This window comes from Cryobacterium sp. N19 (genome assembly GCF_002929595.1).
Taxonomy (GTDB): domain Bacteria; phylum Actinomycetota; class Actinomycetes; order Actinomycetales; family Microbacteriaceae; genus Cryobacterium; species Cryobacterium flavum.
In genome coordinates this window covers 287,250-344,920 of sequence record NZ_PJJR01000054.1, presented here as the reverse complement: position 1 = coordinate 344,920, position 57,671 = coordinate 287,250, and the positions used below count along the sequence as shown (strand labels likewise).

52 protein-coding genes, 2 tRNA genes and 1 pseudogene (1 of these 55 only partly in view) are annotated in these 57,671 nt (G+C 64.6%); 18 read left to right on the top strand and 37 right to left on the bottom strand.

Annotation, left to right across the window (positions count from 1 at the left end; genetic code table 11):
- Together CXY78_RS19740 and CXY78_RS19735 are read left to right on the top strand one after the other, a co-directional pair.
- On the top strand, positions 1-722 hold the 3' portion of the coding sequence (locus CXY78_RS19740) for a conjugal transfer protein TrbL (protein WP_104090817.1). The gene continues 640 nt to the left of window position 1, outside the view; only the last 722 of its 1,362 coding nucleotides appear in the window; the start codon falls outside the window, past its left edge; its stop codon occupies positions 720-722.
- Between the two features lie 2 nt (positions 723-724).
- Positions 725-2,188, top strand: a complete 1,464-nt coding sequence (locus tag CXY78_RS19735) for an SCO6880 family protein (protein ID WP_104090816.1) — start codon at positions 725-727, stop codon at positions 2,186-2,188.
- Between the two features lie 39 nt (positions 2,189-2,227).
- Here CXY78_RS19735 and CXY78_RS19730 read toward each other — a convergent pair whose 3' ends face one another.
- Positions 2,228-2,713, bottom strand: coding sequence for an N-acetyltransferase (locus CXY78_RS19730; RefSeq protein WP_104090814.1), 486 nt, complete (start codon positions 2,711-2,713; stop codon positions 2,228-2,230).
- Positions 2,714-2,857: 144 nt separating this feature from the next.
- Between CXY78_RS19730 and CXY78_RS19725 the strand changes: the two genes are divergently transcribed.
- The 3 genes from CXY78_RS19725 to CXY78_RS19715 all read left to right on the top strand — a co-directional run bounded on the left by CXY78_RS19725 (position 2,858) and on the right by CXY78_RS19715 (position 6,693).
- Positions 2,858-3,244, top strand: coding sequence for a hypothetical protein (locus CXY78_RS19725; RefSeq protein WP_104090813.1), 387 nt, complete (start codon positions 2,858-2,860; stop codon positions 3,242-3,244).
- Positions 3,245-3,267: 23 nt separating this feature from the next.
- Positions 3,268-4,731 carry an ATP-binding protein gene (locus tag CXY78_RS19720; RefSeq protein WP_104090811.1) on the top strand — a complete coding sequence of 488 codons (1,464 nt, stop codon included), beginning with the start codon at positions 3,268-3,270 and terminating at the stop codon, positions 4,729-4,731.
- A 156-nt stretch (positions 4,732-4,887) separates the two neighbouring features.
- Positions 4,888-6,693, top strand: coding sequence for a TraM recognition domain-containing protein (locus CXY78_RS19715; protein ID WP_104090809.1), 1,806 nt, complete (start codon positions 4,888-4,890; stop codon positions 6,691-6,693).
- 108 nt (positions 6,694-6,801) lie between these two features.
- Here the strand turns inward: CXY78_RS19715 and CXY78_RS19710 are convergent, their stop codons facing one another.
- Positions 6,802-7,536: a VOC family protein gene (locus tag CXY78_RS19710; protein ID WP_104090808.1), complete on the bottom strand. Its 735-nt coding sequence runs from the start codon at positions 7,534-7,536 to the stop codon at positions 6,802-6,804.
- Positions 7,537-7,723: 187 nt separating this feature from the next.
- Between CXY78_RS19710 and CXY78_RS19705 the strand changes: the two genes are divergently transcribed.
- Together CXY78_RS19705 and CXY78_RS19700 are read left to right on the top strand one after the other, a co-directional pair.
- The gene (locus CXY78_RS19705; protein ID WP_104090806.1) at positions 7,724-8,146 is read left to right on the top strand and encodes a single-stranded DNA-binding protein; all 423 of its coding nucleotides are present in this window, start codon (positions 7,724-7,726) and stop codon (positions 8,144-8,146) included.
- Positions 8,147-8,153: 7 nt separating this feature from the next.
- Entirely contained in the window at positions 8,154-8,711 is a 558-nt protein-coding gene (locus CXY78_RS19700; RefSeq protein WP_233206250.1) for a hypothetical protein, read from the top strand.
- 131 nt (positions 8,712-8,842) lie between these two features.
- Here the strand turns inward: CXY78_RS19700 and CXY78_RS19695 are convergent, their stop codons facing one another.
- Together CXY78_RS19695 and CXY78_RS22225 are read right to left on the bottom strand one after the other, a co-directional pair.
- Complete coding sequence (locus tag CXY78_RS19695; RefSeq protein ID WP_233206249.1) at positions 8,843-9,772, bottom strand: ROK family protein; 930 nt, start codon at positions 9,770-9,772, stop codon at positions 8,843-8,845.
- Between the two features lie 36 nt (positions 9,773-9,808).
- Positions 9,809-9,988, bottom strand: a pseudogene (locus CXY78_RS22225) (MarR family transcriptional regulator); the annotation flags it as partial.
- Positions 9,989-10,226: 238 nt separating this feature from the next.
- Here CXY78_RS22225 and CXY78_RS19690 point away from each other — a divergent pair.
- From CXY78_RS19690 to CXY78_RS19660, 7 genes are all read left to right on the top strand, one after another.
- Entirely contained in the window at positions 10,227-11,363 is a 1,137-nt protein-coding gene (locus CXY78_RS19690) for a substrate-binding domain-containing protein (protein WP_104090803.1), read from the top strand.
- A gap of 100 nt (positions 11,364-11,463) precedes the next feature.
- Positions 11,464-12,480 carry a phosphotriesterase gene (locus CXY78_RS19685; protein ID WP_104090802.1) on the top strand — a complete coding sequence of 339 codons (1,017 nt, stop codon included), beginning with the start codon at positions 11,464-11,466 and terminating at the stop codon, positions 12,478-12,480.
- Positions 12,477-13,412 (top strand): ROK family protein, encoded by a 936-nt coding sequence (locus CXY78_RS19680; RefSeq protein ID WP_158253358.1) that lies wholly within the window; start codon positions 12,477-12,479, stop codon positions 13,410-13,412. Before CXY78_RS19685 ends, CXY78_RS19680 begins: the two co-directional genes overlap by 4 nt.
- Positions 13,409-14,422, top strand: coding sequence for an ABC transporter permease (locus CXY78_RS19675; RefSeq protein WP_104090799.1), 1,014 nt, complete (start codon positions 13,409-13,411; stop codon positions 14,420-14,422). The genes CXY78_RS19680 and CXY78_RS19675 overlap by 4 nt, the downstream gene beginning before the upstream one ends.
- A 10-nt stretch (positions 14,423-14,432) precedes the next feature.
- Positions 14,433-15,671, top strand: a complete 1,239-nt coding sequence (locus tag CXY78_RS19670; protein WP_104090798.1) for an alanine racemase — start codon at positions 14,433-14,435, stop codon at positions 15,669-15,671.
- Positions 15,668-16,444 (top strand): ATP-binding cassette domain-containing protein, encoded by a 777-nt coding sequence (locus CXY78_RS19665; protein ID WP_104090796.1) that lies wholly within the window; start codon positions 15,668-15,670, stop codon positions 16,442-16,444. The genes CXY78_RS19670 and CXY78_RS19665 overlap by 4 nt, the downstream gene beginning before the upstream one ends.
- Positions 16,441-17,490, top strand: coding sequence for an SIS domain-containing protein (locus tag CXY78_RS19660; RefSeq protein WP_104090794.1), 1,050 nt, complete (start codon positions 16,441-16,443; stop codon positions 17,488-17,490). Before CXY78_RS19665 ends, CXY78_RS19660 begins: the two co-directional genes overlap by 4 nt.
- Positions 17,491-17,878: 388 nt before the next feature.
- Here the strand turns inward: CXY78_RS19660 and CXY78_RS19655 are convergent, their stop codons facing one another.
- From CXY78_RS19655 to CXY78_RS19635, 5 genes are read right to left on the bottom strand one after another with little or no spacing between them, the layout of a single operon-like run.
- Positions 17,879-18,610, bottom strand: a complete 732-nt coding sequence (locus CXY78_RS19655; RefSeq protein ID WP_104090793.1) for an SDR family NAD(P)-dependent oxidoreductase — start codon at positions 18,608-18,610, stop codon at positions 17,879-17,881.
- 28 nt (positions 18,611-18,638) lie between these two features.
- Positions 18,639-19,817 (bottom strand): MFS transporter, encoded by a 1,179-nt coding sequence (locus CXY78_RS19650; RefSeq protein ID WP_104090791.1) that lies wholly within the window; start codon positions 19,815-19,817, stop codon positions 18,639-18,641.
- Positions 19,818-19,820: 3 nt separating this feature from the next.
- A complete protein-coding gene (locus CXY78_RS19645; protein WP_104090790.1) occupies positions 19,821-21,353 on the bottom strand; it encodes a tripartite tricarboxylate transporter permease in 1,533 nt (510 codons plus the stop codon).
- A complete protein-coding gene (locus CXY78_RS19640; protein WP_233206248.1) occupies positions 21,353-21,931 on the bottom strand; it encodes a tripartite tricarboxylate transporter TctB family protein in 579 nt (192 codons plus the stop codon). The genes CXY78_RS19645 and CXY78_RS19640 overlap by 1 nt, the downstream gene beginning before the upstream one ends.
- Positions 21,931-22,947, bottom strand: coding sequence for a tripartite tricarboxylate transporter substrate binding protein (locus tag CXY78_RS19635; RefSeq protein WP_199182645.1), 1,017 nt, complete (start codon positions 22,945-22,947; stop codon positions 21,931-21,933). Before CXY78_RS19635 ends, CXY78_RS19640 begins: the two co-directional genes overlap by 1 nt.
- Before the next feature lie 128 nt (positions 22,948-23,075).
- On the opposite strand from CXY78_RS19635, the gene CXY78_RS19630 reads away from it, so the two are divergent.
- Positions 23,076-23,768 carry a GntR family transcriptional regulator gene (locus CXY78_RS19630; RefSeq protein ID WP_140425742.1) on the top strand — a complete coding sequence of 231 codons (693 nt, stop codon included), beginning with the start codon at positions 23,076-23,078 and terminating at the stop codon, positions 23,766-23,768.
- Positions 23,769-23,816: 48 nt separating this feature from the next.
- On the opposite strand, the gene CXY78_RS19625 is transcribed toward CXY78_RS19630, so the two are convergent.
- From CXY78_RS19625 to CXY78_RS19605, 5 genes are all read right to left on the bottom strand, one after another.
- Positions 23,817-24,923: a tyrosine-type recombinase/integrase gene (locus tag CXY78_RS19625; protein ID WP_158253356.1), complete on the bottom strand. Its 1,107-nt coding sequence runs from the start codon at positions 24,921-24,923 to the stop codon at positions 23,817-23,819.
- A gap of 80 nt (positions 24,924-25,003) precedes the next feature.
- Positions 25,004-25,285, bottom strand: coding sequence for a helix-turn-helix domain-containing protein (locus CXY78_RS19620; protein WP_233206247.1), 282 nt, complete (start codon positions 25,283-25,285; stop codon positions 25,004-25,006).
- A 126-nt stretch (positions 25,286-25,411) separates the two neighbouring features.
- Positions 25,412-25,485 (bottom strand) — tRNA-Ile (locus tag CXY78_RS19615).
- Positions 25,486-25,518: 33 nt separating this feature from the next.
- A complete protein-coding gene (locus CXY78_RS19610; protein WP_092339835.1) occupies positions 25,519-26,799 on the bottom strand; it encodes a glycosyltransferase in 1,281 nt (426 codons plus the stop codon).
- A 155-nt stretch (positions 26,800-26,954) separates the two neighbouring features.
- Entirely contained in the window at positions 26,955-27,869 is a 915-nt protein-coding gene (locus CXY78_RS19605; protein WP_092339834.1) for a DMT family transporter, read from the bottom strand.
- 40 nt (positions 27,870-27,909) lie between these two features.
- Here CXY78_RS19605 and def point away from each other — a divergent pair, with 40 nt between their 5' ends.
- Complete coding sequence (gene def, locus CXY78_RS19600; protein ID WP_104090781.1) at positions 27,910-28,482, top strand: peptide deformylase; 573 nt, start codon at positions 27,910-27,912, stop codon at positions 28,480-28,482.
- On the opposite strand, the gene CXY78_RS19595 is transcribed toward def, so the two are convergent.
- From CXY78_RS19595 to recO, 16 genes are all read right to left on the bottom strand, one after another.
- Complete coding sequence (locus tag CXY78_RS19595; protein ID WP_092339832.1) at positions 28,483-28,788, bottom strand: AzlD domain-containing protein; 306 nt, start codon at positions 28,786-28,788, stop codon at positions 28,483-28,485.
- Entirely contained in the window at positions 28,785-29,528 is a 744-nt protein-coding gene (locus tag CXY78_RS19590; protein WP_092339831.1) for an AzlC family ABC transporter permease, read from the bottom strand. The genes CXY78_RS19595 and CXY78_RS19590 overlap by 4 nt, the downstream gene beginning before the upstream one ends.
- A gap of 21 nt (positions 29,529-29,549) precedes the next feature.
- On the bottom strand, positions 29,550-30,425 hold the full coding sequence (locus CXY78_RS19585; protein WP_092339830.1) for a sensor histidine kinase: 876 nt from the start codon (positions 30,423-30,425) through the stop codon (positions 29,550-29,552).
- 122 nt (positions 30,426-30,547) lie between these two features.
- A tRNA-Asn gene (locus tag CXY78_RS19580) sits at positions 30,548-30,620 on the bottom strand.
- A 230-nt stretch (positions 30,621-30,850) separates the two neighbouring features.
- Complete coding sequence (locus CXY78_RS19575; RefSeq protein ID WP_092339829.1) at positions 30,851-31,741, bottom strand: ATP-binding cassette domain-containing protein; 891 nt, start codon at positions 31,739-31,741, stop codon at positions 30,851-30,853.
- A 5-nt stretch (positions 31,742-31,746) separates the two neighbouring features.
- On the bottom strand, positions 31,747-33,450 hold the full coding sequence (locus tag CXY78_RS19570; protein WP_092339828.1) for an ABC transporter ATP-binding protein: 1,704 nt from the start codon (positions 33,448-33,450) through the stop codon (positions 31,747-31,749).
- Entirely contained in the window at positions 33,450-34,538 is a 1,089-nt protein-coding gene (locus tag CXY78_RS19565) for an ABC transporter permease (protein ID WP_092339827.1), read from the bottom strand. Before CXY78_RS19565 ends, CXY78_RS19570 begins: the two co-directional genes overlap by 1 nt.
- 2 nt (positions 34,539-34,540) lie before the next feature.
- Complete coding sequence (locus CXY78_RS19560) at positions 34,541-35,632, bottom strand: ABC transporter permease (protein WP_092339826.1); 1,092 nt, start codon at positions 35,630-35,632, stop codon at positions 34,541-34,543.
- Between the two features lie 100 nt (positions 35,633-35,732).
- A complete protein-coding gene (locus CXY78_RS19555; protein WP_092339825.1) occupies positions 35,733-37,367 on the bottom strand; it encodes an ABC transporter substrate-binding protein in 1,635 nt (544 codons plus the stop codon).
- 217 nt (positions 37,368-37,584) lie between these two features.
- On the bottom strand, positions 37,585-39,456 hold the full coding sequence (dnaG, locus tag CXY78_RS19550) for a DNA primase (protein WP_092339824.1): 1,872 nt from the start codon (positions 39,454-39,456) through the stop codon (positions 37,585-37,587).
- A 317-nt stretch (positions 39,457-39,773) separates the two neighbouring features.
- Positions 39,774-41,024, bottom strand: a complete 1,251-nt coding sequence (locus CXY78_RS19545) for a deoxyguanosinetriphosphate triphosphohydrolase (protein ID WP_104090779.1) — start codon at positions 41,022-41,024, stop codon at positions 39,774-39,776.
- Positions 41,017-42,201, bottom strand: a complete 1,185-nt coding sequence (dusB, locus tag CXY78_RS19540) for a tRNA dihydrouridine synthase DusB (protein WP_104090777.1) — start codon at positions 42,199-42,201, stop codon at positions 41,017-41,019. The genes CXY78_RS19545 and dusB overlap by 8 nt, the downstream gene beginning before the upstream one ends.
- Positions 42,202-42,339: 138 nt before the next feature.
- Positions 42,340-42,474 (bottom strand): hypothetical protein, encoded by a 135-nt coding sequence (locus CXY78_RS21875; RefSeq protein WP_255410059.1) that lies wholly within the window; start codon positions 42,472-42,474, stop codon positions 42,340-42,342.
- Between the two features lie 78 nt (positions 42,475-42,552).
- Positions 42,553-43,278: a DsbA family protein gene (locus tag CXY78_RS19535; RefSeq protein ID WP_233206246.1), complete on the bottom strand. Its 726-nt coding sequence runs from the start codon at positions 43,276-43,278 to the stop codon at positions 42,553-42,555.
- Positions 43,279-43,339: 61 nt separating this feature from the next.
- On the bottom strand, positions 43,340-44,158 hold the full coding sequence (locus CXY78_RS19530) for an isoprenyl transferase (protein ID WP_233206245.1): 819 nt from the start codon (positions 44,156-44,158) through the stop codon (positions 43,340-43,342).
- Positions 44,155-44,895, bottom strand: coding sequence for a DNA repair protein RecO (gene recO, locus CXY78_RS19525; RefSeq protein WP_104090775.1), 741 nt, complete (start codon positions 44,893-44,895; stop codon positions 44,155-44,157). The genes CXY78_RS19530 and recO overlap by 4 nt, the downstream gene beginning before the upstream one ends.
- A 170-nt stretch (positions 44,896-45,065) precedes the next feature.
- Between recO and CXY78_RS19520 the strand changes: the two genes are divergently transcribed.
- On the top strand, positions 45,066-45,743 hold the full coding sequence (locus CXY78_RS19520; protein WP_199182644.1) for a hypothetical protein: 678 nt from the start codon (positions 45,066-45,068) through the stop codon (positions 45,741-45,743).
- Positions 45,744-45,869: 126 nt separating this feature from the next.
- Here the strand turns inward: CXY78_RS19520 and leuA are convergent, their stop codons facing one another.
- From leuA to CXY78_RS19490, 6 genes are all read right to left on the bottom strand, one after another.
- On the bottom strand, positions 45,870-47,636 hold the full coding sequence (leuA, locus tag CXY78_RS19515) for a 2-isopropylmalate synthase (RefSeq protein WP_104090774.1): 1,767 nt from the start codon (positions 47,634-47,636) through the stop codon (positions 45,870-45,872).
- Between the two features lie 178 nt (positions 47,637-47,814).
- Positions 47,815-50,373 carry a DUF2156 domain-containing protein gene (locus CXY78_RS19510; protein WP_104090773.1) on the bottom strand — a complete coding sequence of 853 codons (2,559 nt, stop codon included), beginning with the start codon at positions 50,371-50,373 and terminating at the stop codon, positions 47,815-47,817.
- Positions 50,370-51,689: an esterase family protein gene (locus tag CXY78_RS19505; RefSeq protein WP_158252885.1), complete on the bottom strand. Its 1,320-nt coding sequence runs from the start codon at positions 51,687-51,689 to the stop codon at positions 50,370-50,372. Before CXY78_RS19505 ends, CXY78_RS19510 begins: the two co-directional genes overlap by 4 nt.
- Positions 51,690-51,898: 209 nt before the next feature.
- The gene (locus tag CXY78_RS19500) at positions 51,899-55,648 is read right to left on the bottom strand and encodes an SCO7613 C-terminal domain-containing membrane protein (protein WP_104090769.1); all 3,750 of its coding nucleotides are present in this window, start codon (positions 55,646-55,648) and stop codon (positions 51,899-51,901) included.
- Positions 55,645-55,893, bottom strand: coding sequence for a helix-turn-helix transcriptional regulator (locus tag CXY78_RS19495; RefSeq protein ID WP_104090767.1), 249 nt, complete (start codon positions 55,891-55,893; stop codon positions 55,645-55,647). The genes CXY78_RS19500 and CXY78_RS19495 overlap by 4 nt, the downstream gene beginning before the upstream one ends.
- Complete coding sequence (locus CXY78_RS19490) at positions 55,893-56,369, bottom strand: DUF2975 domain-containing protein (RefSeq protein WP_092339815.1); 477 nt, start codon at positions 56,367-56,369, stop codon at positions 55,893-55,895. Before CXY78_RS19490 ends, CXY78_RS19495 begins: the two co-directional genes overlap by 1 nt.
- A gap of 142 nt (positions 56,370-56,511) precedes the next feature.
- On the opposite strand from CXY78_RS19490, the gene CXY78_RS19485 reads away from it, so the two are divergent.
- Positions 56,512-57,312 (top strand): GNAT family N-acetyltransferase, encoded by an 801-nt coding sequence (locus CXY78_RS19485; RefSeq protein WP_104090765.1) that lies wholly within the window; start codon positions 56,512-56,514, stop codon positions 57,310-57,312.
- A 69-nt stretch (positions 57,313-57,381) separates the two neighbouring features.
- On the opposite strand, the gene CXY78_RS19480 is transcribed toward CXY78_RS19485, so the two are convergent.
- The gene (locus CXY78_RS19480) at positions 57,382-57,651 is read right to left on the bottom strand and encodes a hypothetical protein (protein WP_104090764.1); all 270 of its coding nucleotides are present in this window, start codon (positions 57,649-57,651) and stop codon (positions 57,382-57,384) included.
- Positions 57,652-57,671 lie beyond the last annotated feature (20 nt).

Below are 57,671 nucleotides of genomic sequence, written 5' to 3'. Positions count from 1 at the left end.
CCAAGGGCTGGTTCTCCAAATGGGTCGCATTCGTCATCGCGCTCATCCTCTCCAAGCTCGTACTCGTCGTAATCTTTCTGGTCGCCGTCGCGCAGGTCGCGGCCCCGATCGATGCGGATCTGGCCTCCGTCAGCGACCCCATCGCCGGCATCGTGCTGATGTTCATCGCCGCCTTCGCGCCCTACATCACCTACAAGTTCCTCAACTTCGTCGGCCTGGACATGTACCACGCCATGTCCAGCGAGCAGGAGGCCAAGTCGGCACTGAACCGGCCGGTGCCAGTGCCGAGCGCACCGATGATGAGCAGCGCGCAGAAGGTTTTGGGTGCGGGCGGCAGCGGTCGAGCGACACAGTCTGGCCCTGCATCAGCGGCACCGTCTAGCAGTGGCGGACCGGGTCCCACGTCGTCGGCGGCCGGATACTCGAGTGCTGGCGCATCTGCCAACGCCGGTGCCGGCTCGAGCGCCGGAGCAGGCGGCGCAGCAATCGGAGCTGGCGCCGGCGTAGCCACCGCCGGAGTCGCGGCCGGAGCCGCCGTCATCAGCGCCACGGCCCGGGCCGGCCCAAAGATCGGCAACGCGGTTGCCCAGAAAGCGGATGCCCACACCCAATCCGCAGGCAACGCCAGCGCCCCGAGCGCGCCGGCATCCAAGCAGACGCGACCACCGGCATCCGCTTCACCGCAAGAACTGCCAGCCGGACGAAAGGTCAAGGACGCGTAGCCATGGACACCGACACGAACCGACCCGACTACCGCCTCCCCCCTGTGCAGTTCTCGCGACTAACCAAGCGCGGCGTCCTGCTGGGTCTGTCGGTGCCGCAACTGATCGCCCTGTCGATCGGCACGCTCACCATCGTCACCGCGCTCTACACCGCTGGTGCCACCGGCGTCGCGTGGACGAGCCCGCTTTGGGGTACCGCGGCGGTGATCGCCAGCATCCCAGTCGGCGGGCGCAAAATCGTCGAGTGGATGCCGGTCGTCACCCGGTGGGCGTGGCGTTCGGGCTATGAGCAGCTGACCTACCGGCGCCGCATCATCCGCCCGCGCCCGGTGGGAACCCTGTCGCTACCGGGCGATGCGGCCGCCCTGCGCGAGTGGAACGACCCCGAATCCGGGGCGGTCATGATCCACGACCCGCATGCGCAAACCCTCACCGCCGTCGTCGCGGTGTCGCACCCGGCGTTCGCGCTGCTCGACCCGGACGAGCAACATCGGCGCGTGGTCGGGTGGGGCCGCGTGCTCGCTGGGGCCTGCCGATCGGGGCGGATCGCGCGGCTGCAGGTGTCCGAGCGCACGCTGCCCGATTCCGGCACCGGACTGGCCGAGTGGTGGGAGCGGCACGGCATCAACGACGATAGCTGGGCCGCGACCACCTACCGCGACCTGATCGAGCGGGCCGGACCCGCCGGGGAACGCCATGCCACGACGATCGCCCTCTCCCTCGATCTCAGCGCGGCGAGTCGCCAGGTGCGCACGCAGGGTGGCGGCATGCGCGGTGCGGCAACGGTACTGCGCCAGGAAATGACCGCCCTGACCGGGGCCCTGCGAGCAGCGGACCTGACCGTCGGCGGCTGGCTTACCGCCGACGAACTCGCAGTCATCCTGCGCACGGCATACGACCCGGCCGTCGGTGTCGACCTGGAGCGGCATCCGTTGGTTGGGCGGTCGCTGGCCGCTGCTGGGCCGGTCGCGGTCGCGGAGAGCTGGGATCGCCTGCGCACCGACAGTGCGTTTCACGCGGTGTTGTGGATCAGCGAATGGCCCAGGTCGCAGGTGTTCCCCGGGTTTCTGTCGCCGCTCGTGTTCACGAACGGCATCCTGCGCACGGTGTCGCTGCATTATCTGCCCGTGCGCGCCGACCAGGCCGCGCGCGACCTGCGCAAGAAGAAGACCGAGTTGATGAGCGACGCCCACCAACGCACCCGCATAGGTCAAATAGAGGATGCAAGTGCCACCGCCGAATACGACGACCTACTGCACCAAGAGGCCGACCTCACCGCCGGGCACGGCGTGCTGCGCACAACGGGGCTCATCTGCGTGACCGCGCCGACCGTGGACGAGCTCGATGCCGCTGTGGCGTCGATCGAGCAGGCCGCCATCCAGGCATCGTGCGAGACGCGCCGGCTTGTGGGCCAGCAGGCGCAGGCGTTTACGGCGGCGGCGCTTCCGTTGTGCCGGAGCGTCTGAAGGGCGGCCTTCATTTGCGTTTGTCCGCTCCCGACCGCCCTAGCTGTGATGTCCCGGGCTTGTCCGCTTGGAGAAATACACACGACGAAAACCCTCTTCGACCTTTCGATGCGTCTCCTCGAAGCCGTGGCGCGCATAGAAGGCCAAGTTTTCGACAATGGCCTCGTTTGTATAGAGGCGCACCTCCTCCCGACCGGTGGTGCGCGCTATACGCTCGGCTTCACCGAGCAATGTCGTCCCCAGACCCGATCCTTGTACGTCAGGTGACACGGCGATGTTCTCGATTAGGAGCGCATGCGCCTCGAGATGCGTGACGAGCATCCCCACCAACTCATGCTCTTGCCACACGAGTAAGGCCTCGCCTGATGCCGCAATCGCCCCATAGTCGGCTCCCATCGGGGCCGGTTCTTTACCAATTCGATCGACATAGAGGGCGTATGACCTAAGGGCGAGTTGACGCATCGCGTCACCGTCGCCGAGACGTGCGTCAGCGAACAGAAGCGTTTGATCGTTGCGTCGCACCATGCCACTAGTGGAACACACGATCGGGTCTTCAACCACCCCGGTCAAATTCAGTTCATCTTAAGTTTTACCGTTCGTGCTGTCGCGGTCGTTGTTGCGGGTGAGCCGCGCACACCTGCTCTGCAGAGCACACCGATTGGAGCCACCATGTTCGACGAACCATCTCGATGGATCAGTGTCGTCTTCCTGCAAGGAGCTGAGGCTGATGCGGTGCTCGGCCTGATCGACCGAAACGGAGCATCCGCTGCCTTCGATTACCTGCAGCCACGGGACCGCGGCGATGCCACGACCGATGCCGCCCTCGAGAATGGGTACGTCTACGACCGCATCCCGGCCGGCCGCACCGACCACATCATCGAGCATGACGGCTCTCCGTACGCTCTGACCTACAGCAGGACGTACCGGTACGTTTCGCTATTGCGGTGGCATCCACTTGAATCTGAAATGCAGTCGGCACGCCCGGCTCCCCATCGAGACGACATCTGGGCCGCCCCACGGTCAACCCGCCAGGCTGAGCGCACGGTCACCCTGTGAAAGACACCGCAGTCACCGAGCGGATGCACACGGCCGCGCTGGTCGAACCGCGCGGCGAGCTGCGCCGCGACCGTCGCGCCCGCCGACGCGAGGCAGCCAGAATCGAAGCGGATGCGCAGAAGGCCACGACTCTCGCCGCTCGAACGCGCTGGCAGGCTGAGCGGGAGGAAGCGCGGTCGGGCTCGTACCTGCCCAAATCCGGCGAGGCCGGTCCCGCGCAGCTGCAGACGCCTGGACGACTAAAACTTCCCAAGCACCAGGACACCACCGCGACGCTGTCAGGTCACTACCCGTTTCTGGCTGAGGCCGGACTGGGCTCGGCCGGCGTGTTCGTCGGGCAGGACCTCTACTCGGGCGGCTCTTTCGTCTACGACCCCTGGGTGCTCTACCAACAGGGAATGATCACCGCGCCGAACATCGTGCTGGCTGGCATCGTCGGCTCGGGCAAGTCGTCGCTGGCGAAGTCGCTCTACACCCGCTCGCTCCCCTTCGGTCGACGCGTCTACGTGCCGGGCGACCCGAAGGGCGAGCACACCGCCGTAGCCGAGGCCGTCGGCGGCAAGGCGATCATCCTCGGCCACGGCCTCCGCAACCGACTCAACCCACTTGACGAAGGCCATCGGGCAGCATCCGTCTCGGATGCCGAGTGGTCGGCGCAGCTGGCCGCCCGGCGGCGCGACCTGATCGGTGCCCTCGCCGAAACCGTGCTCGATCGACCGCTCAGCCCGCTCGAGCACACGGCCATCGACCTGGCCCTAGCCGATGCCGTGCGCAGCGCCGAGGTGCCCATTTTGCCGATGGTGGTGGATCGCATCCTCTCCCCCAACCCCGAGGACGACGAGGGTCGCCTCGCCGCCGACGGCCGCCTCGTCGGCCACGCGCTGCGCCGCCTGGTCGCCGGTGACCTCGCCGGACTCTTCGACGGACCCTCCACCGTGCGCTTCGACCCGACGCTGCCGATGGTCTCGCTCGACCTGTCGCGGGTGGCCGAGAACTCGACGCTCATCTCGGTGCTGATGACATGCTCGTCGGCGTGGATGGAATCCGCCCTCGCCGACCCCGCCGGCGGCCAGCGCTGGGTCATCTACGACGAGGCCTGGCGGCTCATGGCGTATCCGGCGCTGCTTCGCCGAATGGATGCCCAGTGGCGGCTCGCCCGCCACTTCGGCATCGCCAACATGCTCATCTTCCACAAGCTCAGCGACCTCGACAACGTCGGCGACTCCGGATCCGCCATGCGCGCGCTCGCGTCATCGCTACTGGCCAACGCGGAAACCCGCATCGTCTACCGGCAGGAGCCGGACCAGCTCGGATCCACGGCAAGCGCACTCGGCCTGAGCCGCACCGAGCAAAAACTGCTGCCCGCGCTCGGCACCGGTCAGGGCTTGTGGCGGGTCAAGGATCGCAGCTTCGTCGTGCAGCACCAGCTGCACCCGGACGAGCTCGCGGCCTTTGATACGACGGCGCGAATGACCTCTGGGCAATAGCCGCGCACCTTATATTGTTGGGAGGCCTAGTCATGCAACCAGAAGCGCGCTTAATGCTCACCAGACTACCCGTCTCCGCGCTGTGTGTGCCTCCTTCTCCTCCGGGCTTCGCTCCCTCCCCTACGCGACGCTTCAGCCGTCTGAATTGATAAGCGGATGACCACCCAACGACCGCAGACCGACCTCGGTGACGAGCTGACCAACCTCGGTATTGGACTCCTGGTCGCTGCGGCAGTGCTTGCTCTGCTACTTCGCGGCTCGGCTGCTGTCGCGGCCTGGGCAATAGGGATCGCTCAGCCAACTGGCGGGCCAGAGACTGGGCTCGCCGTACTATTAAACTCGGGCAACCCCGCGACAGCGCTGAGGGCACCGGGTTTGAACCCGATCGCGTATTGGGTGACGACGATCTTGCTGGTGATATTGGCATCCGCTCTGGCGATTGGGTTGTGGCGCATGTTCAGAAGCGTCACGACGAAGGTCGACCCTTACCGCATTGCCGGGATCGCGACCCGTGCCGAGGTCGCACGCGCCGCATCGCATTCGGCCATCATGAAGCGCGCTGAGCACCTTCGCCCATCACTCTCGAAGCCGAGCCCGAGGGATGTTGGGTATCGAATCGGGCGATCGCACGGTACTGCGGTGTGGGCGAGTGTCGAGGACTCGATTCTGGTCATCGGACCGCCGCGCTCCGGCAAGGGCGCGCACATCGTGATCAATGCCGTCCTCAATGCGCCCGGCCCGGTCGTGACCACCTCGACGCGCCCCGACAACCTGACTACGACGTTGCGCGCGCGCCAACGGTTGGGGCCAGTGGCTGTATTCGACCCGCAGCAGTTGGCGGCAGGCGTGCCGGTCGGACTGCGGTGGTCGCCCATTCGGGGGTGTGAAGATCCGCTCACGGCGATGATCCGAGCGGCCGGTCTCGCTGCCGGCACCGGACTGGCGGCCGGCGGCGTCGATGGCGGCGGATTCTGGGAAGCCAAGACCCGCACGGCCCTGCAGTCGATGTTGCACGCGGCCGCGCTCGACCACTGCTCGCCCGCTGACCTCTTTCGGTGGACGCTCGACCCGGCCGCTGCCCACGACGCCGTCTCCATACTGCTGAGCACGCCCGGTGCGGCAACCGGATGGGGCGACTCCCTCCGGGCCACGCTCGAGGCCGACCCGCGCACGCGCGACTCGATCTGGCAGGGAGTTTCCCTGTCATTGGGCGCCCTGGCCGACCCCCGCGTGATGGATTCCGTCTCCCCGCCCGAGGGCGAGGAGTTCGACCCGGAGGGATTCCTGCGCAACAACGGCACGCTCTATCTGTTAGCGACCGGCGCGGGATCGAACAATTCGGCCGCTCTCGTGTCGGCGTTTGTCGAAGACCTCGTCGAGACGGCTCGCCGCATCGCCGCCCGAAGCGCTGGTGCCCGGCTGGACCCTCCCCTGCTGCTTGCGCTAGACGAAATCGGCAACCTCGCGCCACTCCCCTCGCTCCCCACACTGATGGCGGAAGGCGGCGGCACCGGCATCACCACCATGCCCGTCCTGCAATCGCTCTCGCAGGCACGTACGAAGTGGAGCGATAACGCAGCCGGCACCATCTGGGACTCCTCGATCGTCAAGATCGTGCTCGGAGGTGGATCCAATTCTCGGGACCTGCATGATCTCTCGACTTTAATCGGTGACCGCGACGAGCAGACCGACTCGACGACGATCGGCGATCGCGGTTCACGCTCATCGCAGCGCTCCATCCGTCGGGTCCCGATCATGCCGCCCGACACGATTCGCACCCTGCCCTTCGGCACCGGGCTGATTATGCTTCGCGCGGCGCCGCCCATCATCGCGAGCCTACAGATGTGGACCGCCCGCGCTGACGCCAAGGCGCTGCGCGCGAACCGCGAGGAAATCGAAGCGCTGATGCGGGTACCGACTCAGCGTGTGCCCGCACCCGAACAGGTCAACGAGCCGGACTGACAGCGAACTCGACGCTCGAAATTGCGTGCGCCGACGTTTACGTGCCAAAAATCTCATTTCCGAACCTGGAGCATCCGCTATACCTGCGTGACCCCGCCCACTGAGTGCTCACCCCGGAGTGAGAACGCAGAACTCGTTGCCCTCGGGGTCACTGAGAACTACCCACGACACGTCGCCCTGCCCAATGTCTGCATCCATCGCTCCCAGGGTTCGCAGCCGAGCGACTTCAGCCGCGTGGTCGTCGTGTGGGTACGGTCGCAGGTCGAGGTGGACGCGGGTCCACACGGTGATGTCGGCCACGCGAACGAACTCCAGATATGGACCGACTCCCGCCGCCGACCGCAGCCGTGCAAAATCGTCGGTCACCTCATGGAGGGTCCAGTCCATAGCCGTGTTCCAGAACCGTGCCATCGCCCGCGGATCCGCACAGCTGACCACCACCGCGGCGATCGGCCCGGTGTCCGCATAGATCGCCCGAGGCTCGAGCACGCAGAAGACGTTGCCCTCTGGGTCGGCCAGAACCGTCCACGGCACGTCGCCCTGACCAATATTCGCGGATGTCGCGCCCAGCGCCTTCAATCGCGCCACCAAGTGCGCTTTATGAGCCAAGGACGAGGTGGCCAGATCGAGGTGCGCGCGGTACTTCACCGTCTCGGGATCTGGAACTGTAACGACATCGACGCAGACGGCGGCCGGATCCGGCAGAACCAAGCCGGGCGGCTCAACGTTGGTCACGCCGGGACCTTCGCTGGACACACGCCAGCCGAGCGCATCCGCCCAAAATCGGCCGAGCGCTAAATCATCCCGGGCCCTAAAATTCACCTGAACCAGTCGAAGGGCCATGGCGCCCAAGCCTATTCGCCTGCCACATTTGAGACCAGACACAGCCCACGTCAATCCACCGGTGCCGGTCCTGCCCCCACTGACCGGATCCCCTCGAGTACCGCAGCGAACGCCATGGTGCGTCTGGAGCACCTCCTAGTGAGCGCGGACCAAGATGGTCCGTCCCGATCACAGGAGGTCAAGTCCCATGGCACTTCACACCCAGCAATCACTGTCCGGTTTCATCGCTTCAGACCCGCAGCAGTCGGTCACCGAGAACGGCGACACTCGCTTCTACGTGCGCGTCGGCCAGCCGCACTTCAGGCACGAATGCAGCGGCAGCTTCACCGCACTCGAGCCAACGTTCCACGACCTTGTCGCCTACCGCGCCACCGCCGACCGGGCGCTCACCCGTTTCGCCAAAGGCGACAGCTTCGTCGCCGAAGGATACGTGCGCACCTTTCAGGTCGAGCGCGACGGCGAGGCCGTCCAACGCGAAGAGTTTGTCGCCAAGAAGATCGGCCACGACCTCGCACGCACCAACTATTCCGTCGACCGCACCCATCGCACAGGGGTGGACATGGAGGTCGAGCGCGAGGCGCAAGCGGCACACACCGGATCCAGGCGGTGAACCACCGATGTCAGAGTCACTCGTCGAGTGGGCTTCCGGCGATCACGATGACGCGTTCGGGGCCGGCTCGTTGGACGACCTCGAGGGGCCGCTCATGGCTGAGCCTCCGCATCCGATCAACTGGAATCTTCTCAGCGCCGACGACGCCGAAGTCGAATGGATCGAACTCAACCGGTGGGTGAACTGGCTGCGACGCACCTACGGTTTGCCAGCATCCGTTGTGCCGCCGTTCTGGCATCGGCACCCCGAGCTCGTCTGGGAGCTCTCCGCGCTGAACCTGCACTGGCTCGGCGCGTACGACCCCGACCAGCACGGGTCAGCCCCGCTCGGCTGGCATCGCGATTTTGCGGATGCCCGCCAGCGGCTCCGCGACTGGGTCGCGATCTCGGGCACGCGGCTGCAACGCGACCGCGCCACGCGGCAGACGGCCTGGCCAGGCGAACCGCCTGCTGAGGGAGTCGAGGATGTCGTCATCGGCGATCGCGACGAAGACTTTGTGCAATTCGTCGTTGACGACGTGGCAGGGCGACGCGAGGCCGAGGCTGCACATTTTCCGTGCGCTTGAACCCAATCTTCATCCGTCCGCGGGCGAGCGAGCCTCCTTGCTGTCTGAACAGCAACACAGCACTTCAGCGCGCTGAGGACCCCAACTGGCTCGTTTAGCTGGACGCGCAATTGTAGCGACGTAACGACTCGTCAGGCAGCGCGGCGAGGTAGCGTTGCGAGGGCATCGGACGCGACGCCGAGTTCTTGGTAGGCCCGATGCAAGCCCGAGACGGCGGCGCCCACGGCTCCTGACATGTCCCCCAGGCCGGAAAGGACCAGCCGCGGTGCGTATTGCAGGTTTTGTCTGAGCGCGTCTTCGTATCGCGAAAAACTGGAGGAAAGTGATTTTGCGATACCGCCGCTGAGAACGATGATCTCGGGCTCGCAGCTGACGGCTAGTGCGGTCAGCACGATGAGTAGGGCTTGATCGAACTGGTCGCGGAGGCTGGCTATGTGGGCGGGGGGATTCGCAACGAATAGTTCAGCGGGGCTGGCGAGAGATATTCCTGCTTCGGATGCCCGTCGGATGATGCCGGGTCCGGTGACCATGTGTTCTAGGCGGGTGCCCAGGGGGCCAACGGGGAGATGACCGAATTCGCCAACAAGGCCGTGCCGCCCGCGGAGTATGGTGCCGTCGACGGCGAGGCTGCCGCCGAGGCCAGCGCCGAGGGTAAGCATTGCCGCGGTAGGGAAGTCCCGCGCGACGCCGAATCGTTGTTCACCGAGTAGGGCATAATTAGCGTCGTTGTCGATCTCGATAGGGATGCCGAAGCTTGCTTCGAGGGCGTCGAGAAAGCGGCGGTCCTCGACCTGGATCAGGTTGGGGGCGTTTGAGACACTGTTATTTTCTTGGTTGACGGCGCCGGGCAGCCCGACGCACGCGTAGCGAATGAAATGCCATCCGTTCGCAGCCGTGGTCTTCACCTGGGCAACCACCCATTCGGCAAGCTCTGGGGGCGACACGTCGATAGGTGTGGCGATCTCCCGAGAAAGCACCGTGACGCCGAGGAGGTCGACGATCACAAATCGGGTGTTGTTTGCGCCGACGTCGACGCCAACAACATGGGTAGTGTCGGCCACGAGGTCTAGGAGCACAGGCCGGCGGCCACGGCTTCCCGAAATAACTGCCGATACCTCGCGGACGAGTCCTTCTGAGATGAGCTGGTCAACGGCACGGGACACGGTCGCTGCGGAGATACCGGTAGTTTGCGCGATTCGACTCCGGCTGATCGGACGCGAACGTAGAAGCTCAGTGATCACTGCCGCACGGTTAATCTGGCGGGTGTCCTGAACCATACCGACTCCTGATCCCGGTACCGAATTGCTAGCACCGTGAGTTGAAATCTACTTGATCTAGCCATTAGATAGCCATGGCCCAGGCCGTAGATTCGAGATAAATGTTACGAACAGAACAAACTTGTTGAACTGCCTCTTGCTTTTGCTTGCACGCTGAAACTAAAGTATGAGCTAATTCAGCAGCCGGGTCCAGTCAGTTATTACATTCCGTGCTTCCCTCTTTCCGCGAAAGGCTCCCATGCCACTCAACATCCAGCTTCCAACGGCTCGTGCATCGAGGCGTATCCTCGTTGCCGGGGCAGTTGCCGCCGCTCTGGTGCTCTCCGGTTGTAGTACCGGAACAGCCACAGAAAGCAGTGCTCCCAGCGCTCCAGCGGTCGAGCCGAGCCTTGACTTCACCGGCCCGGGCGGTGAAGCCCCCGGAACCCTCGATGACCTCGCCCTGACCGATGAGGAAATTGCCAAGGTCAAAGCCGGCGACTTCACTGCAGCCTTTGTCTGGCACACATCCTCGGAGTTCGTGACCGCGGTCGAGAAGGGCGCCACGGCCGAGTTCGACAAGTTGGGAATCGAGGTCGTCGCCAGCACGCAGGCCGACTTCGACGCAGCTACCCAGGCCAACAACCTGCAGACGGTTCTGGCGCTCAAGCCCGACATTATCGTGGCCACAGCCGCCGACCCGACCTCCGCTGCGGCCACCTTCCAGCCCGCGGTTGATGCGGGAGTGAAGCTGGCCATTATGACCACACCACCGGCCGGCTACACGGCGGGCGATCAATTCGTCTCAATCGTTACCGAGTCGCTCACACAGGCGGGCAAGCTCGACGCTGATCTCCTCGGCGAAGCGCTCGGAGGTGAAGGCGACATCGGCTACATGTATCACGATGCGGACTTCTGGTTCACAAACCAGCGCGACGAGGCGTTCAAGGCTTGGACGGCCTACTCCTACCCCGACCAGAAGATCGTCGCCGAGGAAGGATTTACTGACGAGGCAGCGACGCAAGAAATCGCAGCGGCCATGATCGCCCGCAACCCGACCATCAAAGGCATCTACGTGGCCTGGGCCACCGCGGCCCAGGGCGTGCTTGCTGCTCTGCGCGATGCCGGCCGCAGCGACGTCAAGGTGGTGACGAATGATTTGGATGCCACATTGGCGGCAGACATGGTCGCCGGCGGCAACGTCGTGGGCCTGGTCGGCAACGGCTCAACCAACCTCGGCAAGGGACTCGGCATGGTCGGTGCCTATGGCGTCCTCGACAAGGAAGCACCCGCGCTGGTCGCCGTGACGCCGATGGGCGTGACCGCCGACAACATCAGCGAAGGCTGGCTCGACGACTACGGAACAGAACCGCCCGCTAGCGTCACCGGCAAGTAGACAGCATCATCGGGGCGGGCTGGTCCCACTTACCCAGCCCGCCCAACCATCATGTCGCTGCCACGTTCACTGCCGAATCAGACTCATTGAAGGAGTCAGCATGCCCTACGTTCAGACGGTCCTCGGACCTGTCCCAGCAGACACTCTGGGTCGGGTGATGCCGCACGAGCACATCTTTTCGCTGGTCCCCGGACCCTGGCTCACCGGCGGCCGGCGTGACACTCAAGTCGACCTGGCCGTAGACGCCCTCAGCGCCCTTCAAGAGGCAGGATTCTCAACCGTTGTTGACCTTAGCCCGTACGGAGTCGTCGGTCGCGATGCCGATGGGGCCAACGTAGAGGCGCTGCAGGAAGTCGCCACTCGCACCGGTTTGAACATCGTGGCCGGCACCGCCGTCTACCTTGAATCGTACTCGCCGCAATGGACACTGGATGCTTCGCTGGCCGAGCTCACCGCTCGCTTCGTCCGTGACGCCACCGTCGGAATCGGCAACACCGGGATCCGCGCCGGTGTTCTAGGGGAGCAGGCCACCGGCCTTGGCGTGATCACTGCTCACGAAGAAAAGGGCCTCCGGGCCGCGGGCCGGGCCTCGTCCGAGACGGGTCTTTCCATCTTTACTCACACCACACACGGCACTATGGCGCTGGAGCAAATCGGCATCCTTCGCAACGAGACTGTAGATCTCTCCAGGGTAGTTATCGGCCACATGGATACCCATGCGGATCCGAGCTACGTTCGCATGGTCCTGGACCACGAAGTGACCGTCGCGATCGACACCATCGGCAAAGAGGTCTGGGATTTCTTCCTCGGCCCTGCAGCCAGCGACAGGCAAGAGGGCGAATTCACCAAGCGGGCCTACCACCGGTCCGACGAGAAACGTGCCGACCTTGTCGCCGAACTCGTCGCCGAGGGACACGTGGAGCGGATCACGTTGGCGCTGGACCTCACCGGCGCCGAAGTATGGCTAAACCCGAGCACCCACGGCCAGCAGGGGTACACCTATTTAAGTGCTGTGTTCCTCCCTATGCTCCGAGAACGCGGCGTCACTGAGACACAGTGCGAACAACTCGTAGCCGGAAACCCATCCCGGCTACTGGCAATCGGAGCCAGCAAGTGAGCGACACTAGCTACTACGTCATCGGTATCGACCTCGGAGGAACAAAAATCCGGGCCGGCCTCGCCGACTCGACCGGCATCATCCTGGCCGAACGGACCGAACCCACCAACTCCGCGGGCGGCCCGGAACTCGTTCACCAGCTCGTCGTCGTGATCCGCACACTCTGCGTCGATGCGTCTGTCGCATTCGCCGACCTGAGAGCTACCGGAATTGGGGGCGCTGGAGTCCCCAACGATTCCGCCGGCTTCGATCTGGCTCCCAACCTCGGCGCCAGCGGCTCCGGTCTCACTCAGAGCCTCGAAGCCGCTCTCGGCCATCGAGTGGTTCTCGAAAACGACGTAAATGTCGCCGCCATCGGCGAGCTCGTCGCGGGCGTGGGGCGGGAGACCGACAACTTCGTCTTCGTTGCCGTGGGTACCGGCCTCGGTATGGGTATCGTCGTCAACGGTCAGTTGGTTCGTGGAGCTACCGGCGCGGCAGGAGAGATCGGATTCCTCCCCTTCGGCGCCGACCCGTTCGACCCCGCGAACCATCTTCACGGACCACTCGAAGAGGTCACGGCCGGCCATACCCTGGCCGACCGGTACCGCCGCAGCACCGGCCAGACTGTCTCCACCAGAGATGTCTTTGCCCTTGCTGGACGTGCCGACAGCGACGCGATCGCGGCCCTCGATGACGAGGCCCAGTACCTCGCCCTCGCCTTGGTGGCTGTCAATGCCATCCTCAACCCGGAAATTTTCGTGCTGGGTGGTGGTGTCGGCTCCCGAACAGGGTTGCTGCCCCACCTCACGCCGTGGCTCGTTCGTCTCGGAGCCCCGACCCTCGACATCCGTTTCAGCGAGCTTGGCCACCAGGCCCCGATCGTCGGAGCCGTGCAGCTCGCACTCGAGGCCCTCGCCACAAACCCTCTCGTGAAAGGTTCAGCTCGATGAGCACCGCCGCCCCTCAGAAAACCGCAACACCCCCGCCCGAAACCACCTCCTCCCGACCCGGCCTGCTGGCCCGGCTGAAGAAGGTGAATTGGAGCAACTACGTCGTCTACATCGGCTTCGCTGTCGTTTTCCTGTTCTTCGCTGTCACCCAAACCCAGTACTTCCTGAACAGCACCAACCTGTTCAACATCATCATCCAGGCCGCCCCGATCTCGATCATGGCCATCGGCATGGTTTTCGTGCTCAGCACCGGTGAGATCGACCTCTCCATCGGCAGCATCGTCGCCCTCTCCGCACTGTCATGTGCCGTGACAATCCAATCCTCCGGGATGTGGTGGCTGGGAGCGATTGTGGGCCTCGCCGTCGGCGCGCTGGTCGGGCTGGTGAACGGCATCTTCGTGACCTGGATCCGGCTCCCCTCCTTCTTGGTGACCCTCGCCACGATGGGACTGGTCGCCGGTGTCGCCCGACAGCTCACCGAACTGCAATCCATCCCAGTCACAGACAAGGCCTTCGCCTGGCTGTTCGGTGGCGGCACCCTCCTCGGTTTGCCGATCCTGATCTGGTGGACCGCGATCGCTGTTCTCGTCGGCTGGCATTTCCTGCGCCAGCGCCGCTATGGTGCCCACGTGCTAGCTGTCGGCGACAACTCGTCTGCCGCACGAGTCAGTGGCATCAAGGTCAACCGGGTGCGCCTAATGGTCTTCGTCGGAAGTGCTTCCGCGGCCGCCCTCGCCGGCCTCCTCTACGCAGGCCGGCTACAGGGCGCACGCTACACGTTGGGCGAGAGCGACCTGATGACCGTCATCGCCGCCGTCATCGTCGGCGGAACGAGCCTGTTTGGCGGTAGGGGCGCCGTGATCGGCGCCCTTATCGGCAGCCTGCTAATGAGCATGATCAACAACGGCCTCATCCTCGCCGGCCTCAACGTGTCCCAGCAGATGATCGTCCGTGGCATCATCATCCTGATCGCGGTCTCCTTCAGCCTCCGCGGCAAGAAGAGTAGCTGAGGCCACCAGTATGTTCCTCGACCTCCTGAAACGCCGAAACCCGGCCCTCCTCGACGCGGCCGCCCAGCTCCATCGCGCCGGCGCCATTCCACCCAACACGTACGTCATCGACCTAGATGCCGTCGGCCGCAACGCCGCCGCATTCGCTGCCGAAGCCTCCAGGTTGGGCCTGCGACCCTTTGCGATGACCAAACAGATTGGCCGCAATCCGGACGTCTCGCGCGAGCTAGTCTCGAACGGCATCAGCCACGCAGTCGGAGTCGACCTCGAATGCGCGATTGCGGCACGCAACGGCGGCCTCGCTGTGGGGCACCTCGGTCATCTCGTGCAGATACCCCGGCATCAAGCCGTCATCGCCGCCAGCCTGCAGCCCCTGTATTGGACGGTGTTCAGCGAGACGAAGGCCCACGAGGCCGGCGCCGCGTCCGTCGCACTAGGCAGGGTACAAGACCTCTTGCTTCGAGTGGTGGCGCCGGAGGACCGGTTTTATGCCGGCCACGAGGGGGGATTCCCGCTCGATGGCCTCGTCGCCGCCGCGGATCGCATCGACACCATCCCCGGTGTCCGCGTCGCCGGGGTGACAACTTTCCCGGCGACCCTGTTCGACGCCGAATCGGGAACGGCGGTGGCCACTCCGAACCGGGCCACGCTCACCCGCGCCAAACTGCTGCTCGAGGCATCCGGCCGCAGAAATGTGCAGGTCAACGCCCCGGGAACGACCTCGATCTCAGTGCTCGCGGACCTCGCCGCGGCGGGTGCCACTCAGGTGGAACCCGGGCACGGGCTCACTGGCACGACACCGCTGCACGCTGTCGAAGATCTTGTCGAGGAACCCGCAATTGCCTACGTCAGCGAGGTGTCCCACTTCTACGACGACTCTGCCTACGTATTCGGTGGCGGCCTCTACGTTGACCCTGTGCTCGGCGATAGTCACACCAACGCCCTCGTCTACCGCGGCGGCAGCCCCAGGCTAACCGATGCCGTGGAGCTCGCTGTGGCGATGCCGGCCGCGGAATCGATCGACTACTACTGCAGCATTCCATTGGGGCCCGAGGCATCGATCGAGATTGGTGACACCGTGATCTTCGGTTTCCGCCCACAAGTGTTCGTCACCCGTGCGCTCACCGCCGCGATCTCCGGCATCTCGTCCGGCACGCCCCGCGTCGAGGGAATCTGGGCTGCAACCGGCGCAGCGCCCCTCACCCCTTTACCCGCCCCGCCTGACCCTCAAGACAGGACACAATCATGAGCACCTCAACATCAGAACACGCTTCCCCTACCGCGACCACGACTCCCGCACTGCGACTCGTCGGCATCCATAAGAACTTTGGCGGAGTGATCGCCATCAAACGCTTCGACCTCGAAGTCATGCCGGGCGAGATCGTCGCCCTCGTTGGCGACAACGGTGCCGGAAAATCGACCCTGATCAAGATCATCTCGGGGCTCTACCAGCCCACTGAGGGCGAGATCTGGCTCAATGGTGCTCAGGCGAACTTCCGAGACGCATCGGATGCCCGCGCCAAAGGCGTCGAAGTCGTCTACCAGGACCTCGCCCTGGTCCCGCAGCAGCCCGTCTACATGAACATGTTCCTCGGCCGGGAACTCGTCAAAGGCCCCCTCAAGACCCTCGACCGCAAAAAGATGGCTCAACAGACCCAAGACCTAGTCGACTCGCTTGACGTCAGGATCCCTTCGGCCAACGCCACCCTCAGCGACCTCTCGGGAGGGCAACGCCAGGGCGTCGCCATTTGCCGGGCCACCCACTGGGCCTCCGGCCTCGTGTTGCTCGACGAACCAACCGCCGCCCTCGGCGTCGCCGAGACCGCGAAGGTTGAGGAGACGATTGCCAAGCTGCGGGAGCGCGGCGCTGCAGTGCTCATAGTGAGCCACAACATGGAACAGGTCTTCCGCCTCGCAGACCGCGTCGCCATCCTGCGCCGCGGCACCCAAGTCGCAGTCAAGAACGTTGCCGAAACCACCCACAACGAACTCGTTGCCATGATCACCGGACTTGCCTCATGACCGCGGCCCGCGTGCTCACCCCCGGTGCCCACATGCGCGCCGAGATCGCCGAACAGCCCGACCGGTGGCGCGACCTTATCACCAGCCAGCATGAGGCTATCGAAGCAGCGGCCGAACTCATCCGCGGCACCGATCCTGAGCTGCTCGTTTTCGCAGCGCGCGGCTCAAGCGACCACGCCGCACAATACGGCCAATATCTGGCCCACAACCTGCTCGGCATCCCGGCCATGCTCGCCACACCCAGCACCGTCACAGCCTTCGGCACAACGCTACGATTCCCTCGCTCTGTCATCCTCGCGGTGTCCCAATCGGGTGAGTCGCCCGACCTGCTGGCCACGGTTCGCGCCACAGGGGAAAGCGGCGTGCCTATTGTCGCTTTCACGAATAGCGCCGCCAGTTCCCTGGCCCAACTTGGTGACGTGCACGTAGGGCTCGCCGCGGGGTCAGAGCTCTCGGTCGCCGCGACGAAAACTTACACCGCCGAACTCCTCGCCCTCTACACCACAATTTCACGGGCCTCAGGCGTTGCTTGGTCAGACATCATTGACGCCGTTGATGTGGCCGCTTCCGCTGCGGCTGACTTGATTGGAGGATCCGCGCCGATCGTCGCAGCCTGGACCGACGCGCTTCTTGACGCAGACCGGGTGCTCATCGTGGGTCGCGGCTACTCGATGTCCACGGCCAAAGAAGGCGCACTCAAACTCATGGAGACGAACAGCATCGCTGCCTCCGGATGGAGCGCTGCCGACGCTAAACACGGCCCCCTTGGCCAAGTCATCGACGGGACCCCCGTCATCTTCCTCACAGCCAGCCCCGGCGGACGAGAATCCGTCGAAGCATTCAAGACTGACGTCGGCGGCCTCGGCGGGCGCGCACTCGCCATCGACGAGACATTCCCTGGCCTCGCATGGCCAAACCTCGACCCAGCCCTCATCCCGCTGCTCGAAATCATCCCGCTCCAGCAACTCGCCCTCGAGCTCGCCCTCGCCCGAGGAATGGATCCGGACCGGCCGCCCGGACTGCTGAAGATCACCCAAACCCACTAACCGGCTAGTCGGGAGCTCTGACTCAACCGGTCAACTATCGCCAGACGTATTTCAATTGTGTCTACGACGGATCAAGTTTTATCCCAAAGCCCGGAGAAAGTCTTGAACAATAAAGCTATCTCTTGGCGATACCGGTGGGACATAAAACCTCATGCGCCCCAATTCGGCTGCCGGACCGGGCTCCGATCCGAACTATTACGCGGCTTTTCGACCAGATGGACGACTTTGAAACCGATGTAATTTCGTCCAAATGTGGCCAAAATGGTGCCACGGTGCCCGTCGGGCCATTAGCGGTAGCAGACAGTCGTTGTTGCCATAGTCGACCTGACCGAGATTAGTGAAGTTGGGGACTCCCGCAGGGCAAAAATTGAGAAACCCAGCGACAGGGTTAGGCCATCAACTCGCCGCCGTTGACGCCCCAGGTCTGACCGGTTACGTATCCGCCGGCATCGGAGACCAGGAAGCCCACGACGGCCGCGATGTCCTCGGGTTGGCCAAGGCGTCCGAGCGCGCCAACTCCGGATCGTTCGACCATTCGCGCCGAGTTGGGCTCGTCGCTGGACGTGACGATTGTTCCGGGGCAAATGGCATTTGCAGTGATCCCATCCCTACCGAATTCTCGCGCGAGCGAACGCGTGAGACCGATCAGAGCGTGTTTCGCGGCCGACGAGCTCGCCCGGTCAACCGCTCCGAGCTGGGATCGTACGCCGGTCATGGTCACAATGCGTCCCCAGCCGACCGCCTGCATTCCGGGAATGAATGCCTGGCACAGGGCGACGGGTGCCTCGACGTTTACTGCGAAAACTTCCCGCCACTCGGCCGAACGTACCTCGAGGAATGGCCGTCGCGGGCGGATCGCAGCGTTGTTGACCAGCACGTCGACCGTTCCGATCTCGCTGATCATCTGCTGTACTTCATCCGCGACGGCCAAGTCGGCAAGAACGACGACGGCGCGGCCCCCAAACCGCTTAACCTGCTCCACGACCTGCTGCGCTGCGGCCTCGTCCCTCCGCGTGTGCACCACGATGTCTAGGCCTTGTCGGGCCAGAGCCAGCGCAGTCGCGCGACCGATGTTGCGCGCGGCCCCCGTTATCAGGGCGCGCTTTCGTACTTCTGTCATTCTGGTCCCCTAGACGGATGAGACGGACTCATTGCTCGGAACGACGATTCATTCGACTGCTGGTTACCGCGACGACGGCGAGCCCGGCGGCCGTCGCGCCAAAGACGCCGGGCACACCCCACGACGCTGCAACCAACCCGACGACGGCAGGCACGGCCGATTGTCCGAACCTGTTGGCGCTCAGGCGCAGCGCCAACCACGTCCCGCGTGTGCCCGGCGGTGCGGTCAGAGCGATTACCGACATAGTCAATGGCTGCCCGATGCCTAAGGAGAGCCCGGCGAGCACGAGCGCTGCGCCGAGGAACCAAACGTTGAGGGGCAGGGTGAGCATCATGACGGCCACGGCAGAGACCGCCGTTGATCCGACGATCAGCCGGTCACGGCCGAATCGTGTGACGAGCGGTCCGAGAAAGAATCGGGACACGATGGATGCTATGGCCCGCACCATGAGCAGAATCCCGATGACGCTCGCCGGAATCTGCCGCTCAACGCCAAGTGCCGGCAGGTACACGGAGAGCAGGTCCACTGCTGCGAGAACCATCATGCTCACCGACATCGCCCCGATCATGCGTCGTCTCGTCGCCTTCGGTGCTCGCAACGCTGCTCGCAATGATCCCGAGGGTGCTGACGTCGCAGTAGTTCCAGTGGGTTCCCGCCGGGCCAGAAAACCAGTCGGCACGAGCAGAAGTAGTGCCGCCATAAAGGCGATCAGGAAAAGCGTTGAGGTCGGGGGCAGAATGCTGCTGCCGCCGACGATGGCGATGACACCGGGGCCCGCAGCCTGCCCCATCGTTCCCGCCACCGTGTAATAGCCAAAGGCGGCGTCCAAGCGTTTGTCCCCGGATTTAGCAACGCGGCTCTGCTGACCGACCACCGAAAGCAAGTGACCCAGCCCCAGCAAGACATTCCACGCGAGCAACAAGGTCAGAGTGGGTGTCCAGAACACGAGACCGGCGGCAGCGATGGCGAAGAGTACGGCGCCCAGGATCAAGACCAACCGCTCGCCCCGAACGTCGGCGATCCTGCCGACGAACACTGCGATGAACAGTGGCAGGATAGCGAAACTTGCGGCGACGAGCCCGAGCCAGGTCAGCGGTACGCCCAGCTCCAGTGCTCGATATGCGGCCGTCGGTCGCACAATGTACGCGATGAGTTGCACCAGCATGGCGTGCTGGAACAGCGCCCACGGCCACTGACGCAGGGACATCCGCTACTTGGTGAGAGTCGTTGACCGCACGACGGGTTCGATTACGTCAGCCCGACGCCGCCGGATGCGGCGCACGACAACCGGCAGGATCAGCACGAGTGCCAAGAGCGTGTAGACCACGGCTGAGAACGGTGAATCGATGAGGGCACCCAGATTACCGGCAGAAATGTCCAAGGTTCGCCTCAGCTGCAACTCGGCGAGGGGGCCCAGGATCGCCCCGACAATGAGTGGTGCAACAGGGTACCCGAAGCGTCGCATGAGGTAGCCGACGAGCCCGAGCACGAGCATCAGCAGCACGTCGAAGGTCGAACCGTTGACCGAGTATGCCCCCAGCAGGGCGAACATGGCGATACCGGCGTATAGGTATGGCTTGGGAATGTTGAGGATCTTCACCCAGAGCCCCACTAGCGGCAGGTTCAGGATGAGAAGCATCAGGTTACCGATGAAGAGGCTCGCAATAAGTCCCCAGACCAAGGCTGGCTGGGTGTCGAGCAGCTGCGGGCCAGGCTGGATGCCGTATTGCTGGAAGGCGACGAGAATGACCGCTGCGGTGGCGGAGGTCGGAATACCGAGCGTGAGCAGCGGCACGAGCGCGCCAGCGGCGTTGGAGTTGTTGGCGGCTTCCGGGCCGGCGACGCCCTCGATAGCCCCTTTTCCGAATTCCTCGGGGCGCTTCGACAATTTGCGCTCGAGGGAGTACGACAGAAATGTGGGGATTTCCGAACCACCCGCCGGGATGACGCCCATCGGAAAGCCAATGGCCGTTCCGCGAAGCCATGGCTTCCATGACCGTTTCCAGTCGCTGCGCGTCATCCAGCGCTGTCCTTTGATCGACATGTGCTCGAACCGGCTGGACTTCTGGTGCGCGGCAACGTAGATCACCTCGCCGATGGCGAACAGCGCAACGATGAGGATGACGGTGTCGACGCCGTCGAGCAGTCGAACCATACCGAATGTGAGGCGATCTTCGCCGCTCTGAAAGTCGATGCCGATGAGCCCGATGACCATGCCGACGGCGAGACTGGCAAGTCCGCGGAGGGGCGACGAGCCGACGAGGGCGCTCACGGTGAGGAAGGCCATGACCATCAAGGCGAGATAGTCCTGCGGTCCCAGTTTGATGGCCACGTCCACGATCATCGGGGCGAACAGCGCCACGAACATTGTGGCGATTGTTCCTGCGATGAATGATCCAATGGCCGCCGTAGCTAGGGCGGCGGCACCACGCCCGGCCTTGGCCATCTTGTTGCCGTCGATGGCCGTGATGATCGAGCCGGATTCCCCGGGTGTTTTCAGCAGAATGGAGGTCGTCGACCCGCCATACATAGCTCCGTAGTAGATTCCCGCGAACATGATGAACGCACTGGCCGGTTCCATTCCATAGGTCAGCGGCAGGAGGAGTGCGATGGTCAGGGCCGGACCGATGCCCGGCAGCACACCGATGAGGGTACCGACGATGGTACCGATCAGGGCGAACAGAAGGTTTTGCGGCGTGAATGCGACCTCAAGACCGTGTAGCAGGCCTTCCAGACCTTCCATCAGAACAGCCCCTCAAAAATGCCGGCGGGAAGGCTGATCGATAGCCCCCGCGTAAACACGATATAGATCACGATGGACAACACGAGGGAGACGATTCCGTCACGCACGTAGCGCCGTGCGCCGATGGCGTAAGCCACTGCGAGAAAAGTTATCGCGTTGGTCAGGATGTACCCGAGCGACTCGAGCACAGTGGCGAAGAACAGCACCGCGCCGACGACCATGAGTGCCTGGAGCCAGCGGGTGTTCGTCGTATCGACGTCTCCTTCCGCCTCGTCGGCTTCGCCGCGCACTCCGCGGAGGGCCTGCAACACCAGTGCAGCCGCGATGGCGAGCAGGAACACGGCCATGATGATGGGAAAGAATCCGGCACCGATGCCGGACGCCGATTTCGATTCCGGCTGCCCGAGGCCGTCGAAGAGTACGAGGATTCCAAGAACGACCAGCACGACGCTGAACGTGAGCTCTCCCCACGGAACGCCGGCAGGATGGCCGCCCGGCTGCGGCCGGGATTTCGAGCCGCCGGCGACAGCTTGCGCTGCCGCCGAGGACCTGGAATCCGAATGGCTGTTTTCAGACACTATTGCGCGAGGCCCAGATCGGTCAGGATGCCCGTGACTCGCTCGTTCTCGGTCGTGAGCCAGTCGCCGAACTCACTGCCGGTGATGAGCAGATCCTGCCACGAGTTCGTGGAGAGGATCTCCTTCCAACCAGCGGATGCATGCATGGTCACGATGGCCGCGATGTATGCCTCTTCTTCAGCGGCAGTGATGCCGGGCGGTGCCATGATCGAACGCCAGTTGGCAAACTCGAGGTTGGGGAAACCGGCATCCGTCATGGTCGGTACGTCGGGGAGACTGTCGACCGGCTCGAGCGAAGAGACGACGAGGCCATTGAGCTTGCCGGCCAGAATCATCTCCTGAAACTCGCCTGTCCCGGCAATTCCTGCGACGACCTGGTTGCCAAGCAACGCGGTGGTGGCTTCTCCGCCGCCGGAGAAGGGGACGTAGTTGATCTCAGTCGGGTCGATGCCATATTCCTGCGCTAGCAGGCCGATGAAGACGTGGTCGGCCGAGCCCGCCGAACCACCGGCGATCGAAATGGATGCGGGGTCCTTCTTGATTGCCGCAAACAGAGAGTCAATGTCCTCGTACGGCGAACCCTCCGGAACGACGATCACTTCGCTCTCGCCGATGAGACGCGCGATGGGGGTGAGGTCGTCGAGGGAAACGCTCGTGCCGTTGGTGATGATGCCGCTCATCATCGCGAGTCCGCTCATTACCAGCAGACCGGACTCACCCGACTGCGGCGCAACCTGAGCCAAGGCGACGGTTCCGGATGCTCCGGGAACGTTGGTCACCTCGGCGCTGTCGACAAGGCCGCTCGTCTGGAGTGCGTCCTGAACGGCTCGCGCCGACTGGTCCCAGCCACTGCCGGGAGCAGCGGGGGCAATAATATTGACACGACCAATGCTCACGGCCTCAGCTTCGACCCCAGCCGAGGCTGAAGGATCTGCCTCGGTGGCGGAGTTGGCACAGCCGGTCAAAGCCAGAGCAGCAATCGCTCCCATGGCCAGGATGATTTTAGAACTTCTCACGAGAAGGAACCCCTTTGACTTCTCGGCCTCGGCACCATTGCCGCGACTCGTTCGATCAGCGTAGTGTTCCTGAACACCTGTATACACATATGCTGCATACCGTTATGCAGCTGTGACAGACTGAGCGCGTGAATTCGAATCGTGACGTGCGTGCACTTGCACCCTCCGTGGGTGTCTATCCAGCAATGCGTGAGCTAATCATTTCCGCGCGCCTGGCCCCGAGTACGGTCGTCAGCGAGCCAGACCTCGCCCAACAATTGGGCGTCAGCCGCACACCCGTGCGTGAAGCGATCAAAGCGCTGATGGCCGAAGGCCTGGTCGTGCGGCTCTCCTCAGGGCGCTCGATGGTTGCCCCCATTTCAATCGAGGACGCCCAGCGCACTTACGACATCCGCGCCCGGCTCGAGGGCCTTCTCGCACGCGATGCAACCGAACGCATCCAGAAAGCCGAATTACCCGAGCTTGAGCGCCTGCTGCACCTGATGGATCTCCTCAAAGACGACTACGTCGAGGTCGTCCGCCTCGGCGCCGAGTTCCACCGAGGCATAGAGGCCATCTCGGACAACCGGCAGTGCGCCGACATGCTCCGACAAATTCGCGGACACGTAGACCGCTATCGAACGCTGACGACACAACAACCCGGGCGCGTGCAGAAAGCAGTGACCGAACATCACTCGGTCTTCGAAGCCATTGCATCGGGTGACTCTGCGCGCGCGGAGCGCGCAATGGTCGAGCACGTTGAAACCGCAGGCCATGTGGCCGTGGAAGGCGTGAGACGCACTCTCGAGCAACTCACAGTGTCAAAGAATGCCACCCTTTAGCGGTTTGAACCCAGAAGCGGATCACACGCATTGATGAACAGTGACCGATCATTCCGGCGGCGCCAGCCGCTGCATCACCTCCGCCGGCCGCGACTTCACGGTACGGTCGGGCTCGGCGTAGTGCGCCTTCGTCGTCGACGTTGACGTGTGCCCGAGCATGTCGGCCGCCGCCTGCATGCCGAGCTCGTTGGCAAGCAAAGTCGCGCCGGTGCGGCGAAAGGAGTGCGGAGTGATGTCCATGCCCTCGAGACCAGCATTTCGGAGTATCCCTCGGAACGTGCGCCGAACGTTGTACGGCGTGAGCGGAGTGCCCACCCGGGAGTAGAACAGCAGATGCTCCGCATCCTCCGGATCGAGCAACGCCAGGCGCTGGCGAATCACGTCGGCCGCGAACTCCGGCACGGGGATGATCCGGCTCGACTCGTGGGTCTTCGGGTGCTCCTGGCGGTGCACGGCGGCCCCTTTGTGCACGACGATCGTTCCGCTCACGCTCACCTGGGGCGGATCAGCATCCAGGTCGACGTCACACTGACGAAGCGCGAGCGCCTCTCCGATGCGCGTCGCCGTGCCGAGCATCACCTCGATAATGTCGCGCACCTGGCCGTCGGACCGCGGTCCCATCCTGCCCTCTTGCGAACGCCACTCGCGCGCCGCAAGTCGGATAGCGGCGATCTGCTCTGTCGTCAGCGCCTTCGGGGTATGCGGAGGCTTCTTCATGCGCGAAGCCTCCTTGACGGGATTGCGCGCAATGATCTCTCGTCGAACGGCGAAGGCCATGATCATGCCCAGGATCGTGCGTGAGTGCTTCGCCTGGGTGTACGACTTCTCGCGCTGCTGCTTGAGATAGCGCTCAACCCGGCCGACACTCACCTCTCGAATGGCGAAGTGCTCGAAAAAGGGCAGCACCAGTGTTCCCAGCTGACGCTGATACGTCTCTTTGGTGCCTTGAGAACGGTCAACGTCGTGCTCGACGTCGTCGAGCCAGGCGGCGGCGAGCAACGGGAACGGCGACCCTGCGTTCAGAGCGTCGTCGAGTCCACCGGCACGCATCCGTGCGGCCAGGTCGACCTTGAGCGCGGCTTCCGCAGCGTTTCGACTCGAGCTGGTCGCAGTGACCTTGCGAGTCTGGCCATCCCAATCACGAAAGACGGTCACGGCTCGAAACATTCCCGACTTGACCTTACGCGTTCTGATCGTGCCACCGGTGCTGATGGGTGTGCGGGGACGCCCCGCCATCAGAGATCGGATCCGACAGCGCGGCGAGACCGATCCGGCTCACGAAGACTCTCGAGCCAGCTGAGAACATCCGATACGTGGTATCGAATCTCCCGCCCGACGCGAAAGCCCGTCGGTCCGCGGCCATCGTTACGGAGATCGTAGATTGCTTGCACGTGCACACCGAGATACTCGGCGAGCTCGCTCGTCGTGAGTACAGGCTCAAGACCGAGCCTATAGAGGGTTTGAGTGTCCATAACCCACAGGTGGGCGAGGCCGATCCAGAGCACTCGAACTCGCACGTGCACCTCCCGCAGAGGTGGCTGTGAGGGGTCAGAATTTTTGAATAAACGGATAATAAACGGATACTTTATCAAGTCTTGCTCCTATGGTGAGAACAAGAAAACCTGATCAAGCGATGTTTCGAGTAGGGCGGCCGGGACTTGAACCCGGGACCGACGGATTATGAGTCCGCTGCTCTAACCAGCTGAGCTACCGCCCCAAAAGGCACAACCAACGGTTGTACCAACACATATTACTCGGGCGACTGCGACGAGGCCCCATTGGGGACCAGATCGCTCACCGGCTCCCCACGATACAGGCATTCGAATGTGTTCAACGTTCGCTTGATGTCGTGCGCGGCAATGAGCTTGAGTGACTCTCGCTTGAGCTCCGCCAGGCGATCCGGCGGCGCGGTGAGAACCACGGTCAGCTTGTCGGCCAGATCCTGCGCGTCGCTCGGCTTGAATAGGTACCCGTTCGCCTCATCGTGCACGAGGTGCGGCAGCGCCATGGCATCCGCCGCGACAATGGGCAGTCCGGAGGCCATCGCCTCCATCGTGGCGATACTCTGCAGCTCGGCGACAGAGGGCATGGCAAACACCGTGGCGCGCGAATAGGCGGCGCGCAGCTCGTCATCCGTCACGTAACCGGTGAACGTGACACGCGAGCGGATGCCGAGGGTGTCGGCCAGGTGCTCCAGGTTGCGTTTCTGATCGCCCCCGCCGACGATTTCAATTTGAGCATCGAGATCGGCGGACAGCAGCGCTGCAGCCTGAAGTAGGACGTCGATCTGCTTCTCACCGGTGACGCGACCGACGAAGAGGATGCGGTTCTCGGTGCGCGGCTCAAAATTCGGTGCGTAGTTGTCGGCATCGATCCCGCAGGAGATGGCGTATACCCCGGTGAGGCCGGTGTATTTCTCAAGAAACTGGGCGGCGCGGCGGGTCGGAGTCGTGACCGCTGCGGCGCGCCCGAAGGTGCGGCGGGCTGCCCGCCACGCGGCCTTGATGACTCGATCCTGCAAACCGACCGGAACGAGGGAGAACTTCACCATGTTCTCCGGCATGAAGTGGTTGGTGCCGACCAAGCGGATGTTGCGCTTCGCCGCCTCGATGGACACACCACGCCCCACGTTGATATGCGACTGAAAGTGCACGACATCGGGGTGGAACGAATCGAGAATGCGCCGGCTTTCGCCGCGAATCAGCCAAGGCAGGGCGAATCGCAGCCAGTCGTGCGGGTACCAGCGCCAGCTGTGCAGGCGGTGCACCACCATGGCCTGGCCCTCGTGCATCTCAGTCCAGCTGCCGTGCTTGCGCGACGCGGCCGGCGCCATAATCTGCACTTCGTGGCCGCGGGCGACGAGGCCAGCAGCGAGCCGCTCGGCAAATCGTGCCGCACCGTTCACATCGGGTGCAAATGTGTCGGCCGCAATGAGCACGCGAATCCGAGGTTTCTCGGTCGGCGCATCCGTCGCGCTCTCGGGCGCATCGCCCGGAGTCGGGCTGCTCAGCAAGTCGGTCGAATCTGACAAGTGGAGTGGTCCCTACGTTGTTGGGCCGGGGATCATCGTCCGGCAGGATATCTCGGGTGCGCGCGGCAAGAAATGACGCTGCGCACTCGAACCCTATTCTAAACCGTGCCACCCGCGCGGCGCCCCGCACCGTGGCGGCCGAAATTCGCAGGAGGTCAGCGATCGAGTTGTGGGTGGTAGCGCGCGAGCAGGAAGACGCCCCAAATGGCGATCGCGCCGGCAACGACGAAGGCGATTGCGGCTGCGGGTGGGGCTTGGCTGGCTTCACCCAGCACAACGATTCCGATTCCCACCGCGACGAGCGGGTCGACGACGGTGAGCCCGGCAATGACCAGATCGGGCGGTCCGGACGCGTAGGCGTTTTGCACGAAGTAGGCCCCGAGCGCTGCGGCCAACAGCAGGCCGAGCACACAGGTGAGGGTCAGCCACTCGAAGTTGCCGTGCTGGGTGCGGTTGATCACGACCTTTGCGAGGGTGGCGACGAATCCGTACAGCACACCGGCGCCGAGAATGTAAAAGATCGCCTGGGACCGTCGGCGCAGAAACCCAAAGGCGAGCCCAAAGGCCAGCAGTACGGCCGCAAGCACGAAGAGGATGGTCACCAGGTTTTGGTCGGTGACCGGCTTGTCGACTGCGGTGAACGCGGCAACGGTGACGAACAGGCCGACCCCGCCCACGCACATCGAGATGGCGATAATGCTGGCCCGATTGAGTTTGACTTTGCTGACTCTCGCGTTCAGCACGGCGGTGATCACGAGGGCGACTGCCCCGAGCGGCTGCACGACGATGATGGGGGCGAAGGCGAGGCTGGTCAGTTGGAACACGATGGCCAGGCCGAGCATGAGCGAACCGAATACCCACGACGGCCGAGCCAGCAGCAGGGTCAGCTGGCGTACGTTGAGTCCGCCGGTGACCTCTTCGGTGCGCGCCTCGACTTTGGTGACGCCACGGTGCTGGAATTGAGCGCCGAGGGAGAGAAAAACCGCACCGACCAAGGCCAGCGGAATTCCGATGGCCTGACGTGGATCGATAGCGATTTCTGTCGCCAGATCGGTTAGGTCGGAGGTCACTTGATGACCCTATCGACAAGCTTGCCGATATTCTGGAGAAATGGCCGTGCGCGCGATAGTAATTTCAGGTGACCCCGTTCTCCACTCCCCCGCAGCTCCCGTCGTCGATTTCGACGATAGTTTGCGCGAATTGGTTCGAGACATGTTCGAGACGATGGATGCCGCGCCGGGGGTCGGTCTCGCCGCCACTCAGGTGGGGGTTGGGCTACGCATTTTCACCTACAGCTACCAGGACGACGACGAGGTATCGTGGCGCGGCGTTGCGATCAACCCCGAACTGTGGATCACGCCGGTGTCGGCCGAGCCCGTCGATGACGAAGATGTCGACGAAGACGAAGGCTGCCTGTCATTTCCGGGCGAGCGTTTTCCCCTGAAGCGATCCCAGTCCGCCATTCTGCGGGCCGTTGATGCCGAGCAGCAACCCTTCGAGATTCGAGCTGATGGCTGGCTCGCCCGCATCTTCCAGCACGAATACGACCACCTCGACGGCACGCTCTATGTGGATCGCCTGGAGCACGTCTACGCGAAAATGGCGGCCAAGGTCGAACGCAAGAAGAGTTGGGGCGTGCCCGGCCTGAGCTGGACCCCCGGCATCGACGACCTCGAGGGCTAGCTAGATCAGCGCGCGCAGCCCCGCGGCGACCAGCGCCGCCACGATCACGACCACGATGAACGGCGTTTTGATCGCGAACAGCCCGGCCGCCACGATCACGGCGGGAATGCGAGCGTCCACGGTGAGTGCCTGCCCGCTGCCGAGCGTCTGCACGGCAATCAGCGCCGCCAGCAGCGCCACCGTCAGCAGGTCGGCGATGCGCGACGGCGTGGGCTTCTGCAACAGGGCCGGCGGCACGAGATAGCCGGCCAGCTTGAGCGCGAGCACGGCGATGGAAGCCGCAATAATGATCTGCCACAGGGTCATGAGCGCAACTTCGTTCGAGCGGATGCCCAGCCGGGCACGGTCGGCCCGCCCAGCCAGTTGAACAGTCCGACCACGACCGCCACGAGGGCGGCGACCAGCACGGGCAGACCCGGCATGAGCACGGGGGTGAGCGTGGCGGCGACGACCGCAGCCGCGACGGCCACCGCGACCGCCTGCATCCGCTTGAGGCGGGGCCAGAGCAGGCCGACGAACGCGGCCGCTGCTGCAGCGTCGAGCCCGTATGCCCGGGTATCGCCGAGGGCATCGCCGATCAGTGCGCCGATCAGGGTGGTCGCGTTCCAGCCTATGAAGACCGCCACGCCGGTGACCCAGAAGCCGACCCGGCGGCTGTGCGGTGTCGGCTGGGCGAGAGCGACCGCGGTTGATTCGTCAATCGTGATCCACCCGGCGGCCAGGCGTTTCCAGAGGCCGGCGCCGACGATCGGTGCGGTACGCATGCCGTAGATGCCATTGCGCACACCGAGCAGCGCTGCGCTCGCGATGGCTGCCGGGCCTGCGGCGACCCCACCGGCAGCGAGCACGCCGATGAGGGCGAATTGCGAGCCCCCGGAGAACATGACGATGCTAATGAAACTGGTCTGCCAGATGTCGAGCCCCGCGGCGACCGAAAGTGCACCGAACGACACCCCATAGGCAGCGGTCGCGAGCCCCACGGCCAGACCTTCACGAACGGCCAGGCGTTGCTGGCGTGTCTCGTCGTCGGGGTGGGTCGCAGGCACGGTGAGGAGGGGTGCCCGGGGTCACCGGGTGAGGTCGACGCCGTGCACGCCGTTGTGAAAGCGCAGTGACGGGAACACAGCCGAAACCGAGAAACCCAGACCGGGCACCGTTCCGGCGTTGAACACGCCGCCGAACAGCTGGGCGCGCTCCCGCATCTGCGTGATGCCGGGGCCGGCAATGCTCTCGCTGAGGGCTTTGAGGTCGTCCTCGATCGTGTACGGGGTGCGTGCGGCTTGCTCGCCGGAATCCTTGCCGTCCCGACGGGCTGCAGCACGGATGCCGTCGTCGTCGACGAGCAGCTGCAGCCCGTCGCGGGTCCAGGTGAACGACACGCGAGCTTCGGTACCGACGCCGCCGTGCTTGAGCGCGTTGGAGAGGGCACTCTGCAGAATGCGGAAGATGGCGAGCTCGGCGCCCGCCTTGAGTGCGAAGCGTTCGCCCGATTCGATGAAACTCACCACGAGCCCGGCGTCGCGCATCACCCGAAACAGGTCACGGGTCGACTGCGGGCCGGGCTGGAGCGCGCCGACGGTCTCGCCCTCGCGCACGATGGTCAGCACGCGGCGCATGTCGGCGAGAGCCACCCGGCCGTCATCGACGAGCGCCGTGGCAGCGCGCACAGCCGTCGACGGGTCGCTCTCGGCGGTGTAGCGGGCACCCTCGGCGCGGGTGATAAGGCGGGCGATGGTGAGCACGGCGCCATCCTGCAGCTCGCGGATGATGGCCAAGCGTCCCTGCTGCTCGGCGAGCGAGAGCTCCAGTTCGATGCGCACGCGTTCGGCGGCATTGCGGTCGAACAGTACCCGGCGTGAGCGAATTAGCGAGATGGCCCACAGCACGAGCAGCGCCCCGGAGAGTACGCCGAGTGCTGGTACCAGAAGTTGCGAGAAATCCACTGCTGACCGCCGTCTCGTGTGCCAAGCCCGGCGCACTGTCGAAATTGGAAGAACCTTTTTTGTCGGCACAAAACGAACCGACAAAAAAGGCCACCCGGGGTGGAGCCCTGAGTGGCCTTTCGCTCCCCGACTTGGACTCGAACCAAGAACCTGCGCATTAACAGTGCGCTGCTCTGCCAATTGAGCTATCGAGGAATGCTTGAACAGCGTTGCTACTTTACCAAGGTTTCTTGCCTGTCCCAAACCACGTCGACTGCCGATCGGCTCTGACGTGCCCGATTTGCCAGTTCAAAGGCCCTGCATCCCCCGAAAGGTGGGCCGCTTGCAACTAATGAGCAGTCTGATGCGCCAAAAGCCGGTCGGGCGTGTCGGGCCGGCCGCGACCGATCGCGCATCAAGCGGATGCGATCGGTCGCAACCGGCGATCAGCTCGCGGCTGCGGCATCCGTTTCATCGTCGCTGGCGGTGGCTGCGGCAGTGTCGGTTGCAGCGCTTGCGGGATGCTGCAGGGCGGCGGCTAGTCCGCGCACGTAGGGATGCCACGGGTCTCGAAAGACGTCGTCGATGGTGCCGAGGCCGACGAGCACGCCCTGATGCATGACACCGATGCGGTTGGCCACCCGCTGCAGCACAGCCAGGTCGTGACTGATGACGAGAGCCGAGAACGACCGTTCCTGCTGTAATTCGCTGATCAGGTCGATAACCGCGTCGCGCACCAGTACGTCAACGCCTGCTGTGGGCTCATCAGCGATCAACAGCGCCGGACCGAACACGAGCGCACGGGCCAGCGCCACACGCTGTCGCTGGCCGCTGGAGAGCTCGTAAGGGTATTGTCCTAGAACCGTCAGGGGCAGGCGCACCGCGTCGATCATGGTGGCCACCTGGGCGCCGAGGGCGCGACGGTTGTAGCGTCGATCGCGTTCCAGCACGGGCTCAGCGACGATCTCGGCCACCGTCATGGTCGACGGCAGGGTATCGGCAGCGTCCTGGGCCAGCAGCCCGACCCCGAACGTGAGCCGGGCCAGCTTGCGCTTGCTGATGCGGCGCAGGCCGAACCCCAGCACGGTCGCGTCTCCCCCGGTGATCTGCGGACGGATGCCGGTCACGTCGCTCACAAAAGCGTCACCGGAGAGCACCCGGGCCACGGTGCTCTTGCCGGAACCGCTCTCGCCGAGCAGCCCCACCACCTCACCGGGCTCGATGCGCAGGGTGAACCCGTGCACCGCGACAAACGCCGGGCTGGCACCGTGGGGTGGGTATTCGATGGTCAGATCGCTGGTCTGGATTGGGGGTACGGATACCGCGCCATGCCTCATACGGACTATCCCGCCGCCCGCAGAATGCGGAGTTCGTTCCGGCGCAGCGCCTGGGCAGCCGGATCCGGAACCGGCAGCGAGGCGAGGAGACGCTGGGTGTAGGCATCCTTCGGGGCACCGAGCACCTCAGCACCGGTACCTTCCTCGACCAGTTTCCCCTTATACAGCACGGCAATGCGGTCGGCGAGAATGTCGACGACCGCGAGGTCGTGGCTAATGAACAGGGCTGCGAAGCCGAACTCCCTCTGGAGTTCGGCGAAGAGCTCGAGCACCTTGGCCTGCACCGACACGTCGAGCGCGCTGGTGGGCTCGTCGGCGATCAGCAGACTCGGTTCCAGCGCGAGGCCGCGGGCGAGGCTGGCACGCTGGCGCTGACCACCGCTGAGCTCGTGCGGGTATCGGTCGCCGTAGGCGCGCGGCAGCTGCACCGCCTCGAGCAGTTCGTTGACCCGCTTACGGGCGGCCCCGGCGTTGGCGGCGCGCCCGTGCACGACGAGCGGTTCGGCGACGCACTCGGCGATCGTGAGAAGCGGGTTGAAGCTTGACGCCGGGTCTTGAAAGACGAAGCCGATGTCGCTGCGCACCTTCTTGAAGGCGCGTTCCTTGAATCCGTTCATCTCGTGCCCGAGCACACTCAGGGAACCATCAGTCACCCGGGTGAGTCCGGCCATGGCACGGCCAATCGTGGTCTTGCCCGATCCGCTCTCGCCGACCAGACCGAGCACTTCGCCAGAGCGGATGACGAAACTCACGCCGTCGACGGCGGTGAAACCGGGTTTCCCCAACCGGCCCGGGTACTGGATCTTCAGGTTGTCGGCCACGACGACCGGGGGTTCGGCTGCCCAGCCGGGTTCGCGGGACAGAGCGCGCTGGGTCGCGCGAATGGTGCCCTGGCCGACGTGGGGCACCGAGCCGAGCAGTCGCTTGGTGTAGTCGTGTCGCGGTGTTGAGAAGAGTTCGTGCACAGGCGCTTCCTCCACGATCTTGCCCTCGTACATGACGACGACGCGGTCGGCGAGGTCAGCGACGACGCCCATGTTGTGCGTGATGAGCACGATGGCGGTGCCGAATTCATCGCGGCAACGGCGCAGCAGGTCGAGGATCTCGGCCTGCACCGTCACATCCAACGCGGTGGTCGGTTCGTCGGCCACGATCAGCCCAGGGTCGAGCACGAGTGCCATGGCGATAACCACGCGCTGCTTCTGGCCGCCGGAGAACTGGTGCGGGTAGTAGTCGACACGGCTCTGCGGGTCGGGGATGCCGACGCGGCCGAGAATCTCAATGGCCTTCGCGCGGGCTTCCTTGCGGCTGAACTCACCGTGGGCGCGAATACCCTCGGCGATCTGCCAACCGACGGTGAACACGGGGTTCAGGGCCGTAGACGGCTCCTGGAACACCATGGAAACATCCGTTCCCCGCAGTTGGCGCAACTTTTGCTTGCTCACCGCGAGAACGTCGTTGGAATCAGAACCGTCCTTGCTGCTGAGGATGACGGTACCGTGCGCGGTTGCCGTTTCTGGCAGCAACCCGAGGATGGTCTTGGCCGTGACGCTCTTGCCGCTGCCGCTCTCCCCCACGATGGCGAGAATCTCGCCCGGAGCAACCCGCAGGGTCACCCCGTCGACTGCTTTGACGGCACCACCGTCGGTGGCAAACGTGACATTGAGGTTGTCGATGCGAACGACGTCGGGAAGGGACTGAGCGCTCATTATTTGGCCTCAAATGGGTCGTCGTTCGGGTGCGGGTTGTCGGCTGGAGCGTCGGGTTCGAGCCCCTCGATTCCTCCGGGGCCGGCGGACAGGGTTCCACCGGCAACAACGCTCGTTGCGGCGACGACTCCGGCGGTTTTGCCAGGAGCACGTCGACTGCGCAGGCGCGGGTCGGCGAGGTCGTTGAGGCTTTCACCAACGAGGGTGATGCCGAGAACCACGAGAACAATTGCCAGACCTGGGAACAGGCTCGTCCACCAGATGCCGCTGGTCACGTCGGACAGTGACTTGTTCAGGTCATAGCCCCACTCGGCGGCCGACGACGGTTCGATGCCGAAGCCGATGAAGCCGAGTCCCGCGAGGGTCAGGAGTGCCTCAGAGGCATTGAGCGTGAAGATCAGCGGCAGGGTGCGGGTGGCATTACGCAGTACGTGACGGAACATGATACGCCCGTTGCTGGCACCGAGAACGCGGGCCGACTCCACGTAGGCTTCCGCCTTGATGCGCACGGTCTCAGCACGAATCACCCGGAAGTACTGCGGGATGAAGACCACGGTGATCGAGATCGCGGCGGCGAAAATTCCGCCCCACAGACCGGATCGGCCACCGGAGATGACAATGCCCATGACGATCGCGAGCAGCAGGGCCGGAAAGGCATAGACGGCGTCGCAGATGACCACGAGTACCCGGTCGAGCCAGCCGCCGAAGTAACCGGAGACGAGACCCAGGGCCACGCCGGCGAAAATCGACAGCACGACAGCGATGACCATCACGGTGATCGCGGTCTGCGACCCCCAGATGACACGGGAGAGCACGTCGTAACCACCGACGGTGGTGCCCAGAAAGTGAGCGCCGCCCGGTGACTGCTGGGCGCCGAACGTTCCGTTCGCATCGCGGAGCTGGCTAAAGCCGTAAGGCGCCAGGAGCGGGGCGAAGATCGCGGTCAGGATGAAGATTCCAGTGATCACGAGGCCGACGACGAGCATGCCTCGTTGCAGCCCAACGCTCTGCCGGAGCTGGTGTATGACGGGCAGTCGTGTCCACAGTGGCGCTTTGGGGGCGTGGGTGGTTTCAGTGAGCGTTGTCATGGTCAGTACCTCACTCGCGGGTCGATGAGCGCGGCGATGATGTCCACGATGAAGTTGGACAGGGCCACGATCACGGCGAGAAGGGCAACAATTCCCTGCACCGCTACGAAGTCACGGGCCTTGATGAATTCGATGAGCATGAAACCCAGGCCCTTCCATTCGAAGGTGGTTTCGGTCAGCACGGCTCCGCCCAACAACAGCGCCACCTGCAATCCGATGACGGTGATGATCGGAATCAGCGCGGGCCGATAGGCGTGCTTGCTGACCAGACGGAATTCATTCACTCCCCGGGAGCGAGCGGCATTGACGTAGTCCGTGCCGAGGGTTCCGATGACGTTGGTGCGCACGAGTCGCAGGAACACTCCGGCCGTCAGGAGTCCGAGCGCTAACGCGGGAAGCACGGCGTGCAGCAGAACGTCACCCAGTACGGCGGGATCGCCCGTCTTGATTGCGTCGATCAGATAGATACCGGTCTTGTCCGGAAGAAACTGCATCTGCAATTCGGAACCGACGGTGGCTCGGCCGGCAACGGGTAAGGCCTTGAGCCAAACCGCGAAGACGAGCTTGAGAAGTAACCCGGCGAAAAATACCGGGGTGGCGTAGCAGAGGATGGCGAACACGCGGAGAAAGGCATCCGGTGCTTTGTCGCGCCAGTACGCAGCGACCATACCGAGTGGGATTCCGACGATGAAGGCTACGATGAGTGCGTAGAACACGAGCTCGGCCGTCGCGGATCCGTAGGTGAGCAGGACTTCAGACACGGGACGATTCGTGCTGATGGTCGTGCCGAAGTTGCCGGTGAAGACCTGGCCGAGGTATTCGAAGTATTGAATAATAATCGGTCGGTCGTAGCCGGCTTCGTGAATGAGTACGGCAAGCTGATCCGGGCCGAGCTTGCCGCCGAGAGCGGCGGTGATCGGGTCTCCGGTCGTACGCATGAGCCAGAACACCATCGACACCAGGATGAAAATGGTGGGGAAGATGAGCAGGAAGCGTATGAGAAGGTAACGGCCTATTCCACCGCCCGGGCTGGATTTCTTCTTGGGAACACGCCCGGCCGCCGGTACGGGCGGCTTCATCGCCACAGTGGTCATTACTACCTCACAATTGCAAAAAGAATCGGGGGCATCCAGCGATCGTGTCGCTGAACACCCCCGGTGATCAAACTAGAGAAAACTCTAGTCGCTGTACGGTCTAGCCCTTAGCCAGCGCGCCGTAACGGAACTTGAAGGAGGCATCAAGTGTGTCCCCGGTCCCGGTGATGTCTGTTCCGGTGACGGCAACCTGGGCGCCCTGGAGAAGCGGCACGGTCGAGAGCTGCGCCGCAACCTTGTCCTGGATCTCCTCGATGAGCGCGGTACGCTCTGCGGCGTCGGTGGTGACGGCCTGCTTCTGGATCAGGGCAGTAACGTCGGCGTCGTCGTAGTGGTTCTTGAGGAAGTTGCCCTCGGCGAAGAACGGGGCCAGGTAGTTGTCAGCGTCGGAGTAGTCCGGGAACCAGCCGAGCTGGTAAGCGGGGTACACGTCTGCTACGCGGTCCTTGGAGTACTGCACCCACTCGGTCGACTGCAGGCTAACCGTGAACAGGCCGGAGGCATCCAGCTGGTCTTTGATCAGCGCATATTCGTCGCTCGAACCGGGGCCGTAGTGGTCGGCGTTGTACTGAAGGTTGAGTGCGATCGGCGTGGTCACGCCGGCTGCGGCGAGGTCAGCCTTGGCCTTTTCGACGTCCGGCCCGCCCTTGCCGTCTCCGTAGAGACCCTTGAGCGATTCGGTGGCACCGGTCATTCCGGCGGGAACGTAGGAGTACAGCGGGGTGTAGGTGCCCTTGTAGACCTGATCGGCGAGCTCGGCGCGATCAACAACGTCGGCGACTGCGGCACGAACGGCGAGGGCCTTGGCCGGGTCGGCGTCAGCGGTCGTCGTGCCGAAAGGCTGCGTATTGAAGTTGAAGGTGATGTAGCGGATTTCTCCACCGGGGCCGTCAACGACCTTGACAGCGTCGTTGCCGCGCAGGTCGTCAATGTCGGTCGCGGAGAGGCTGCGCCATGCGACGTCGATGTTGCCTTCCTGCACGTCGAGCTTCAGATTCGAAGCGTCGGTGTAGTACTTGACGTTGATGACATCCGTCTTGGCAGCGCCAAGCAGACCTTCGTAGCCCTCGTACGCCTTGTAGGAGAGGAGGTTGTTGAAGTCGTAGCTCGTCAGCACGTACTGGCCGGCAAAGGCCTCAGCGGCAACGATGTCATCGTCGGAGGTGACCTCCGTTGCGGAGAAGGAGTCTTCATCCACGATCACGCCAGCGGGGCTGGACAGAATTTGCGGGAAGATCTGGTCGTTCCCGGCTTTGAGCGTGAAGACGACGGTCGTGTCATCCACAGCAGCAGTGCTGTCGAGGTTGTAGAGCAGCGACGACGGGCCGGTATCGGCCGCGATCGCCAGCTGGCGGTCGAAGCTGAACTTGACGTCAGAGGCGGTGAGTGCGTTGCCGTTGGCCCATTTGAGGTCGGGCTTGAGGGTGACGGTGTATTCCGTGGGCGCTGTGAACTCGGCGCTGACGGCGATGTCGGGTTCGACATCCGCTGTTCCGAATTTGCTGCTCATGAGGAATGGGAAGACCTGGGTCTGCACCGAAAAAGAGCCGTTGTCATAGGAGCCGGCCGGGTCGAGCGTGGTTACCTTGTCGGTCGTGCCGATCGTGATCGGGCCGCCGGTGGCCGCCGGTGTGGTGTTACCGCCGGAAGCGCACCCGGAAAGAACCAGTGCGGCGACCGCGAGTCCGGTTGTGGCAACGAGAGCACGCTTGCCGTTAGTGAATGCGGATGTCATATCCGTCGTCCTCTTCCTGTAGAAGTCTCATGAACCGGAACACCCAAAAAATGGGCATAACTTTTCATTGCTGTTAGGTAAGAATTAGCACAGAATTCGCAGGTAGCCACGCTCAGCCGCAGCTTCTTTACATATCTGCAACAAAGTCGGGCTCATATGTTGCAGTCTGAAATTCAGTGCTCAGATGTTGCTTCGAGTGTGCGCGCCAGCGCGTGTGCTATTCGTCGCGAAGGGCTCGGCGCTCGGCTTCGACCCGCACGAGTTCACGCTGGAGGGTGCGGTACATCTCGGTGTCGTCGGCATCCGCTCGCTGCAGGCGACCGAGTAATTCGGCTTTGAGCCTCAGTAGGTCCTTGTCGATGAGCACGATCGTGATGTCGCGCACGTAGCGGGCGACGTCTTTCTCAGTGCGCTCGGGCAGGTTCGCCATGGCGAGTTCCTGCACGAGGTTCTTGAAACCGTCCGGCACCTCGGCGACGACCCGCTCGAGCCAGTCCGCCGCCTCGAAGTGCGACAGACTCGCGGCAATCGCATCGCGAACGACCGCGAGGGAGGTATTAGCGAAGGAGGTCTGCACCGCACTGTCGAGAATGTCCCGGCCGATCAGCGTGGGTCGCTGCAGCATGGCCATGAGGCCGTCGCGTTCGAGCCTCGTGACCGGATCGGTGGGCAGTTCGACCAGCGAGAACGGACGTTCCGGCACGACTTCGATCACGCCGCCGTGCCGGGGCGCGTTCGGCCCGCCGCTCGCCGATGCGCGTGCGCCGGACTGGGCATTCGTCACCGCTTTGGCGACGTCGCCCATGTCGACGCCGAGCATGCGGGAGAGTTCCCGGGTGTAGCCGGGTCGCAGTACCGGGTCGCGAATCTCGCCGACGACGGGGGCGGCGGCGCGCAGGGCGGCCGTTCGGCCCTCGACGGTGTCGAGGTTGTACTGGGAGAGAATCTGTCGAATCATGAACTCGAACATGGGCTTCTTCGAGTCGACCAGGCGACGCACGGCGTCATCACCGCGCTGCAGGCGCAGGTCGCAGGGGTCGAGGCCTTCCGGCCCCACGGCCACGTAGGTCTGGGCGGAGAAGCGCTGTTCCTCGCTGAAGGCGCGCATGGCGGCTTTTTGACCGGCGGCATCCGGGTCGAAGGTGAAGACGACCTCGCCGACGCCCGAGTCGTCACCGAGCACGCGGCGCAGCACCTTGATGTGGTCAACGCCGAACGACGTACCGCAGGTTGCGACGGCCGTGGTGATGCCGGCCAGGTGGCAGGCCATGACGTCGGTGTAGCCCTCGACCACGACGACCTGGTGGCTGCGGGAAATGTCACGCTTGGCGAGGTCGAGTCCGTAGAGCACCTGGGCCTTGTGGTACACCGGCGACTCCGGGGTGTTGAGGTATTTCGGGCCTTTATCGTCGTCGAGCAGTTTGCGGGCGCCGAAGCCGATGGTCTGCCCGGTGATGTCGCGAATGGGCCAGACCAGGCGGCCCCGAAAGCGGTCGTAGATGCCGCTGGATCCCTCGCGGCTCGAGACCAGGCCGGCGAGGGTGAGCTCGTCGGTGGTGAAACCTCGACCGCGCAGGTGGTTGGTCAGTTCGTCCCAGCTCTTCGGAGCGAAGCCGACTCCGAACCGGGTCGCCGCTGCGGCGTCGAAGCCGCGCTGGCCGAGGAAGGCCCGGCCGACCTCGGCACCGGCGCGGCCGAGCTGTTCGATGAAGAAATCGGATGCCGCCTGGTTGGCAGCGAGCAGGCGGGCACGGTTGCCGTGGTCGGGGGCGGCGCCGGAGCCGTCTTCGTAGTGCAGGTCGAGGCCGACCCGGCCGGCCAGGCGTTCGACGGCTTCGCTGAAGCTGACATGGTCCATCTTCTGCAGAAAGGAATAGACGTCGCCGCTCTCGCCGCAGCCGAAGCAGTGGTAGAAACCGACCTGCGGGCGCACGTGAAAGCTGGGGCTGCGTTCGTCGTGGAAGGGGCAGAGACCCTTCATCGAGCCGACACCGGCAGACTTCAGGGTGACGTAGTCACCGATGATGTCGGCGATATTGGTGCGGGCCTTGACCTCTTCGATGTCACTTTGTCGAATCAGTCCAGCCATATCTGAATTCTATCTTCTCGGTCTGACAGGCTTCGTTCACCAGTGGGTCTTGTATGTGGCTGTTCCTGAGATGGGCGGCAGGGACGGGACATCCGCTCCGCGCTCAGACATTGAGTATTTGCGGGGACCACCGCGAGGAGCGTGCGGCGACCCCAGCAAACGCTCAAAACTCGCCACCCCGCGGAAATCCCGTCTCCGCCACAGTCCAGAACGAGTTTGGCGCCGGGCCCATGTTGTGACCCTGGGCCCAGTTTATAAACTGGGCCCAAGGACGGGGCCCGGGCCCCGTCCACAGTAAAGGCGGAGCGGGGGCGGGGCTAGCCCTGGACCAGGCGCTCGTACCAGGCCAGGGCGGATTGGTCGGTCAGACTTGCCACCTGGTCGACGATGACACGCTTGCGGGCGGCATCGTCGGCGGCAGCGTACCAGTCCTCGCGGAAGCCGGGGTCGAGGTGTTCGTCACCGGAGTCGTGCAGGGTCTGGGCGAGCAGGGTGAGCACCTGACGCTGCTGCACGTAAATGGGCTTGCGGGTATTGCGGGTCATGACGAAGGCCGCGACGATGCCCTTGAGTACCGCGATTTCGGCCTGGATCTCGCGGGGCACGATTACATTGGCCCCGAAGCGCAGCATGTTCGCGCCCGGGTGCGCCTCCTTGGTGGCATGCACGGCGGCACCGCTGAACCGACCGATGAGCTGGCTCGTGAGGTTCTTGAGGTGGCCCTGGTCGCGGCGCCCGGCCGTCCACGAGTCCATCCAGACATCGAGCGAGTCGAGCCGGTTGAACGCCGCCGCGAGGTCGTCTGCACTGGTTTCGTCGCCGATCCATTCCGACATGGTCGCGAGGAGTTCGTCGTGGTCGGTGCGGCTGCTCAGGGCCGCGACGTCGACGTAGCCGTTGACAATGGCATCCTCGAAGTCGTGCACGCTGTAGGCGATGTCGTCGGAGAGGTCCATTACCTGCGCTTCGATGCAGAGCTGGCGGTCGGGGGCTCCCTCGCGCAGCCACTCGAACGCGGCAATGTCGTCCTGGTAGAACCCGAACTTGGCACGCCCGCTCGGGTCATAGACCGAGGAACCCTCCGGCCAGGGGTACTTGCAGCTGGCGTCGAGGCTCGCCCGGGTGAGGTTGAGGCCATAGCTGTGACCGTCGGGCCCGAATACCTTGGGCTCGAGCCTGGTGAGCAGGCGCAGGGTCTGAGCATTTCCCTCGAACCCGCCGATGTCTTCCGACCACAGGCTGAGTGCCTTCTCACCGTTGTGGCCAAAGGGCGGATGCCCGATGTCGTGTGCCAGGCAGGCGGTATCGACGATGTCGGGGTCGACGTTCAGGCGCGAGGCGATCTCCCGCCCCACCTGGGCGACCTCGAGCGAGTGAGTCAGCCGGTTGCGGGCAAAGTCGAGCCCCGCCGTGGGGCTGAGCACCTGCGTCTTGGCCGCAAGGCGGCGCAGAGCGCTCGAGTGCAGTAGGCGTGCCCGGTCGCGGGCAAAGTCGCTGCGCCTGGAGTAGTGCTCTTCGGGAAACCAACGGGCCTCGTCGTTCTCGCTGTATCCGTTTGAGTTAGCCACCGCTGGTGTCCCCTTCGCCCTCGGTCAAATTCACTCGCTCCGCACCGAAAAGATCCTGCGATTCGAGCCAGTGCTCCGGCAGAGACGGCTTCTTCGGTGTTCCCGCCCGACCGCGCGGGCCCTCGACATCTGCTCCCGGGTAGGGCAACGAGGCGTCAAGGGTGCCGAGCAGGTCGTCGAGCTGCGCGAGGGTCTGCACCATGGCCAGGCTGGCCCGCAGGTCGCCGCCCACCGGGTAGCCCTTGAAGTACCAGGCAACGTGCTTGCGAATGTCGCGGCAGGCGCGGTCTTCGCTGTCGAAGTATTCGGTGAGGAGTTCGGCGTGGCGGCGGAACGCGTTGATGACCTGGCCGAGGCCGGGTTCGGCCTTGAGTTCCTGCCCGCGGAAGGCCGCGGCGAGATCCCCGAACAGCCACGGACGGCCGAGACAGCCGCGCCCGACGACGACGCCGTCGCATCCGGTCTCGCGCACCATGCGCAGGGCGTCATCGGCTGACCAAATGTCGCCGTTGCCGAGCACCGGTACGTCGCTGATGGCGTTCTTGAGCTTCTCGATGGCCGACCAGTCGGCGTGGCCGGAGTAGAACTCCGCAGCCGTTCGCCCGTGCAGCGCGATGGAGGCGACGCCGGCTCCGGCGGCAGCCTTACCGGCCTCGATGTAGGTGAGGTGGTCGGCGTCGATGCCCTTGCGCATTTTCACGGTCAACGGAACCGCGCCGGCGGCGGTGACAGCGGCTTCGACGATCTGACGAAACAGGCCGATCTTCCACGGCAGGGCCGCTCCCCCGCCCTTACGGGTGACTTTGGGCACCGGGCAGCCGAAGTTGAGGTCGATGTGATCGGCGCGGTCTTCGGAGACGAGCATGGTCACCGCTTCGGAGACGGTCTTAGGGTCAACGCCGTAGAGCTGAATGGAGCGGGTGGTTTCACTCTCGTGGTGTGTGATCAGCCGCATCGTCTCGGCGTTGCGTTCAACGAGCGCGCGTGAGGTGATCATTTCGCTGACGAACAGTCCGGCGCCGTATTCGCGGCAGAGCCTGCGGAACGCCGTATTGGTGATGCCGGCCATTGGAGCGAGCACCACGGGCACGTCGAGGGTGAGCGGGCCGATTCGCAGCGGTCCGGTCGGCGCCACCTGGTCGACAGGTGGGCCGACAGTGCGGGTGGGTGAGGTCATGTTGCGTCAATTCTCCCAGAAAGCGAGACATGCTTCGAATCGTTGGCAGAACGGATGCCGCAGCCCACGCAGAAACGCAGCTGCCGCGCCTGGTGACCAGGCCTGCGGCAGCTGCGTTCGTGTTGAAATGAGTTCAAATTAGCTGCAGCAGCCGCCACCGCAGCAGGAGCCGGCGGCCTCGTCGGTCGCAGCGGGGGCGCCCAGGAGCTCAATGGTGGGACGGCCGGCAGCGTCGGTGAAGACGGGCGGCGTGGTGGCGATGGTGTCAGTCATGAGTTATCTCCTGAATCAATTGGGTGGATCGGTGAAAGTCTTACCCGTCAGGCTACGCGATGCGGCTGAGTATCGTTGCTACGCGGAAGCAGCGCCGGTGGAAGTATTCGTGGAAGCATCCTTCGAACGGTCGGCGCGAGCCTGGTCGAGGGCCTGGGCGAACGCCGTCGGGTCCTGCGCGCCCGAGATGCCGTAGCGGCCGTCGATGACGAAGAACGGAACGCCCTGGATGCCGTAGGCACCGGCCTGCGCGACGTCCGCTTTGACCGCGGCGAGGTGCTCGTGGGCGGTCAGTGACCGCACGACGTCGGCCCGGTCGAGTCCGATCTCCGCGGCCAGGTCGGCGAGGTCTTCGACCCGGCCCACATGGCGGCCGTCGATGAAGTAGGCCTTGAGCAGGCGTTCCATCATGTCGAGCTGGCGGCCGTGCGCCTTGGCGTAGTGCAACAATTCGTGCGAGATGACGGTGTTGGTCTGGTGCACCGAGTCCCAGTCGTAGTCGAGGCCGACGCTCGCGGCGATCTCGGTGACGTTGGCGAGCATCTGCTTCACCTGATCGGCCGGCATCCCCTTGTGTTGGCTGAGATAGTCGACCGTGTTTCCGACAAAATCGACCGGGGTGTCGGGTGAGAGCTCGAAGCTGTGGTACTCAACCTCGACGGCGCCGTCGAACAGGGTCGCTCCGGCTTCAAACTTGCGTTTGCCGATGTAACACCAGGGGCACTGCACATCGCTCCAGATATCGACCTTGATCGGGTCGGAGCTCGTGGGGGCAGAAATGTCGGTAGCAGTTGTGTCAGTCACACTCGGGCCAACGGGGCCCTGCGCTCGTGTATTCCCCGCAGGGAATATTGGCAGGCGGCATTCAGGACGTTGGGGCGTCGACCGCTCCGCCGTAGCGTCGGTTGCGCGAGGCGTACAGTTCGACTGCTCGCCAGAGGTCGACCCGGGTGAAGTCCGGCCACAAGGTGTCGAGAAAGACCATCTCGGCGTAGGCGCTCTGCCAGAGCAGAAAGTTGCTCGTGCGTTGCTCCCCCGAGCTGCGCACGAACAGGTCTACGTCGGGAAGTTCGGGCACATAGAGCTGCTTCGCGATGGCCTTCTCGGTGATGCCAGATGGCTTCAGCCTGCCGGCGGCGACGTCCTCGGCCAGCGCGCGCACGGCATCCGCTATTTCGGTGCGTCCGCCGTAATTCACGCACATAGTGAGGGTGAGTACGTCGTTGCCGGCAGTGAGTTTCTCGGCGAATTGCAGTTCGTTGATGACGGATGCCCACAGCTTCGGCTTGCGCCCCGCCCACCGAATTCGCACGCCCCACTCGTTGAGCTGATCGCGGCGGCGATGCAGGACGTCACGGTTGAAGCCCATGAGAAAACGCACCTCCTCGGGCGAGCGCTTCCAGTTCTCGGTGGAGAAGGCGTAGACGCTGAGGTGTTTGACGCCGATCTGGATGGCGCCGGCCACGACGTCGAGCAGGGCGGCCTCGCCGGCTTTGTGCCCCTCGATGCGGGTGAGGCCCTGGCCATTGGCCCAGCGGCCGTTGCCGTCCATGACGACGGCGACGTGCTCGGGCACGACCTTGCGGGCCAGATCGGGCGGGTAGAGGCCGGTCCAGTCGAGCGGTTTGAATGGAACGGAATCTTTGTGAGTGGCACCCTTGAAGCCGAACAGGCTCGCCATCATCGGGCGACGTGTTCCAGCGAGCGAAGCCCGCGGCCCAGGTGCCACTGCGTGTAGGCGGCGACGACGCCGGCCGCCTGGCTTTGGGTACGTTCGGGGCTCGCGCTCGCGTGTTCCCAGTCGCCGGTGAGCAGAGCGCTGAGCAGGGCGATCGTCGCAGCGTCGAGCCGGGGCGAACCGGGAGGGGCGCAGTCATCGCAGACGAGGCCGCCCATCTGCACGACCATGGCACTGTGTTGACCCCCGATGCCGAGTTCGCCGAGGGCGCCGCAGCGGGCACAGTCCTCAAAGCTCGGCGCCCAGCCTGCCATCGACACGGCGCGCAAGAGATAGGAGTTGAGGGTGAGGTGGGAGCCGTGTTCCTGGCGGGACAACGATCGCAGGGCGCCGACCAACAGCAGGTACTGCTGCAGCGACCCCTCTGATTCGGTGAGTTTGTCGGCGGTTTCGACCATGACGCTCGCGGCGGTGTAACTGCCGTAGTCGGCGGTGATCAGGGCGCCGTAGGAGCCGAGCGACTCTGCCTGGGTGATGATGTCGAGGCTTCGGCCCTCGTAGAGCTGCACGTCGGCGACCATGAACGGTTCGAGCCGGGCGCCGAATTTGGACCCGGTACGCCGCACGCCCTTGGCGACAGCGCGCACCTTGCCGTGCGCTCGGGTGAGCATGGTGACGATGCGGTCGGCTTCACCCAGCTTGTGGGTGCGCAGCACCACGGCTTCATCTCGGTAGACAGGCACAGGTAATTATCCCACCCCGTTGCTGTAAGTACGGTCACGGCTGACCTCCCCTACAAAACGGATGCTCATTTAGCCCTGAAATTTTGTCACTAGTCTGCCTTGGCTCTGGTTTTTCGGGCCGGACGGGGGGACACTTAAGGTCACCTAGTCCCCGTGGTATGGAGGTTTTCATGAAACCAGTCCAGGGCAGCCTGCCCAACATTATGCCCGTGCTCTCACGCGGCAAACACCGCACTCCGAAGAGCGGCGGCTGCTTCATGGAATTCGCCTCCTACCTCGCCGGCGAGTCCTGGAGTGACCACCCCGCCTGCACCCATCCGGTGCTCGCCTCGCTTGCTCGCATGGTCAATGACTGCAGTTCCGACGACGCCAGGTCGCGGCTCGCGCTGCTGATTCCATCAGTCATCGGGCTGACCGGTTCCGATAAGCGCGTTGAGGTTGCTGTTGCCCTGCGCGCCGGGTGCGAAGCGCTTCCAGTGGCGAGTCTGGAACGCCAGCGCGCGCTCGCGGTGGGCGTGCTGACCTGCGAGCGGAACGCATCCGGTCTTGATCTGGCGTTGGCCGAGCGGATGCGCCCGCTCATTCGGGCCGCTCTCGATGAAGCACCGGATGCCGAACGTTGGGCGCGTGACTTCATCGGAGGTGTGCATTCCTGGTCGCACACCAAGTTCACTCCGCGCACCGCCGACACGATTATTCGCGTTGCGGTGCAGGGTATCGGTGAGGCCTGCATTGCCGACCCGGACGCCCGGCTGTACACCCTGTTGGACCACGCGATCAACGATTGCCGCGCCCTGCTCGGTGCACGTAGCACGGATCGCGCGATGCACCTGCCCGCCCTGGCCTGATCAGGGCAACCGATCACACTACCCCCTGCACAGACCAACACCAGGCCGCACCCGGATGGTGCAACGAAAGCCCAGAACCGAACTGACGGTTCTGGGCTTTCGTGTTGGTGCGAAAAGTGGATGCTGCTAAACGGCGGCCAGCTCCAGGTCGCTGACCTCGGCTCGGATGCCCCGGTTGACCGCAGACACCACCGACTTCAGCGAGGCAGTGGAGATGTCCGCGTCGATGCCGACGCCCCAGTACCTCTTGCCGTTCACGTCGAGCTCGACGTAGGCGGCCGCCTGCGCGTCGCCACCGGCGGAAAGCGCGTGCTCGACATAGTCGTACAGGGTGATGGCGATGCCACGCTCCGCCATCACTCCGAGGAACGCGTTGATCGGGCCGTTGCCGGACCCGGTGGCCTGCGCCACGGTGTCGCCGTCGCGCAGTTCGACGGCGAGATCCACCGTGCCGGTCAGATCGCTCGAGGTACGGGTGGAGTGCAGTTCGAACCGACCCCACTTGGATTCGGGGTTCTTGATCGCCGCTGGCAGGTACTCATCGTTGAAGATGTCCCAGATCTGCTCGCTCGTGACCTCGCCACCTTCGGCGTCGGTCTTGGTCTGCACGACGCCGGAGAATTCGATCTGCAGCTTGCGCGGCAGGTCGAGGGCGTGGTCGGTCTTGAGCAGGTAGGCGACGCCGCCCTTGCCCGACTGCGAGTTCACCCGAATCACGGCCTCGTAGCTGCGACCCAGGTCCTTGGGGTCGATCGGCAGGTAGGGAACGGCCCAGACCAGGTCGTTGACGGTGCAGCCCTGCTTGGCAGCGTCGGCATCCATTGCTTCGAAGCCCTTTTTGATGGCATCCTGGTGCGAGCCGCTGAACGCGGTGAAGACCAGGTCGCCAGCCCACGGGTTGCGTTCGGGTACCGGCAACTGGTTGCAGTACTCGGCGGTGCGCTTGATCTCGTCGATGTTGCTGAAGTCGATCTGCGGGTCGATTCCCTGCGTGAACAGGTTGACGCCGAGCGCGACGAGGTCCACGTTGCCGGTGCGCTCGCCGTTACCGAACAGGCAGCCCTCGATGCGGTCGGCACCGGCCAGGTAGCCGAGCTCGGCAGCGGCGATGGCGGTTCCGCGGTCGTTGTGCGGGTGCAAGGAGATGAGAATATTCTCGCGCTGGGTCAGGTGACGGCCCATCCACTCAATGGAATCGGCGTACACGTTGGGCGTGGCCATTTCGACCGTGGCCGGCAGGTTGACGATGACCTTGCGCTCCGGAGTGGGCTCCAGAATTTCGACGACCTGGTTGGTGATGTCGACGGCGAAGTCGAGCTCGGTGCCGGTGAAGCTCTCCGGCGAGTACTCGTAGTAGATGGTCGTGCCGGGAATGGTCGACTCCATCTGCTTGCAGAGGCGCGCGCCGTACAGGGCCAGGTCGACGATGCCCTGCTTCTGTTCGCGAAAGACAACCTCGCGCTGCAGGATGCTGGTGGAATTATAGAGGTGCACAATGGCCTGCTTGGCACCGGTGATCGATTCATAGGTGCGCTTGATCAGGTGTTCGCGGGCCTGGGTCAACACCTGGATGGTGACGTCATCGGGGATCGCGTTCTCGTCGATCAGGCTGCGCACGAAGTCGAAGTCGGTCTGGCTCGCCGAGGGAAAGCCCACCTCGATCTCCTTGTAGCCCATGCGCACGAGCAGATCGAACATGATGCGCTTGCGCTCGGGGCTCATCGGGTCGATGAGCGACTGGTTGCCGTCACGCAAGTCGACCGCGCACCAGCGCGGAGCAACCGTGATGTGCTTGCTCGGCCAGGTACGGTCGGGCAAGTCAACGGCGAACTGCTCGTGGTACGGGCGGTAGCGGTGGATCGGCAGTGTGGATGCGGTCTGATTGTTCTTCATGGTCCTGTTTCCTCGTGGGTGTCGTACAGCCAACGACGAACGCCGCGACGAGGGAGGCCTTTAGATTAGGACTCGTCGCGGCAGCTAAGGAGGAGCGCACCGTTCAACACATTTTCAGGCTAGCACCGTTTGGCAGCGCTGATACGACCGTTACTGGCACCGCCTCGGCCATCGGATGCTACTGGCTCAGCCCGCGCATCAAGGTGACGACCTCCCGCATCGACAGACTCGGCAGGTAGGCACGGGCCAGGGCCAACCCGATCTCCGGCAGTGCGACCGGGTCGGGAAAAGCCATGAAAACGGGCGCGAACTCCGGCTGGAACTTACGTTTGAACGCGAGCAGCGACCGAAACCCGTACACCGGTTCGAGCGTGCGCCCGAGGTATTCGAGCAGTCGATCGGCCACTCCGCCCGGCCGGGGCCCGGCAGCCGGGGCGAGCGGCGCTATGGACAGGCTGAGAAACTCGATCTGCGCACTCTGCTGCATCCGCTCGGCCGTTTGGGCGATCAGAAATTCCATCACCCCGTTGATGCTGTCCGGGCGGCGCCGCATGAAGTCGAGGGTGTAGCCCACAATTTCACCGGCGTGGTAGGTCGGCAGCCAGCTGGTGACGGCGTGCACGCGCTCTGCATCGTCGACGGCGAGCATGAGCCGCACGGCGGGGTCGCGCAGTTCGTCGAGGCCGCCGAGGGTGAACCCCAGTTCGGGGAGTTCTTTCTCTTGAACCCACTGCTCCGAGATTTCGGCGATCTGCGCTGCCTGCGCCAGCGACAGCGCCCGGTAGCTGGTCCAGACCGCCCGCACACCGGCGCGGTCGGCCCGATTGACGGATGAGCGGATGTCCTGCCACTTCTTTCCGGTGGTGTTCCAGACGCTCGGATTGAGCAGTGTCTCCTCCCCCACCTGCATGGTGTGCCAGCCCATCGCGTTGAAGACCGGGTGCCAGCTCTCATGCAGGCTGTAAAACACCGGCACCCAACCGTGGTCGTCGCACATGCGGGCAAAGAAGGCCACGGCCTCAGCGGCCTCGGAGGGCGGTCCGACCGGTTCCGACGTGGTGATGGCGATGCCGTTGACCACGCGATAGGCGATCGCCGTACGCCCACTCGCGGTGAACCAGAGGGAATTACCGGTCCAGGTCGTCATGAACCCGAGCGATCCGCCGCCGTGGTCGGCGAGCAGGGTGCGTAGCCGCTCCGGCGCGTCGGCGGTCGGGCCGACCGACGCGCTCCGCAGGCAGAGGATCGCCCCGACGAAGACAACGATCCAGAATGCAGCACCGACACCGTCGTACAGGGCGGTGGCAAGCGGGTCGGCCGGAAGAAAAGACACCCGCTCCAGGCGCAGGAACCCGACCGGAATGAAGCGCTCCGGCACGTCCGCGAGCAGGTCGAGCAGCGTGACGGCTGGGCGAAAATGGTCGCGGAGCAGCCATCCGATGCCGATGTAGAACGCGGCGAGTGCAGCGAGGCTACCCAAAGTCACGAGCACGAACCGACGTCGCACGCCGGTGCGGGAGGCAACCGGAAAACGGCGCAGATGGCCGAGGATAACGAGGGCAACGGCGAGCGGCACGAGCACCGACACCACGAGGATGAGCGTGACCTCCCAGTACCGGCCGGATTGCCACTGCCAGACGTAGGCCTGCCCGGACATCGGTAGCAGCCCGTAATACCAGGCGGCGAGCAGGGCTAGCCCGGTGTTGATGGTGATCGCCAGCCACGCGGCGAACCGCCGTCCGCGGGACAGCCCGAACGCGGCAACGACGAGGGTGAGTAACGGCAGCAGGCTGACCAGCACCGGCCCGGCCCCGCCGATGCGTTCAAGGCTGAGTTCCTGCACGCACTGCCGGGTCACGTCACCCAGCAGACAGCGGTCGACGACCTCCCCGGCCGTAGGTACGTCCTGGCTGAGCAGCATGCCGAGCGGCGCGAGCAGACCGAACCGGGCACCGGAGAAGATGGTGATGACCGGTCCGACCGCGACCATGCCGACAATGGCGGACAGCAGCGTGCGAGTTTCGTGGTCGGAGCTGCGCCGCCACGACGTGACACGCAGCGGCGGGCGCCACAGCCAGCCCACGCCGAGCCCGACGACCGCGGCCAGCATCCGGTAGAGGTCGGAGGGCTGGCCTGAATACAGCACGAGCACGAGTACCGTCGACAGGCCGAGCACCCGAATACGCCGCCGCCAGAGCGGCCCGGCGAAGTAACTGGCCGCCAGGGCACTGCCGAACATGGGAGTGAAGGGGTCGATCGACCACAACTCGCTCACGCCGCGCGACCACATCTCGCCGCCGGCCACGCCGAGGTATTGGGCGCCGAGGCCGATTCCGGCACCGAGAATCGACGTGATCAGAAAGGCGATGACGGTGCGCCGGGTTCCCATCAGTCGTTCGGCGAATCCCAGCAGAACCAGCGCACCGGCCAGCGCCAACAACAACTCGGCACCGTTGTCGACGAAGAACACCGAGGTGAGCGGCGACCACCAGTGTCCGCGGTCGATGACCGACTCGTAGCCGGTTCCGAAAAGGAGACGGATGCCCCGCGACGGCCCCGAAATCACCCCGCTGACCAGCGCGACGAGCAGAAGGACGATCGCGAACGCGACCGCGAACGGCCGCTGCGCGGCCAACCCGCGGAAGGAGGTCACGGCCGAGCGCGTTCGCGATGGGCGCGTGGCCAGGTCCACCCGGATGCGCTTGGCCGGTTCGTGCGCGATCCGTTCGCCGGTCATCGTGTCATCGCCACCACGTGCGGAGCGAGCAGCCCCGTTCGGGCGGCGATGATGGGCAGGGCCGTGGTCCATGCGTAGTCGACGGTGTGCCAGTCGTGGGCTGTGCCCGACGATTCGAAGAGGCGACTGTCGACGCCGGCGCGCTGGGCAGCATCCGCTACCGCGCGAACCCTCGGCAGAAAGCGCAGGTCACTGTCACCGACCACAAAAATCGCGGCGAGATCGACATAGGGTGCGTGGGCGGCGAGAATGGCTGATGGTGCTGCCGCGGCATACGAAGCGGCACTGCCGTCGAAACCGGCTGCCACCGTGTGCGCCTCGCTTCCGTTGCTGGGAACGAGCTCTCCCGCGATGTCCAAAATCGTACCGTAGAGCTGCGGGTGCGCCGCGCCGAGTTGAATTGAACACGTACCGCCCTGGGAGAACCCGGCGATGGTCCAGCCCAGGGGCTGGCCGACCACGTGCAGGTGCGCGCGGATCCAGGTGGGAACATCGACGGTGAGGTAGCTGGCCGCGTTGCCCAGTTTCGAGTCCACGCACATCGGATTGTTGTCGGGCGCGCCGAGCTGGTCGGGAACCACGACGATGGGGGCGAGGCCGGAGTGCGCCTGGGCATACCGGTCGAGAATGCGGGCCAGGCCGCCGGCCGTGAACACGTCGCTCGGGCTGCCGGGTTGGCCGGACAGCATCTCGACCACGGGAAGCGCCGGCGGGTTGGTTGCCGTCGCTGCGGGCGGAAGATAGACCAGGGCGGGTCGTGCGGCGAACCCGGAGACCGTCGCCGGGATGGTGACGGTGCCGACGATTCCGTCGCCCGTGCTGGTCGTCGTACCGGCCGCGAGAGTGTCGCTGCGAGCCGTCGCCAGAGCCTGGTCGAGCTGCGGAAAACTAGCCAGACCGAGAGCTACTCGTAGCGTGGGAAATTGGCCGACGTCGGCGTTGATCCCAGCCGCGGCGCTGAGCAGGCAGAGCGGCAGAGCGCACATAGCGACGACGCGTCGCCACCGAACCTGGCCGCGCAGATTCAGCAGCACAATGGCGACGCTGGCACCCAGTGCTTCGGTCCAGAGCCGGGTGCCGATCGACAGCGACACGCCCCAGGGATCCCAGACGTCGCTGACCAGCCAGGCCAGAAGCCAACCGGCGGCTGCCCCGACGACGGCACCGATGACGGTCATGACCGCGCGACGCACGCCCGTCGGACCGAGCAACACGAGCAGCAGTACAAGACCGGTGACGCCATAGAGCGCTGCGAGGAGGGGTGCGTCGATGAGGTTGAGATCGAGCGGGTTAATGTCCGAGAGCAGCGAGTTCATCCAGAGCCTCCGAGACCACTCTGGCACCACCGGCAGGTTCATAGACGGGCATCGCTGAGTTATCAGCCAGTGCCCGGAAAAGTCATGGCTGGCTGACAGCCCGCTCCCAGCCGGCAAGCGGATGCCGCGCCTGCCGGTCGCGGGACGGGCGCGCCTACTCTCCGACCATCGGCGCATGCTCTGCTGGCTGAGCGTCGCTGCGCCAGCTCTTAGCGCAGGTCCCGCAATCGATCAGTAATACTGTTTTCTTCACCCGCACGTCGCTCATAGGTGACGGCGATGATAAGAAGCACGGCACCGACGACGGCCAGGGTGATCCACCACGGCATCGACTCGATCCCCCGACCGATCTGCACTAGGAACACGAGAACGTTTTCGAGCGGAAGCACGATGATTCCGATCAGGAACGGGGCCGCGAGCCTGCGACTCGAGCCGATCAGAATTGCGACGAGCGCAATGATGATCACGAGGATCGCCCGCCAGGTCTGCGGGTCAGTGAAGGTGGCCGTGACCGAAGCCGACAGAAGGGCCACGATTCCGGGGGCGAGCAGGGGCCAGGAGCCGTTCCAGCCGGCCGGCCAGCTACTGATGGTGCCTCTCGTGCTGGCATCGACTGGATGCACGCGCGCGGCATCCGCTCGCGCACCATTCAGCACCATGGCACCGGCCGCCAGCAGAAAGAGGCCAAGCGGCAGCGAGAACCATTCGACGCGCAGGTCTCGCGGACTCCACGCCACGATCGCCGTGACGAACGCGATGGCGAAGACGAACCACACGGGTGGCAGGCTCGTTGTTCGGGTGCGCAGCCGCCAGGCGATGACGACGACGGTCACGAGGTAGGCGAGCATGAGAGCCCACATCATCCAGATTGTGAACCAATCGCGCTCGATCGATGACCAGGTGGCGACCGCGACGAACGCCGCCGGGGGCGCATAGAGCCAGCGAGTGCGGGCCCACCGCGACCCCTCCGGCGCGACCCTGCGGATGGCGCCCGCGCCGAGGGCCGCCGGCAGTGCTCCGGCCAGGCCGATTCCGAAACAGAGCAAAACGAGCGGCACACCTCCGGTCAGGATCGGGTCGGCACCGTAACCAAATCTGACCCCCTGAATCGCGCCGGCCGCCCCGGCGGCAATCGCTACGCCCAGGGTTGGAATCTGCAGCGCTCGGAGCAGTTCGGCACGCACCGAAGAGCCTCGGCCGAGCACACGGCCGACGCCAAGCAGGAGCCACGATGCGACGACGAGCCCATAGCCACGCCACGGAGCCAGGGCGGCAGCCCCGGTGCCGGATACCGCCAGCATCACCAGGATCGGTGCGAGGGCCACGACGAGGCCCAGCGCGTAGAGCGGCACGGCGCGGGAACCTCGTGCGGTAAGGATCAGGCCGACAATTGCGGCGGCCAGGGCCGGCGGGAGCAGGTATGGTTCGAGCGCGCTGATTTCGGCGAGGGCCCACAGGCACCAGAGTGCGCCGGTGAATGAGGCGGCGGCGACCCACCACCCGTAGCGGCGTTTCGCCCAGAAAGCTGTGGCTGCCGTGCCGAGCCCGAGGATGACCAGCACGATGAAGGTCGTCGGCAGCCCGGCAGCGACGCGTACGAGCGCCAGCTGGACCGCGATCACCGCGGTCAGCAGGGTCGACGATTCAATCGCGATCCGGGCCGCCGCGGTATCCCTCGACCCAATCCCCCGCAGGCCCAGCATCGACTCAATCAGGCCGGTGCTCGGGAGCACGATAGCGACAATGGCCGCGATCACCGGCAGCGTCACCGGAGACGCGCTGCCAAGGAGCACCTGCGCGCCGAGGCAGATCACCACGACGGCAAGAGCGGGAACGAGGAGGCCGGCGGCGATCGTGCGGAGCACGATTCCGAGGCCCGCGCGTCGAGTATTGAGGAGGGTGAGTGCCAGTAGGAAGATGAGGGCGGTGGAGAGGGCTGTCCAGCCGCTGCGCTCAAAGAGCACCTGCGCAACGCCGATCATGAACGGCACGATCGTCACGACCAGAATCGCGTACCAGGCCGGAGGCCCGACCCGTCGCAGGAAGGTTGCGGCAATCGCGCCGAGCGAGCCGAGCGATGTGGTCAGGCAGAGCACGGCGATGGTGCCGAGGCCCAGTTGGTCGAGTGCAATCGCGACGATGACGAGCGCGTAGGCATAACCCGCGCCGACGTGCAGAAACCGTATCCCGGGCGGCACGGTCTGCGCAATGACGGCGATGGTCGCGACGATAGCGATGCCAGCCCAGACGGTGGCACCATCATCGGCCGAGGAGAATATAACGGCCAGCAGCACCGCGAAATGGATGCCCAGCACGAGTGGCAGCCGCATTCTCAGGGCGGCACTGCGCAGGCGCGGAACGGCGACGAGCGCACTGCTCGTTGCCACGGCCAGGCACAGGGCGATCGTGATGCGCGACCAGAGCGGCAAGATGGGCTGACAGGCAAAGACCAGCCCGGCGAGGGCGGCGAGCCAGATCGCTAGTGATCCGGTCCACGCTGCCAGCTTCGGGGTAGCATCCGTTTTCGCGGTATCACCGCGACTGGTTAGCACCGAGAACGCTCCGAGTCCGGCCGACATAGCACCCAGTCCGAGCACAACGGCGAGAAAGCCGTGCGCGGGCATGAGGCCGATCGCACCGAGGTCCGAGCCGCTCAGTGAGCCGAGTACCGTTGCGGCCCCGATCAGCACGGCGGAGAGAACGGGCACGAGCACGCTCACCCCCGCAATGACGAATGCACCACCCAGGAATGCTCGGCGGTCGAGGGCGCGGGCTCTCGGAGCACACCCCTGGAGCACGAGCAGTGCGGCGGCACCCGCTGCGGGAGCGACGGCCTGGTACCACTCGCCCGCGCCGTGCGCGCCGAGGTCGAGGGCGAAGGGCAGGCTGACAGCGGCGGCCATCGCGGCAACGCCCGTGACGGCGCTCCAGAACAACTTGGCCACCTGCCGAATCGTGAGCAGGGCGAGCAGGGCGACACCGGTCAGCACTGCGGTAATCGTCAGCCAGTATTCGGTTGTGGTGGTGAACTCAATGAACCCGATCTGGGCCAGCAGGATGCCGGTCGCGACGATTTGGATCGTCGCAAGCGTCATCCGCTCAAACCGGAGGAGCCCATCAAATCGCTGCGCCAGCATCGGTGTCGTCCTGAACAGGGCGAGCGCGACGAAGGCCACTCCGAGGTGTCCCAGGGTCGCCGCCAGTGTCGATTCGCCCGCGTAGCCCAGCATCGCTGGAGCGAGAGTGACTCCGGCGAGCGAGATCCAGAGCCAGCCGCGAATGCGCGCGAGCGTCGACACCATGACCATGACACCGCCACTGAAGAGTGTTCCGGCGGCGGCGAGCACCCACGGGCTAACCCCGCTGGGCGCCAGTTCCGAGAACGCGTAGACGTCGAGGGCCACGAAGACCATCCCGAGGCCGCCGACGGCTTCGGCCGAGAATTGCAGCTTGCGGCGGGCCAGCAGCCACGCGCCGCCGAGGAAGAGGACGGTGATCAGCCCGACGATCACGCTGCGCAGGGCGTGATCTTTGAGGTCGGGGTTGAAGAAGGTGAAGACGACCGCGGAGACGGCGAACAGTCCAGCGCCCGCGATGGCCAGCACGGACTGCACCGTCGCGCTCGACCGACGGCCCGCAGTGGCCGAAGCGCCCGCGCCAGGTTGCGCGGGCATCCGTTGTGGAATCGGTGCCGGCGTCGGCACGGCGCTGTCTTTGGCGTCGATCGCACGGGGCGGATGCGACACGAGGACAAGTGCCTCTTGTCGTGCCACGAGCGCCGCGGCGGCCGCCTCCGAAGCTGACCAGAGTTCTGCCGCCAGAACACCGACGAGTTCGGCACCGCAATTGCGACAGGGGCTGTCGGGCAGCGCGACCGCGCAGACGGGGCACGACGTGCGGTCGAGCAGATGGCGAATCGCGACGTCGTTCCAAGGCTGAACAGCTCGCAGCATGCTCATGACCCCGCCACCGCTGACTTTGCTTCTGCGGCGCCGTCATCTTCAGGCACCCACATGAAGATGTCGCCGGGTTGGCAGTCGAGCACACGGCAGATGGCGTCGAGGGTGGAGAAGCGCACGGCCTTCGCCCGGCCGTTCTTGAGCACGGAAACATTCGCCGGTGTGATGTCGATCGCTGCGGCGAAGTCGGCGACCGATATCTTCTTTTTAGCCAGTTCGACGTCGAGGTTGATCACGATGGGCATCAGACCACTTCCGCCAGGTCGCGTTCGAGTTGGGAAGCCTGATGGAGGAGCCCGCGCATGACCACGATCATCAAGGCCAGTCCCGAGCCGACGACGATTCCGAGCGAGCACAGCATGATGACCGAGGGCGAGGCAACACCGGCGACCGCCAGGGTGATGAAAGACCCGAGGATGAGGAGGGTCGCCAGCGCGACCAGGCCGAGGATGATATTGACATACCTGAACGCGTTTTCCCTGAAAATGATGGATGCCCGCACCAGCGATAGCAGCCGCCACACGCAGACGAGCGCGACCTGCACGCAGAGCACGAACCCCACCGTGACCATGATCCCGGGCACCTGGAGATAGTCGAGTGGGGGAGATTTTTCGACCATCTGCTGCGCGACCGCTGGGATCACAAAGACCTGGCACGCCAGAAGCAGTGTGATCAGCACGAAGATGAGTGTTTTCAGGGTGACGATCGCCGAGCGATGCATGTGAATCCTATCGTTTATCGGTGTGAATCTATCGATAAACAATATACACACATTCTTGCGAGCGACACGAGCACGGGCATACTCCGCGACCGAAATTCACCGCCGGGACAGCGTGCGCATGCACAGCCCCTAGGCTTCAGAGATGCCGAATACCGTCGAGGACCCTGTTCACGACGCTGAGCTGGCTGTTTTCGAGCGTAAGTCGTTAGCCCTGGATGCGGCGGCGGCCGGAGGGTTACCGGGCGCGTTCCAATCATTCCGCCTGGGCGGCCTGCGGGCGAGCATCGCAACGGCCGATCAATACGGATTTCTCAACACTGTCGAGGGCCTGAACGAACATTCCGTCGAGCACCTGCCCAAGGTTCTGAACCGATTCGCGAACCGACACCAAATAACCATCATCGCAACATCGCCGTCGCAGGCGCTCAACGACCGGATGCTCGACCAGGGTTACGAGCTCGCCCCCGTGCGTCCCATTGCCGTCCTGCGTGTGGGAGCGATCCGCCCGGACGGCACGGACCGGAACCAGTGGGAGATACGCGAAGTCTCTTCCGCCCCGAATGCAGCACTCTTCGCGGACCTACTCGACGCTGGGTACGCGGCAACGGACAACCTGCGATCGCTGATCCGAACGGAACACGCCCTTCCGATGGTTCGAGCATTCATCGCTTTTCGTAACGGCGAGCCCCTCGCCGCTGCGGCCATGTCCGTGCAGAATGCCGTCGCGGTGCTCGGCGGGGCGTCCACACTCCCGGCAGCACGAGGCGCTGGAGCCCAAAGCGCCCTCCTCGGGCACCGAATCCGCGTCGCAAGAGCTCTCGGCTGTCCCCAGGCTGCGGCCACCGCGGCTCCCAGATCACCGAGCGTTCGAAACCTGGCCAGATTGGGATTCACCATCGTCGAACGCACGGCCTGGCGCGTGAAAAGTACGACCAGCGACTAAGAGGCTCCTGGTCGCCGGCAGAGCCGTCAGCAACGCGTGGATAGGATCGCGGCTGCGACGAAGTCGCGATCAGGGTGCTGCGTCGGTCGCCACAGCGCGGCGAGCAAGCCAGACCACCGAAGCCGCGCCCATGACGGTCAACACCAAAACGACCACGGCCGGGTCCGTGCCTTCGCTCTGCGCGACGGTTCGCCCGACGACAGCGCTCGCCAACGTGGCGGCCACCGCTGTTGCAATAGCCTCGACCAGGATCGTCGCCGTGGCGGCGCGCAGCAGATTTCTCAGCTGACGCAGCATGAGCATCTTGCGCAATGGGCTTCGATACGTGACGGGCGACATATCGCCGAAAGGCTTCCGTG

Excerpts from the sequence above, each read along its gene's own strand:
- CXY78_RS19485 (WP_104090765.1), top strand. The coding sequence starts at position 56,512 with ATGCCGAATACCGTCGAGGACCCTGTTCACGACGCTGAGCTGGCTGTT.
- CXY78_RS19500 (WP_104090769.1), bottom strand. The coding sequence starts at position 55,648 with ATGAGCATGCTGCGAGCTGTTCAGCCTTGGAACGACGTCGCGATTCGC.
- CXY78_RS19690 (WP_104090803.1), top strand. The coding sequence starts at position 10,227 with ATGCCACTCAACATCCAGCTTCCAACGGCTCGTGCATCGAGGCGTATC.
- CXY78_RS19645 (WP_104090790.1), bottom strand. The coding sequence starts at position 21,353 with ATGGAAGGTCTGGAAGGCCTGCTACACGGTCTTGAGGTCGCATTCACG.
- CXY78_RS19670 (WP_104090798.1), top strand. The coding sequence starts at position 14,433 with ATGTTCCTCGACCTCCTGAAACGCCGAAACCCGGCCCTCCTCGACGCG.
- CXY78_RS19710 (WP_104090808.1), bottom strand. The coding sequence starts at position 7,536 with ATGGCCCTTCGACTGGTTCAGGTGAATTTTAGGGCCCGGGATGATTTA.
- CXY78_RS19650 (WP_104090791.1), bottom strand. The coding sequence starts at position 19,817 with ATGTCCCTGCGTCAGTGGCCGTGGGCGCTGTTCCAGCACGCCATGCTG.
- dnaG (WP_092339824.1), bottom strand. The coding sequence starts at position 39,456 with ATGGCTGGACTGATTCGACAAAGTGACATCGAAGAGGTCAAGGCCCGC.
- CXY78_RS19495 (WP_104090767.1), bottom strand. The coding sequence starts at position 55,893 with ATGCCCATCGTGATCAACCTCGACGTCGAACTGGCTAAAAAGAAGATA.
- CXY78_RS19705 (WP_104090806.1), top strand. The coding sequence starts at position 7,724 with ATGGCACTTCACACCCAGCAATCACTGTCCGGTTTCATCGCTTCAGAC.
- CXY78_RS19725 (WP_104090813.1), top strand. The coding sequence starts at position 2,858 with ATGTTCGACGAACCATCTCGATGGATCAGTGTCGTCTTCCTGCAAGGA.
- CXY78_RS21875 (WP_255410059.1), bottom strand. The coding sequence starts at position 42,474 with ATGACTGACACCATCGCCACCACGCCGCCCGTCTTCACCGACGCTGCC.
- CXY78_RS19735 (WP_104090816.1), top strand. The coding sequence starts at position 725 with ATGGACACCGACACGAACCGACCCGACTACCGCCTCCCCCCTGTGCAG.
- CXY78_RS19595 (WP_092339832.1), bottom strand. The coding sequence starts at position 28,788 with ATGACCCTGTGGCAGATCATTATTGCGGCTTCCATCGCCGTGCTCGCG.
- leuA (WP_104090774.1), bottom strand. The coding sequence starts at position 47,636 with ATGAAGAACAATCAGACCGCATCCACACTGCCGATCCACCGCTACCGC.
- CXY78_RS19510 (WP_104090773.1), bottom strand. The coding sequence starts at position 50,373 with ATGACCGGCGAACGGATCGCGCACGAACCGGCCAAGCGCATCCGGGTG.
- CXY78_RS19530 (WP_233206245.1), bottom strand. The coding sequence starts at position 44,158 with ATGATGGCGAGCCTGTTCGGCTTCAAGGGTGCCACTCACAAAGATTCC.
- CXY78_RS19505 (WP_158252885.1), bottom strand. The coding sequence starts at position 51,689 with ATGAACTCGCTGCTCTCGGACATTAACCCGCTCGATCTCAACCTCATC.
- def (WP_104090781.1), top strand. The coding sequence starts at position 27,910 with ATGGCCGTGCGCGCGATAGTAATTTCAGGTGACCCCGTTCTCCACTCC.
- CXY78_RS19665 (WP_104090796.1), top strand. The coding sequence starts at position 15,668 with ATGAGCACCTCAACATCAGAACACGCTTCCCCTACCGCGACCACGACT.
- CXY78_RS19490 (WP_092339815.1), bottom strand. The coding sequence starts at position 56,369 with ATGCATCGCTCGGCGATCGTCACCCTGAAAACACTCATCTTCGTGCTG.
- CXY78_RS19715 (WP_104090809.1), top strand. The coding sequence starts at position 4,888 with ATGACCACCCAACGACCGCAGACCGACCTCGGTGACGAGCTGACCAAC.
- CXY78_RS19570 (WP_092339828.1), bottom strand. The coding sequence starts at position 33,450 with ATGAGCGCTCAGTCCCTTCCCGACGTCGTTCGCATCGACAACCTCAAT.
- CXY78_RS19565 (WP_092339827.1), bottom strand. The coding sequence starts at position 34,538 with ATGACAACGCTCACTGAAACCACCCACGCCCCCAAAGCGCCACTGTGG.
- CXY78_RS19520 (WP_199182644.1), top strand. The coding sequence starts at position 45,066 with ATGAAACCAGTCCAGGGCAGCCTGCCCAACATTATGCCCGTGCTCTCA.
- dusB (WP_104090777.1), bottom strand. The coding sequence starts at position 42,201 with ATGACCTCACCCACCCGCACTGTCGGCCCACCTGTCGACCAGGTGGCG.
- CXY78_RS19730 (WP_104090814.1), bottom strand. The coding sequence starts at position 2,713 with ATGGTGCGACGCAACGATCAAACGCTTCTGTTCGCTGACGCACGTCTC.
- CXY78_RS19555 (WP_092339825.1), bottom strand. The coding sequence starts at position 37,367 with ATGACATCCGCATTCACTAACGGCAAGCGTGCTCTCGTTGCCACAACC.
- CXY78_RS19480 (WP_104090764.1), bottom strand. The coding sequence starts at position 57,651 with ATGTCGCCCGTCACGTATCGAAGCCCATTGCGCAAGATGCTCATGCTG.
- CXY78_RS19660 (WP_104090794.1), top strand. The coding sequence starts at position 16,441 with ATGACCGCGGCCCGCGTGCTCACCCCCGGTGCCCACATGCGCGCCGAG.
- CXY78_RS19560 (WP_092339826.1), bottom strand. The coding sequence starts at position 35,632 with ATGACCACTGTGGCGATGAAGCCGCCCGTACCGGCGGCCGGGCGTGTT.
- CXY78_RS19720 (WP_104090811.1), top strand. The coding sequence starts at position 3,268 with ATGCACACGGCCGCGCTGGTCGAACCGCGCGGCGAGCTGCGCCGCGAC.
- CXY78_RS19685 (WP_104090802.1), top strand. The coding sequence starts at position 11,464 with ATGCCCTACGTTCAGACGGTCCTCGGACCTGTCCCAGCAGACACTCTG.
- CXY78_RS19575 (WP_092339829.1), bottom strand. The coding sequence starts at position 31,741 with ATGAGGCATGGCGCGGTATCCGTACCCCCAATCCAGACCAGCGATCTG.
- CXY78_RS19675 (WP_104090799.1), top strand. The coding sequence starts at position 13,409 with ATGAGCACCGCCGCCCCTCAGAAAACCGCAACACCCCCGCCCGAAACC.
- CXY78_RS19700 (WP_233206250.1), top strand. The coding sequence starts at position 8,154 with ATGTCAGAGTCACTCGTCGAGTGGGCTTCCGGCGATCACGATGACGCG.
- CXY78_RS19655 (WP_104090793.1), bottom strand. The coding sequence starts at position 18,610 with ATGACAGAAGTACGAAAGCGCGCCCTGATAACGGGGGCCGCGCGCAAC.